The sequence below is a fragment of the Actibacterium naphthalenivorans genome, from assembly GCF_014196965.1.
GTDB lineage: Bacteria > Pseudomonadota > Alphaproteobacteria > Rhodobacterales > Rhodobacteraceae > Actibacterium_A > Actibacterium_A naphthalenivorans.
The window spans coordinates 56,074-112,856 of sequence record NZ_JACIEQ010000003.1 but is presented as its reverse complement, the minus strand read 5'-3'; the positions used below and the strand labels follow the sequence as shown (position 1 = coordinate 112,856).

51 protein-coding genes, 1 tRNA gene and 1 pseudogene (2 of these 53 only partly in view) are annotated in these 56,783 nt (G+C 59.7%); 29 read left to right on the top strand and 24 right to left on the bottom strand.

Annotated elements, in window-relative coordinates:
• The 3 genes from glcF to GGR17_RS11795 all read left to right on the top strand — a co-directional run.
• Positions 1 to 420, top strand: the end of a protein-coding gene (gene glcF / locus GGR17_RS11805; protein WP_054539753.1) for a glycolate oxidase subunit GlcF. 876 nt of this gene lie to the left of the window's left edge; only the last 420 of its 1,296 coding nucleotides appear in the window; its start codon lies off the left edge, out of view; the stop codon is at positions 418 to 420.
• A 48-nt stretch (positions 421 to 468) separates the two neighbouring features.
• Positions 469 to 1,287: a trypsin-like serine peptidase gene (locus tag GGR17_RS11800; RefSeq protein WP_157445604.1), complete on the top strand. Its 819-nt coding sequence runs from the start codon at positions 469 to 471 to the stop codon at positions 1,285 to 1,287.
• 154 nt (positions 1,288 to 1,441) lie between these two features.
• Complete coding sequence (locus GGR17_RS11795; RefSeq protein WP_054539752.1) at positions 1,442 to 1,903, top strand: Hsp20 family protein; 462 nt, start codon at positions 1,442 to 1,444, stop codon at positions 1,901 to 1,903.
• 81 nt (positions 1,904 to 1,984) lie between these two features.
• Here the strand turns inward: GGR17_RS11795 and GGR17_RS11790 are convergent, their stop codons facing one another.
• The 7 genes from GGR17_RS11790 to GGR17_RS11760 form a co-directional block, all read right to left on the bottom strand.
• Entirely contained in the window at positions 1,985 to 4,147 is a 2,163-nt protein-coding gene (locus tag GGR17_RS11790) for an esterase-like activity of phytase family protein (RefSeq protein WP_054540465.1), read from the bottom strand.
• A 101-nt stretch (positions 4,148 to 4,248) separates the two neighbouring features.
• On the bottom strand, positions 4,249 to 5,721 hold the full coding sequence (locus GGR17_RS11785) for an NAD-dependent succinate-semialdehyde dehydrogenase (protein ID WP_054539751.1): 1,473 nt from the start codon (positions 5,719 to 5,721) through the stop codon (positions 4,249 to 4,251).
• A 65-nt stretch (positions 5,722 to 5,786) separates the two neighbouring features.
• A complete protein-coding gene (locus GGR17_RS11780) occupies positions 5,787 to 6,773 on the bottom strand; it encodes a P1 family peptidase (protein WP_054540464.1) in 987 nt (328 codons plus the stop codon).
• A 91-nt stretch (positions 6,774 to 6,864) separates the two neighbouring features.
• Complete coding sequence (locus GGR17_RS11775; RefSeq protein ID WP_054539750.1) at positions 6,865 to 8,466, bottom strand: ABC transporter ATP-binding protein; 1,602 nt, start codon at positions 8,464 to 8,466, stop codon at positions 6,865 to 6,867.
• Entirely contained in the window at positions 8,463 to 9,284 is an 822-nt protein-coding gene (locus tag GGR17_RS11770) for an ABC transporter permease (RefSeq protein WP_037209395.1), read from the bottom strand. The genes GGR17_RS11775 and GGR17_RS11770 overlap by 4 nt, the downstream gene beginning before the upstream one ends.
• Positions 9,281 to 10,228: an ABC transporter permease gene (locus GGR17_RS11765; protein ID WP_037209397.1), complete on the bottom strand. Its 948-nt coding sequence runs from the start codon at positions 10,226 to 10,228 to the stop codon at positions 9,281 to 9,283. The genes GGR17_RS11770 and GGR17_RS11765 overlap by 4 nt, the downstream gene beginning before the upstream one ends.
• A 114-nt stretch (positions 10,229 to 10,342) precedes the next feature.
• A complete protein-coding gene (locus tag GGR17_RS11760) occupies positions 10,343 to 11,812 on the bottom strand; it encodes an ABC transporter substrate-binding protein (protein ID WP_054539749.1) in 1,470 nt (489 codons plus the stop codon).
• Positions 11,813 to 11,993: 181 nt separating this feature from the next.
• Between GGR17_RS11760 and panB the strand changes: the two genes are divergently transcribed.
• Complete coding sequence (gene panB / locus GGR17_RS11755; protein ID WP_054539748.1) at positions 11,994 to 12,827, top strand: 3-methyl-2-oxobutanoate hydroxymethyltransferase; 834 nt, start codon at positions 11,994 to 11,996, stop codon at positions 12,825 to 12,827.
• Positions 12,824 to 13,678 (top strand): pantoate--beta-alanine ligase, encoded by an 855-nt coding sequence (gene panC / locus GGR17_RS11750; RefSeq protein WP_054539747.1) that lies wholly within the window; start codon positions 12,824 to 12,826, stop codon positions 13,676 to 13,678. The genes panB and panC overlap by 4 nt, the downstream gene beginning before the upstream one ends.
• A gap of 58 nt (positions 13,679 to 13,736) precedes the next feature.
• On the opposite strand, the gene GGR17_RS11745 is transcribed toward panC, so the two are convergent.
• Positions 13,737 to 15,023 (bottom strand): acetylornithine deacetylase/succinyl-diaminopimelate desuccinylase family protein, encoded by a 1,287-nt coding sequence (locus tag GGR17_RS11745; protein WP_054539746.1) that lies wholly within the window; start codon positions 15,021 to 15,023, stop codon positions 13,737 to 13,739.
• 61 nt (positions 15,024 to 15,084) lie between these two features.
• Between GGR17_RS11745 and GGR17_RS11740 the strand changes: the two genes are divergently transcribed.
• Positions 15,085 to 15,423, top strand: coding sequence for a hypothetical protein (locus tag GGR17_RS11740; RefSeq protein ID WP_369817411.1), 339 nt, complete (start codon positions 15,085 to 15,087; stop codon positions 15,421 to 15,423).
• A 7-nt stretch (positions 15,424 to 15,430) separates the two neighbouring features.
• The gene (locus tag GGR17_RS11735) at positions 15,431 to 16,105 is read left to right on the top strand and encodes a DUF1523 family protein (RefSeq protein ID WP_054539745.1); all 675 of its coding nucleotides are present in this window, start codon (positions 15,431 to 15,433) and stop codon (positions 16,103 to 16,105) included.
• A 209-nt stretch (positions 16,106 to 16,314) separates the two neighbouring features.
• Here the strand turns inward: GGR17_RS11735 and GGR17_RS11730 are convergent, their stop codons facing one another.
• The 3 genes from GGR17_RS11730 to GGR17_RS11720 all read right to left on the bottom strand — a co-directional run bounded on the left by GGR17_RS11730 (position 16,315) and on the right by GGR17_RS11720 (position 20,099).
• Entirely contained in the window at positions 16,315 to 18,675 is a 2,361-nt protein-coding gene (locus tag GGR17_RS11730) for an aldehyde dehydrogenase family protein (protein WP_054539744.1), read from the bottom strand.
• 4 nt (positions 18,676 to 18,679) lie between these two features.
• A complete protein-coding gene (deoC, locus tag GGR17_RS11725; RefSeq protein ID WP_255353439.1) occupies positions 18,680 to 19,687 on the bottom strand; it encodes a deoxyribose-phosphate aldolase in 1,008 nt (335 codons plus the stop codon).
• 73 nt (positions 19,688 to 19,760) lie between these two features.
• Entirely contained in the window at positions 19,761 to 20,099 is a 339-nt protein-coding gene (locus tag GGR17_RS11720) for a hypothetical protein (protein ID WP_054539743.1), read from the bottom strand.
• A gap of 222 nt (positions 20,100 to 20,321) precedes the next feature.
• Here GGR17_RS11720 and GGR17_RS11715 point away from each other — a divergent pair, with 222 nt between their 5' ends.
• Both GGR17_RS11715 and GGR17_RS11710 read left to right on the top strand, forming a co-directional pair.
• On the top strand, positions 20,322 to 21,293 hold the full coding sequence (locus GGR17_RS11715) for an efflux RND transporter periplasmic adaptor subunit (protein WP_054539742.1): 972 nt from the start codon (positions 20,322 to 20,324) through the stop codon (positions 21,291 to 21,293).
• Positions 21,286 to 24,498, top strand: coding sequence for an efflux RND transporter permease subunit (locus GGR17_RS11710; protein WP_054539741.1), 3,213 nt, complete (start codon positions 21,286 to 21,288; stop codon positions 24,496 to 24,498). Before GGR17_RS11715 ends, GGR17_RS11710 begins: the two co-directional genes overlap by 8 nt.
• A gap of 7 nt (positions 24,499 to 24,505) precedes the next feature.
• On the opposite strand, the gene GGR17_RS11705 is transcribed toward GGR17_RS11710, so the two are convergent.
• Positions 24,506 to 25,321 (bottom strand): metallophosphoesterase, encoded by an 816-nt coding sequence (locus GGR17_RS11705; protein WP_054539740.1) that lies wholly within the window; start codon positions 25,319 to 25,321, stop codon positions 24,506 to 24,508.
• A gap of 231 nt (positions 25,322 to 25,552) precedes the next feature.
• Here GGR17_RS11705 and mobC point away from each other — a divergent pair, with 231 nt between their 5' ends.
• Both mobC and GGR17_RS11695 read left to right on the top strand, forming a co-directional pair.
• A complete protein-coding gene (gene mobC / locus GGR17_RS11700) occupies positions 25,553 to 25,981 on the top strand; it encodes a plasmid mobilization relaxosome protein MobC (RefSeq protein ID WP_054539739.1) in 429 nt (142 codons plus the stop codon).
• Positions 25,978 to 27,399, top strand: a complete 1,422-nt coding sequence (locus GGR17_RS11695; RefSeq protein ID WP_054539738.1) for a relaxase/mobilization nuclease domain-containing protein — start codon at positions 25,978 to 25,980, stop codon at positions 27,397 to 27,399. The genes mobC and GGR17_RS11695 overlap by 4 nt, the downstream gene beginning before the upstream one ends.
• A 40-nt stretch (positions 27,400 to 27,439) precedes the next feature.
• Here GGR17_RS11695 and GGR17_RS11690 read toward each other — a convergent pair whose 3' ends face one another.
• Together GGR17_RS11690 and GGR17_RS11685 are read right to left on the bottom strand one after the other, a co-directional pair.
• The gene (locus tag GGR17_RS11690; protein ID WP_157445603.1) at positions 27,440 to 27,859 is read right to left on the bottom strand and encodes a hypothetical protein; all 420 of its coding nucleotides are present in this window, start codon (positions 27,857 to 27,859) and stop codon (positions 27,440 to 27,442) included.
• On the bottom strand, positions 27,856 to 28,092 hold the full coding sequence (locus GGR17_RS11685; RefSeq protein WP_054539737.1) for a hypothetical protein: 237 nt from the start codon (positions 28,090 to 28,092) through the stop codon (positions 27,856 to 27,858). The genes GGR17_RS11690 and GGR17_RS11685 overlap by 4 nt, the downstream gene beginning before the upstream one ends.
• Before the next feature lie 547 nt (positions 28,093 to 28,639).
• Between GGR17_RS11685 and GGR17_RS11680 the strand changes: the two genes are divergently transcribed.
• A complete protein-coding gene (locus GGR17_RS11680; protein WP_082386667.1) occupies positions 28,640 to 28,819 on the top strand; it encodes a hypothetical protein in 180 nt (59 codons plus the stop codon).
• Positions 28,820 to 28,958: 139 nt separating this feature from the next.
• On the top strand, positions 28,959 to 29,885 hold the full coding sequence (locus GGR17_RS11675) for a hypothetical protein (RefSeq protein WP_157445602.1): 927 nt from the start codon (positions 28,959 to 28,961) through the stop codon (positions 29,883 to 29,885).
• A gap of 49 nt (positions 29,886 to 29,934) precedes the next feature.
• On the opposite strand, the gene GGR17_RS11670 is transcribed toward GGR17_RS11675, so the two are convergent.
• Positions 29,935 to 30,843 carry an ArdC family protein gene (locus GGR17_RS11670; protein ID WP_054539735.1) on the bottom strand — a complete coding sequence of 303 codons (909 nt, stop codon included), beginning with the start codon at positions 30,841 to 30,843 and terminating at the stop codon, positions 29,935 to 29,937.
• Between the two features lie 774 nt (positions 30,844 to 31,617).
• Between GGR17_RS11670 and GGR17_RS11665 the strand changes: the two genes are divergently transcribed.
• Positions 31,618 to 32,706, top strand: coding sequence for an ImmA/IrrE family metallo-endopeptidase (locus GGR17_RS11665; protein ID WP_162231832.1), 1,089 nt, complete (start codon positions 31,618 to 31,620; stop codon positions 32,704 to 32,706).
• Here the strand turns inward: GGR17_RS11665 and GGR17_RS11660 are convergent.
• From GGR17_RS11660 to GGR17_RS11635, 6 genes are all read right to left on the bottom strand, one after another.
• On the bottom strand, positions 32,703 to 33,629 hold the full coding sequence (locus GGR17_RS11660) for an alpha-glutamyl/putrescinyl thymine pyrophosphorylase clade 3 protein (protein WP_157445601.1): 927 nt from the start codon (positions 33,627 to 33,629) through the stop codon (positions 32,703 to 32,705). The two genes, GGR17_RS11665 and GGR17_RS11660, sit on opposite strands and share 4 nt — an antisense overlap.
• Positions 33,619 to 34,650 carry a thymidylate synthase gene (locus GGR17_RS11655; protein WP_054539732.1) on the bottom strand — a complete coding sequence of 344 codons (1,032 nt, stop codon included), beginning with the start codon at positions 34,648 to 34,650 and terminating at the stop codon, positions 33,619 to 33,621. Before GGR17_RS11655 ends, GGR17_RS11660 begins: the two co-directional genes overlap by 11 nt.
• A gap of 23 nt (positions 34,651 to 34,673) precedes the next feature.
• Positions 34,674 to 36,995 carry an EcoAI/FtnUII family type I restriction enzme subunit R gene (gene hsdR, locus GGR17_RS11650; protein ID WP_054539731.1) on the bottom strand — a complete coding sequence of 774 codons (2,322 nt, stop codon included), beginning with the start codon at positions 36,993 to 36,995 and terminating at the stop codon, positions 34,674 to 34,676.
• Positions 36,996 to 37,012: 17 nt separating this feature from the next.
• A complete protein-coding gene (locus GGR17_RS11645; protein WP_082386665.1) occupies positions 37,013 to 38,212 on the bottom strand; it encodes a restriction endonuclease subunit S in 1,200 nt (399 codons plus the stop codon).
• Positions 38,209 to 39,657 (bottom strand): class I SAM-dependent DNA methyltransferase, encoded by a 1,449-nt coding sequence (locus GGR17_RS11640; RefSeq protein WP_054539729.1) that lies wholly within the window; start codon positions 39,655 to 39,657, stop codon positions 38,209 to 38,211. Before GGR17_RS11640 ends, GGR17_RS11645 begins: the two co-directional genes overlap by 4 nt.
• Before the next feature lie 868 nt (positions 39,658 to 40,525).
• Positions 40,526 to 42,343, bottom strand: a complete 1,818-nt coding sequence (locus GGR17_RS11635; protein ID WP_157445600.1) for a hypothetical protein — start codon at positions 42,341 to 42,343, stop codon at positions 40,526 to 40,528.
• Between the two features lie 219 nt (positions 42,344 to 42,562).
• On the opposite strand from GGR17_RS11635, the gene GGR17_RS11630 reads away from it, so the two are divergent.
• Both GGR17_RS11630 and GGR17_RS11625 read left to right on the top strand, forming a co-directional pair.
• On the top strand, positions 42,563 to 42,760 hold the full coding sequence (locus GGR17_RS11630; protein ID WP_054539728.1) for a hypothetical protein: 198 nt from the start codon (positions 42,563 to 42,565) through the stop codon (positions 42,758 to 42,760).
• A gap of 922 nt (positions 42,761 to 43,682) precedes the next feature.
• Complete coding sequence (locus tag GGR17_RS11625; protein ID WP_054539726.1) at positions 43,683 to 44,705, top strand: hypothetical protein; 1,023 nt, start codon at positions 43,683 to 43,685, stop codon at positions 44,703 to 44,705.
• Here GGR17_RS11625 and GGR17_RS11620 read toward each other — a convergent pair.
• On the bottom strand, positions 44,702 to 45,292 hold the full coding sequence (locus GGR17_RS11620) for a hypothetical protein (RefSeq protein ID WP_157445599.1): 591 nt from the start codon (positions 45,290 to 45,292) through the stop codon (positions 44,702 to 44,704). The genes GGR17_RS11625 and GGR17_RS11620 overlap by 4 nt on opposite strands.
• Positions 45,293 to 45,734: 442 nt before the next feature.
• On the opposite strand from GGR17_RS11620, the gene GGR17_RS11615 reads away from it, so the two are divergent.
• A complete protein-coding gene (locus GGR17_RS11615; protein WP_054539724.1) occupies positions 45,735 to 46,352 on the top strand; it encodes a recombinase family protein in 618 nt (205 codons plus the stop codon).
• 74 nt (positions 46,353 to 46,426) lie between these two features.
• Positions 46,427 to 46,903 (top strand): hypothetical protein, encoded by a 477-nt coding sequence (locus GGR17_RS11610; protein ID WP_054539723.1) that lies wholly within the window; start codon positions 46,427 to 46,429, stop codon positions 46,901 to 46,903.
• A gap of 7 nt (positions 46,904 to 46,910) precedes the next feature.
• Here the strand turns inward: GGR17_RS11610 and GGR17_RS11605 are convergent, their stop codons facing one another.
• Positions 46,911 to 48,758 (bottom strand): helix-turn-helix domain-containing protein, encoded by a 1,848-nt coding sequence (locus GGR17_RS11605; protein WP_157445598.1) that lies wholly within the window; start codon positions 48,756 to 48,758, stop codon positions 46,911 to 46,913.
• Between the two features lie 204 nt (positions 48,759 to 48,962).
• Here GGR17_RS11605 and GGR17_RS11600 point away from each other — a divergent pair, with 204 nt between their 5' ends.
• From GGR17_RS11600 to GGR17_RS20630, 7 genes and pseudogenes are all read left to right on the top strand, one after another.
• Positions 48,963 to 49,403 carry a hypothetical protein gene (locus tag GGR17_RS11600; RefSeq protein WP_054540461.1) on the top strand — a complete coding sequence of 147 codons (441 nt, stop codon included), beginning with the start codon at positions 48,963 to 48,965 and terminating at the stop codon, positions 49,401 to 49,403.
• 96 nt (positions 49,404 to 49,499) lie between these two features.
• Positions 49,500 to 49,835, top strand: coding sequence for a hypothetical protein (locus GGR17_RS11595; protein ID WP_054539722.1), 336 nt, complete (start codon positions 49,500 to 49,502; stop codon positions 49,833 to 49,835).
• An 85-nt stretch (positions 49,836 to 49,920) separates the two neighbouring features.
• Positions 49,921 to 50,214, top strand: a complete 294-nt coding sequence (locus GGR17_RS11590) for a hypothetical protein (protein ID WP_157445597.1) — start codon at positions 49,921 to 49,923, stop codon at positions 50,212 to 50,214.
• A 202-nt stretch (positions 50,215 to 50,416) separates the two neighbouring features.
• The gene (locus tag GGR17_RS11585; protein WP_054539720.1) at positions 50,417 to 52,024 is read left to right on the top strand and encodes a type IV secretory system conjugative DNA transfer family protein; all 1,608 of its coding nucleotides are present in this window, start codon (positions 50,417 to 50,419) and stop codon (positions 52,022 to 52,024) included.
• Positions 52,025 to 52,039: 15 nt separating this feature from the next.
• Entirely contained in the window at positions 52,040 to 52,378 is a 339-nt protein-coding gene (locus tag GGR17_RS11580) for a hypothetical protein (protein WP_054539719.1), read from the top strand.
• Between the two features lie 261 nt (positions 52,379 to 52,639).
• A complete protein-coding gene (locus tag GGR17_RS11575) occupies positions 52,640 to 52,969 on the top strand; it encodes a hypothetical protein (RefSeq protein WP_157445596.1) in 330 nt (109 codons plus the stop codon).
• 26 nt (positions 52,970 to 52,995) lie between these two features.
• Positions 52,996 to 53,940: pseudogene (locus tag GGR17_RS20630) on the top strand (recombinase family protein); the annotation flags it as partial.
• Between the two features lie 589 nt (positions 53,941 to 54,529).
• On the opposite strand, the gene GGR17_RS11565 reads toward GGR17_RS20630, so the two are convergent.
• Positions 54,530 to 54,604 (bottom strand) — tRNA-Thr (locus GGR17_RS11565).
• Positions 54,605 to 54,736: 132 nt separating this feature from the next.
• Here GGR17_RS11565 and GGR17_RS11560 point away from each other — a divergent pair.
• The 4 genes in view from GGR17_RS11560 to GGR17_RS11545 are tightly spaced (at most 12 nt apart) and all read left to right on the top strand, a layout consistent with a single transcriptional unit that may run on beyond the window.
• On the top strand, positions 54,737 to 54,877 hold the full coding sequence (locus GGR17_RS11560; RefSeq protein ID WP_173585966.1) for a hypothetical protein: 141 nt from the start codon (positions 54,737 to 54,739) through the stop codon (positions 54,875 to 54,877).
• A 12-nt stretch (positions 54,878 to 54,889) separates the two neighbouring features.
• The gene (murA, locus tag GGR17_RS11555; protein ID WP_054539716.1) at positions 54,890 to 56,158 is read left to right on the top strand and encodes a UDP-N-acetylglucosamine 1-carboxyvinyltransferase; all 1,269 of its coding nucleotides are present in this window, start codon (positions 54,890 to 54,892) and stop codon (positions 56,156 to 56,158) included.
• Positions 56,155 to 56,631 (top strand): DUF2948 family protein, encoded by a 477-nt coding sequence (locus GGR17_RS11550; RefSeq protein ID WP_054539715.1) that lies wholly within the window; start codon positions 56,155 to 56,157, stop codon positions 56,629 to 56,631. The genes murA and GGR17_RS11550 overlap by 4 nt, the downstream gene beginning before the upstream one ends.
• Positions 56,628 to 56,783, top strand: the start of a protein-coding gene (locus tag GGR17_RS11545) for a GNAT family N-acetyltransferase (RefSeq protein WP_054539714.1). 339 nt of this gene lie beyond the right edge of the window; only the first 156 of its 495 coding nucleotides appear in the window; the start codon lies at positions 56,628 to 56,630; the stop codon falls past the right edge of the window. Before GGR17_RS11550 ends, GGR17_RS11545 begins: the two co-directional genes overlap by 4 nt.

Below are 56,783 nucleotides of genomic sequence, written 5' to 3'. Positions count from 1 at the left end.
ATGGCGCTGGATATCACGGAGCTTCTGATGAAGCTCGATGTGCCCGAGGGGGCCGACAGGGGGCTGACCGTGGCCTATCACGCGGCCTGTTCGCTGCAGCACGGGCAGCAGATCAGATCGGCGCCGAAGGAGCTGCTGAAACGGGTGGGGTTTCGGGTGGTGGAACCTGCCGATCCTCATCTGTGCTGCGGCTCGGCCGGAACCTACAACCTGCTGCAGCCGGAGATTTCGGGGCAGCTGAAGGCGCGCAAGGTGAAAACGCTGGAGGCCCGGCAGCCCGATCTGATTGCCGCGGGCAATATCGGCTGCATGATGCAGATCGGGTCGGGCACCGCGGTGCCGGTCGTGCATACGGTCGAGCTTGTGGATTGGGCGACGGGCGGGCAAAAACCGCGCGCTTTGACCGAAAACCAGCCTTAATCCTGCCCAATCCCGCTGCTAGGCCGGTGCCGCGGGCAGGGAGATGACATGCGCGGTTACCTGACACTCATGCTTTTGGTTCTGGCCCTTTGCGGCTCGGCGCTTCAGGCGCAGGAAAGCACCCTGCGATCGTTGCAGACGGCGAATGACGGCAAGGGCTGGGAAGCGGTCGGGCGGCTGAACATCGGCACCCGCGGGTTTTGCACCGGTGCCCTTGTCGCGCCCGATCTGGTGTTGACGGCGGCGCATTGTCTTTACGACAAATCCACCGGCCGGCAGGTGAGCCTCGAGGATCTGGAGTTTCTGGCGGGCTGGCGCAACGGCCGGGCAGAGGCCTATCGCCGGGTGCGGCGGGTGGTGGAGCATCCGCGCTATAGTTTCGCCACGGCAGACCGCGTTGACCGGGTTGCCTATGATCTGGCGCTCGTGGAGCTGGAGCGGCCGATCCGGCTGACGGGGGTAACGCCCTTCGATACGGCCCGGCGCCCGCGCAAGGGTGATGAGGTGGGCGTGGTTTCCTATGCCGAAGACCGGGCCGAAGCGCCTTCACTGCAGGAGGTGTGCCACGTTCTGGCGGGGCGGGCCGGTGTCTTGATGCTGTCTTGCAGCGTGAATTTCGGCTCTTCCGGGGCGCCGGTCTTTACCTTCGAAGATGGCGTACCCAGGATTGTTTCCGTGGTGTCGTCAAAGGCGGAGGTCGGAGACAGGCCGGTGGCTCTGGTGGCGTCTCTGGCGGGGTCGCTCGATCTGATGCGCAGCCGTCTGGCCGCGGGCGAGGGGCAGACCGCCGACAGCCTGCCGCTGGCGCGGCGCTTTTCGCAAGACGGGGTGCGCAGCGCGGGCGGTGCGAAATTCGTCCGGCCCTGAAGGGGCCGAACGGCGCCTCGCGCGCCGGGCTTGAAACCGGAAAATGACCTTCCCACATTTAAGCCGTGCAGGTGCCATACGGGCCTGTTTTCGACGATTGCCCGTCCCCGAGGGGAGGGCTGGATAACTGCATCGCTCAACGGAGGATGATGATATGCGAAGCTTTGACCTTTCGCCGCTTTACCGTGCCACCGTCGGTTTCGACCGCGTGGCCGACATGATGGACCGGGTTCTGACCAATGATGTCGCCCAGTCGACCTATCCACCTTACAACATCGAAAAAACCTCGGACAACGGCTATCGGATTACCCTGGCCGTCGCCGGATTCACGGCCGACGAACTGTCGGTTGACGTGAAAGACAACGCGCTGATCATTGCCGCGCGCAAGGCGCCCGAGGAAGGTGAACGGACCTATCTGCATCGCGGCATCGCGACGCGTGCGTTCGAACGCCGCTTTCAGCTTGCCGACCATGTGAAGGTCAGCGGCGCCACCCATGCCGACGGCATGCTGCATATCGACCTTGTGCGGGAAGTACCCGAAGCGCTAAAGCCGCGCCGGATCGAGATTGCCAGTGGCGGTGCGATCGAGGCGCAGGCGGTCGAGGCGCAGGCCTGATCCTTTTCGCCAGAAGCTGAACTGAAACGCAGGGCGCGCGGCCATCGGGCCGCGCGCCTTTTCCATTGGCTGGGGCCGGTTTTATTCGGCCTTGCCGATCGACCAGAAGAAGGTCTCGCCCGAGCTGTCGTCGACACCGTCATTGTCGGTGGAAACGAAGATCTCGCCATCCGGCATGATCGCCAGACCTTCGATCTTGTCCACCACATAGCCGCCGAAGGATTGCAGATCGGGGATCAGGTCGCGCACCTCTTCCTTGTTGACCACCGGCAGATCGCCGCCCAGCGGCGCCGGTACCATCTCGGCGGCGGGGATGCGGTAGATCTTCTTGGTCACCGCGGCCGCGCCGATCTGGTTGTCACGCTCGATGACATAGAACCAGTCGCCATGCGCCACGATTTCCGAAAGGCCCGTCCAGCCTTTGGCGGGCTCGGCCTTGGGGTAAAGAACCGCGCCCCATTCCTGGGTGCCGGTGTTATAGGCGACCAGTTTCACGTGGTTCGCCGGATCATCGTTCCACTCGCGCTGAACCGCCATCCAGAGTGTGTCGCCAACCATGGTGACGCCCTCAAAGCCGAAGCGTTTCTCGACCGCCATCAATTCGGCCGGCAGGCCGATCTCTTTCTTGATTTCGCCCTTGGCGTTCACGTTGTAAAGCGCGTGCGGCACAACCCGGTCGGTCCGCCCTTCGGAGGCGACCCAGAAGCCGCCGTTGCCGTCCAGTGTGATGCCTTCCATGTCCAGCTTCTGCGCGGGCATGCCGGCGCGGGTGACATAGATGGCGTCGGTGATGCGGGCCGGAGTGGCGCCGACGTCGATCTTGAATATCGTGGGCTGATAGCCATAGAAGCTGTCGTTCACCGCCCAGACGGTGCTTTCGCCATCGGCGACCATGCCGGAAATCGCGCCCCAGCCGATCAGCCTGTCGGCGCCGGCCGATGTCAGCTGCGGATAGGCCGCCGGTGCATCCTGATATTCGTAAAGCATGACATGGCTGCGCACGCCGCCATCCTCGATCAGGTCGGCCTCGTTGGCGGACACCATCAGGTTGCGCGACGGGATCGCCACATAGCCTTCGGGCGCGATGCCCGAGGGCAGGATCTGCTTCAGCACCGGGGCGGCGGGATCGGTCACGTCATAGACGCCGACGACCGAGGCGCGCTCGGCGCCCACAAAGACCAGCGGCGTGCCGCCGAATGTGCCCACCTCGATCGACTCGGGCTCGATGCCTTTGGCGTCCGACCGCTTGTCGGGGTAGTGGCCGATCTGGATCACCGCCTGCTCGAAAGAGGTGCCGGATTCGTAAACCACGGTGCCGTCCTTGGCGAAGATCGTCCAGCCGCGCGAGCCGCCTTCGTAGTCACCTTCATTGGCGATGGCGAAATGGGTGTCGTCGATCCATTTCACCGCATCGGGTTCGCGTTTGCGGCCCGGCTGGCTTTCGGTGAAGAGCAGCGCGCCGCGCTCGTCGGTGGCGTCGACGCCTTCCAGATCAACCGTGCCGGCCGGGAAATGCGCGATGACGGTGCCGTCTTTCGCCACCACCGCCAGGTGGTTGTTCTCCTGCATCGTGACGACGGTTTCGCCCAGGCTGTTGACGTCGACGAATTCGGGCTCGGGGTCCGAAGGGGCAATCTCTGCCAGACCGGTCATGTCGACAGTCTTCAGGGTGCCGCAATCCAGCGCGCCATCCTTGACGCCGACCATCACCAGCGCCCCGGCGGGCATCTGCGGGATGACGCCATCGTTGAGGTCCTCATCGCGCTCGTTCTCGATCGCCACGGTGATAAAGCTGCCGTCCTTGGCCTTGGCCACCGAATCCGGCTGGCCGCCCAGATCGCAGGCGCCCAGTTCGGCCTTGGTGGTCAGGTCGATGGCTTTCAGAATGCCCGACGGGGCCACATAGCTTTCCGAGGTGTTCACGCCGACAAAGGCCACCTTGCCGATGATCGCCACAGAGGTCGGCTCGCCGCCCGTGTCGATATTGCCCAGCGGCTTTGGTGCCTTGGGATCGGTGATATCGACCAGGCCCAGCACGCCCAGCGGGCTGTCGGTATAGGCCAGCATCATGCCGTCATCGGTGGCGGCGATGATCTCGGCCGAGGTTTCGCGGCCCGTGTCCTCGCCCGCCGCCATGTTGGCGATGGTCGGAAAAGAGGCGATGCGGTTGAAATTCATTTCGGCGGTGGCGGCGCCAGCACTAAGCGCCAGTACCGAGGTGAGGCCCAGAAGGCGTGCGGTCATGGAATATGTCCCCCAAATGCAGTATTTTGCCTGATCGGATTGGCGATTTTCCATGACCGCCCGGTAACGTTTGAATGTCAGTTCTGTAAAATAGAGACGTCTCAGACCGACATGCAGATGTATTTCATCTCCAGGTAGTCCTCGATCCCGTGGCGCGAGCCTTCGCGGCCCAGACCGGACTGTTTCACGCCGCCGAATGGCGCCACCTCGGTCGAGATGATGCCGGTATTCACACCGACGATTCCGTACTCCAGCGCCTCGGCCACCTTGTAGACCCGGCTCAGATCCCGCGCATAGAAGTAAGATGCGAGACCGAAGATCGTGTCATTCGCCATCGCGATCACATCCTCGACAGTATCGAACTTGAACAGGGGGGCCAGCGGGCCGAAGGTTTCTTCGGTGGCGAATTGCATTGCCTGCGTGGCGCCCGTCACCACGGTGGGTTCGAAGAAGGTGCCGCCGTTGCCATGCCGCCGGCCGCCCCGCAGGATCGTCGCGCCCCTGGCGGTGGCGTCGGCCAGATGTTCCTCGACCTTCTGCACCGCCTTGTCAGTGATCAGCGGGCCCAGATCAGTGCCCTCCTGCAACCCGTCGCCCACCTTCAGCGCGGCCACCGCCTCTGCCAGTTTCGCGGCGAAGGCATCGTAGACGCCAGCCTGCACATAGATGCGGTTGGCGCAGACGCAGGTCTGGCCGTTGTTGCGGAACTTGCAGGCGATGGCACCGATCACGGCCTCGTCCAGATCGGCGTCGTCGAACACGATGAAGGGCGCGTTGCCGCCCAGCTCCATCGAACATTTCTTGACCTGATCCGCCGCCTGCCGCAACAGGATGCGCCCGACATTGGTGGAACCGGTGAAGGTGATCTTGCGCACCAGCGGGTTCTCGCAGAACTCCTGCCCGATCCCGGCGGCATCCGTTCCCGGAATGACCGAAAACAGCCCCTTCGGCAGCCCGGCCCGGTCGGCCAGCACCGCCAGCGCCAGCGCCGACAGTGGCGTTTCGGCGGCGGGCTTGGAGATGAAGGCACAGCCGGCGGCCAGCGCCGGGCCCGCCTTGCGGGTGATCATCGCGTTGGGAAAGTTCCATGGCGTGATCGCGCCGACCACGCCCACCGGCTGACGGATCACCATCAGCCGCTTGTCGGGCTGATGGCCGGGGATGGTCTCGCCATAGATGCGCTTGCCCTCTTCGGCGAACCATTCGATGAACGCAGCGCCATAGGCGATCTCGCCCTTCGCCTCGGCCAGCGGCTTGCCCATCTCGGCGGTCAGGATCGTGGCCAGATCATCCTGATGCGCCATCATCAGATCATACCAGCGCCGCAGGATTGTGGCGCGCTCCCTGGCGGTGCGGGCGGCCCAGTCCTTTTGCGCCACCTGCGCGGCGCCGATCGCGCGGGCGGTCTCGGCCCGGCCCAGATCGGGCACGGTGCAGATCACATCGCCGCGCGCCGGGTTGGTCACCTCGAACGTGGCGCCATTGTCGGCATCGGCCCATTCCCCGGCCAGATAGGCCCTCGTCTCCAGAAGGCCGGGATCGCGCAAAAGGCTGCGAAGTTCGGTTGCGGGCATCGGTCATCCTCCCCTTGGGTTACCCATGGCAAATCACGCGCCGCGGGCCTTGTCCAGCCGCCGCATCACCCGAACCTGTCCTGCCAGGTCGGCAGGCTGTCGCCCGGCGCCGGGGTCGCATGATAGACGCCGCGCGCGATGGCCCGGGCAAGGCAGGTGGCGGCTGCATGGCCAAGCTGCAGCGCATCGCGCGCCGGATCGGGCAGGGGCATGGCCCCGGTGGCGGCGGCGAACACCAGATCGCCGTCGAACTGTGTGTGGCTGGGCAGGATGGCCCGGGCCATCCCGTCATGCGCGGCAATCGCCACCCGCGCGGCCTGGGCTTGGGTCAGGGCCGCATCGGTCGCCACGATGGCGATCGTCGTGTTCCCGCCCTGATCCCCCTTGTACCGTGGTGTCCGGCCAGGGTCGTGGCGGCCATATCCCCGGCCGCCGAACTCCGCCCCCATCTCGAACGGCGCTGCCCAGAATTCCGGCCCGTCGCCCATCGTGACCGCCCCCACCGGGTTGACCGCAACCAGCGCGCCGACAGTCACACCACAGGCCAGCACCACGGAGGCCGAACCAAGGCCGCCCTTCAGATTGGCGGTGGTCGCACCGGTGCCCGCCCCCTTGGTGCCAAGCGCGAATGTCTCGCTGGCCTGATCCAGCGCCGCGCGCCCCAGCGCCCTGTAGGGGTTCTCCACCCAGTCCTTCGCGCCGCCGTTCATCAGATCGAACAGGATCGCGCCGGGCACGATCGGCACCGGCTGATCGCCCACCAAAAATCCGCGCCCCTGCTCGCGCAGCGCATCGGCCACCCCCGATCCCGCGTCCAGCCCGAAGGCAGAGCCCCCCGAAAGCACCAGCGCATCGACCTCCTGCACCAGCCGGTCGGGCTGCAACAGATCGGTCTCGCGTGTGCCGGGCGCGCCGCCCATGATATGCACCGCCGCCGTGAACGGCCTGTCGCCGATCAGAACGGTGACACCGGTCTTGATCTCCAGGTCTTCGGCATTGCCGACGCGCAGCCCGGGCACATCGGTGATCAGGTTGCGTGGCCCCTGTTGCATCTCGCGCATGCTCCTTCTTTTTCGTCCAAATATCCCGCGGGGTCCGGGGGCGCGAAGCCCCCGGCGCCCACCGCAAACGGCCCGCCGGGGATCAGCCCCCGGGCCGCGCCTCGCCGTCGCCCCGCCACCCTGCCGGAATCACCGGCGCCGCGGCAATCAGCATCTGCGTATAGGCATGCCGGGGCGCGCCGAACACCGCCTCGGTCGGCCCCTGCTCGACGATCTCGCCGGCCTTCATGACCATCACCCGGTCGGTGATGCTGCGTACGACACTCAGATCATGGCTGATGAACAGATAGGTCAGCCCGAACTCCGCCCGAAGCGCTGCCAGCAGATCCAGGATCTGCGCCCGCACCCGCACATCCAGTGCCGAGACGGCCTCGTCCAGAATGATCAGCTCCGGCCGGGTGATCAGGGCGCGGGCGATGGCGATGCGCTGGCGCTGGCCGCCGGAAAACTCATGGATGAACCTGTCCGCATCCGAAGGCCGCAGCCCGACCGCCTCAAGCGCCGCGTCGATCCGCGCCCCGGCATCGTCGGGGCGCCCGGCAAGGTGGAACGGCTCGGCGATCAGCCGCCGCACCCGGTGGCGCGGATTGAAGCTGCCATAGGGGTCCTGAAACACCACCTGCATCTTGCGCCGCATATGCGCCGGCATCGGCTCGCCCGCGTGCACCGCTTCGCCATCCAGCCGGATCTCGCCGCCCTGCAGCGGCTCCAGCCCCAGAATGGCACGGGTCAGGGTGGATTTGCCGCACCCGGATTCGCCAACCAGCCCCAGGCTTTCGCCACGCCGGATGTCGAAGCTGACCTCGTTGACCGCGCGAAAGGGCGGCGGCCGCCGCAAAAGCGCCGCGCGGGGCCGGGGATATTCCCGAATCACGCCGTGAACACGCAAAAGCGGGCCCTCCTGCGGCACGGCAGTCTGCGGGGGGCGGTGGCCGGAGGCCTCGAACAGCTGCCGGGTGTAGGGGTGGCGCATGTGGCGAAACAGTTCTTCGGTCGGGCCCTGTTCGACGATCCTGCCCTGCTGCATCACCGCCAGATCATCGGCCATGCCCGCCACCACCGCCAGATCGTGGGTGATCAGCAGAAGGCCCATCTGCTCCTGCTCCACCAGTTCCTTCAGCAGATCCAGAATCTGCGCCTGTGTGGTCACGTCCAGCGCCGTGGTGGGCTCGTCGGCGATCAGCAGTTCGGGGCGCAGGGCGATGGCCATGGCGATGCAGACCCGCTGCCGCTGCCCGCCCGAAAGCGCGTGCGGATAGCGCGACAGCGGGAATTTCGCGGCGGGCAGGCCGACCCTGTCCAGCCGTTCGCGCGCCATCGCCAGCGCCTCGTGGCGGTTGGCCCGGCCATGGATCACCAGCGTTTCGGCCACTTGTTCGCCGATTGTCTGAACCGGGTTCAGCGCGGTCATCGGCTCCTGAAAGATCATGCCGATGCGGTTGCCGCGAATGGCGCACATCCCGCGTTCGGGCAGCGACAGCAGATCGGTATCGCCCATCATCGCCCGCCCGCTCAGCGTGCTGCCCTCGGGCGCCAGTTGCAGCAGCGCCAGCGCCGTCAGCGATTTGCCAGAGCCGCTTTCGCCGACCAGCCCGAACACCTTGCCCGGCGCCACGCGGAACGTGACATCGCGCAGGATCGGCTGGCCGTGGATCGCCAGCGAAAGCCCTTCGACCGCGATCATTCGCGCGCCCTCCGCAGGCGGGGGTCCAGCGCGTCGCGCAGCCCGTCGCCCATCAGGTTCAGCCCCAGAACCATGCCGACGATCGCCAGCCCCGGCAGGATCGCAAGGCGCGGCGCGGTGTAGATCATCGTCTGCGCATCGGCCAGCATCCGGCCCCAGCTCGGCGTCGGCGGCTGCGCGCCAAGCCCGACGTATGACAGGCCCGCCTCGGCCAGAATGCCGAGCGAAAACTGGATGGTGCCCTGCACGATCAGCAGGTTCAGGATGTTGGGCAGGATATGCTCGGCACTGATGCGCAGCGCGTTCTTGCCCGCAACGCGCGCGGCGAGGATATAGTCGAGCGTCCAGATCGACAGCGCGCCGCCGCGGGTGACGCGGGCGAAGACCGGGATGTTGAATATGCCGATCGCCAGAATCGCGTTCAGCGCCGAAGGCCCGAAGACGGCGGTGATCAGGATGGCGATGACAAGCGAAGGGAAGGCGAAGATCAGGTCATTGCCGCGCATGATGATCTCGTCCAGCAGGCTGCCCCGGCGCGCGGCGGCGGCAAGGCCCAGCGGCACCCCCGCCGCCACGCCGATGCCCACCGCCACCAGCGCCACCGCGATCGAGGTGCGCGCGCCGACCATCAGCATCGACAGGATGTCGCGGCCGAAGTGATCCGTGCCCAGCAGGTAGCGGGCCGAGGGCGGCTTCAGCCTGTCGGCGATGCTCAGCGTGCTCACCTCATGCGGCACCCACAGGAACGAGGCCGCTGCCGCCAGCACGAACAGCCCCGACAGGATGGCGCCGATTATCAGTTGCACCGGCCATCTCATCGCCGGTGCCTCAGGCGCGGATCGGCCGCGGCATAGGCCAGATCGACAAGGAACGTCACAAGGATCACCGCGAAGACCAGCAGCATCACCACACTTTCCACCACCACGAGATCGCGCTGGGTGATGCCCTGAAAGATCAGCCGCCCCAGACCGGGCAGGAAGAACACGTTTTCGATGATGATCGCCCCGGCCAGCAGGAACGAGAATTGCAGCCCGATGATCGTCAGCACCGGGATCAGTGCGTTGCGCAGCGCATGGCGGGTGATCGCCTGACGGCGCGACAGGCCCTTGGCCCGCGCGGTGCGGATGTAATCCTGCCCCAGCGTTTCGATCAGCGCCGAGCGCATGACCCGCGCCAGGATCGAGGCCTGCGGCAGGGCAAGCGACACGGCCGGCAGGGTCAGCGCCTTGAGCGCCGCAAAGGCGCCCGCCTCCCAGCCGGGAAAGCCGCCGGCCGAGAACCAGCGCAGGTTCACCGCAAAGACCAGCACCAGCAGCATGGCAAACCAGAAATTCGGCACCGCCACGCCCAGCTGGGTGGCCGCCATGATGCCGTAATCGGCGGGCCTGCCCCGCCGCGACGCCGCGATCAGCCCGATGGGGAAGGCGATGAGCGTCGACAGACCGAGCGCGTAGAGCGCGAGCGGCAGCGAAACCCAGAGCCGTTGCAGCACCAGTTGCGACACCGGCACCCGGTAGGTGTAGGATTGCCCGAAATCGCCCGTCACCATGCCGCCGACCCATGACAGATAGCGCGCGGCGCGCGAGCCGTTCAGGCCCAGCTCGTCGCGCAGGGCGGCCACCGCCTCGGGCTCGGCGTTGAGCCCGAGCATGAAGGCCGCCGGATCGCCGGGAACAACCTCGATCACCGCGAAGATCACGAGGCTCGCGGCGATCAGGCTGAGGCCGAGGGAAACAAGGCGTGTGGCGGCGAAGCGAAGCATGTGCCGGAGGTTAGAGAGGGACCGCCCCGCGCGCCAGAGCGATTGCGCCTCGGGCGGGAACGGAAAAAGGGCGCCGTAATATCGGCGCCCTTCCCCGAATGCCCGCGTAGGGTGTCACTCCTCCCAGGTAACACCCGTCAGGTCATTCGCCTGTGTGGGCGCGTTCTCCCATAGGCCCTTTATCTTGGCATTGGCGACCCCGGTCTTGGCAAGCTGAAAAAGATAACCGTTGACATAATCCATCGCGATTTTTCCCTGCGCGGCTTTCAGAAGGCCCGAACGTGCCTCTGGCGCCGAGGTGTTATCCAGCAGCGCCAGCAGCGCCTGAAAGCCCAGGTCGTCATACTGGAAATAGTAATCCGGCCGGGCGTAGATGCCGATATCCATCGGTTCGGTATGGCTGACGATGGTCAGATCGAAATCCTTGCCCCGGAACGCCTGCTCCAGCCATTGCGCCCATTCCATGTTGGTGATCTCGGTCGTGATCCCGATCTCGCGCAGCTGGGCCGCGATGATCTCGCCGCCGCGCCGGGCATAGGTGGGCGGCGGCAGGGCCATGCGCAGGGTCAGATCCGACACGCCGGCCGCTTTCAGCAGGGCCTTCGATTTCTCGGGGTCATAGGCCGAGATGCCGGTCAGGTCGATATAGTCGGGGTTATGCGGCGCGAAATGGGTGCCGATGGGGGTGCCATAGCCGAACATCGCGCCGTCGATGATATCCTGCCGGTTGATGGCATGGGCGACGGCGGCACGCACGCGCACGTCATCCAGCGGCTTTTGCTTGTTGTTCATCGCCAGCACCGTCTCGCCCTCGGTCGAGCCGACGATGACGGTGAAGCGCGGATCGGCCTTGAACTGCTCCAGCGTTTCGGGCGCCGGGAACACCGGGAAGGCATCCACATCGCCCGCCATCATCGCGGCGAAGGCGGCGTTGGGATCGGAGATGAACCGGAACGTGGCTTTCGATAGGGCGGGGGCGGCGCCCCAGTAATCGGGGTGACGCTCTAGTTCTATCCGGTCGCCCTGGACCCAGCGGGCGAGCTTGAACGGCCCGGTGCCGACGGGCGCGGCGGCGTTGGTTTCGGCGCTTTCGGGGGCCACGATCACCGCATCGCCCCAGGCCATCTTGAACGCAAAGCCGCCATCGGGGGCGGACAGGGTGATGCGAACCGTCAGCGGATCGATGACCGCGACATCGGCGATCCCGGCAAAGAGCGCCTTCTGCGCATTGGTCGAATCCTCCGCCCGGGCGCGATCGAGCGAGAATTTCACATCCCCGGCATCCATCGCGGTGCCATCGTGGAATGTCACGCCGGGCGCCAGGTGGAAGGTATAGGTCAGGCCGTCTTCGCTGATGTCCCAGCTGCGCGCGAGGCCGGGGATGATCGCGCCATCGGCGGCGAAGCGGGTGAGGCCTTCGAAGATGTTGGCATAGGTTACTTCGTCGATCGCGGCGGCGGCGCCGCCTGTCGGGTCGAGGTTGGGCGGCTCCAGCTGCATACCCAGCGTGATCGTATCCTGTGCGGCAAGGGCGGGGCCCGCGCCCAGGGCCAGTGCCGCCGCCGTCATCCGGATGATGCGCATTTCATGTCTCCCTTTTCGGTCCGCGCTGGGCGCGGCTTTGCCGACATGAAACGCCGGGCGGGCCTGCAAAGCAAGCATCTTGCATGTGCAATATCGGCGTGGAGGGCAACAGCGGGCTGGCTTTTCCGCGCCGCGGCGGTATAACGCGCCCCACATTTCGGCAGCCGTGGGAGGAGAGCCGTTGAGCGCGACGACGAAACTGAAGGTGCCGACGCCGGCGGATATCGTGGCACGGAAGGGCGGGGCGCCGCTGGTCTGCCTGACCGCCTATACCACGCCGGTGGCGCAGCTGACCGATCCGCATTGCGACATCGTTCTGGTGGGGGACAGCGTGGGCATGGTGCTGCACGGGCTGCCTTCGACCCTTGGTGTGACAATGGAGATGATGGTGTTGCACGGGCAGGCCGTCGCGCGCGGGCTGTCGCGCGCCATGATGGTGGTCGACATGCCCTTCGGATCTTACGAGGAAAGCCCCGGGCAGGCATTTCGCAATGCAGCTGCGCTGGTGGCGGAAACGGGCTGCGCCGCGGTCAAGCTGGAGGGCGGGGTCGAGATGGCGCCGACGATCCGCCATCTGACCCGCCGCAGCATCCCGGTGATGGCGCATATCGGGCTGACGCCGCAGGCGATCAATACGCTGGGCGGCTACCGCGTGCAGGGCCGGGGCGAGGATGCGGCGCGGGTGCTGGCCGATGCCGATGCCGTGGCCGATGCCGGCGCGTTCTCGGTGGTGCTGGAGAAGGTGCCCGAGCGGCTTGCCGACGAGATCACCGCGCGGCTTGCGATTCCGACCATCGGCATCGGCGCGTCGGCCGGGTGCGACGGTCAGATTCTGGTGGTGGATGACATGCTCGGCCTGTTTACCGCGTTCAAACCCAAGTTCGCCAAGCGCTATGCCATGCTGGGCGCGGATGCCGACAAGGCCATCGCGGCCTATGCCGAAGAAGTGCGCGCCCGCAGTTTCCCCGCGCCCGAGCACCTGTTCGGCGACGCCCTGCCGGAGGCAAAGGAATGACCACACCGATCCTGCGCCAGCGGGCCGATCTGCGCGGCGTGACGGCCGAATGGCGCCGCGCGGGCGAACGGGTGGCGGTGGTGCCCACCATGGGCGCACTGCATGAGGGGCATCTGAGCCTTGTGAAGGCGGCCCGGGCCGCGGCAGACCGGGTGATCGTGACGATCTTCGTCAATCCCCGGCAGTTCAACAATGCGCAGGATCTGGAAAGCTATCCCAGGACAGAGCAGGAAGACGCCCGCAAGCTGGCGCCGTTTTCGGTGGATGCGCTTTACGTGCCGGATCTGGATCAGGTCTATCCTGACGGGTTTTCGACCAATATCAGCGTTTCGGGTGTCAGCGAGGGGCTGTGCGGCGCCAACCGGCCCGGGCATTTCGACGGGGTGGCGACGGTTGTAACCAAGCTGTTCCTGCAAACCGGCGCCGATCTGGCATTTTTCGGCGAGAAGGATTTTCAGCAGCTTCAGGTGGTGACGCGGCTGGCGCGCGATCTGGATGTTCCGGTGCAGGTCACCGGCTGCCCGACCGTGCGCGAGGCGGACGGGCTGGCGCTGTCATCGCGCAACCTCCGGCTGTCGGCCCGGGCGCGCGGCATCGCGCCGGCGCTGTTCGCGGCGATGTCGGCGGCGGCAGGCCGGATCGCGGCGGGCGCGCCGGTTGCCTCTGAGCTGGATCGGGCGAAGGCCGAGATCCTCAAGGCGGGGTTCGCCGAGGTGGAATACCTCGAACTGCGTGCCGAAGACGGGCTCGCGCCCCTGCCAGCGCTGACCGCCCCCGCGCGCCTGCTGGCAGCGGCGTGGCTTGACGGGGTGCGGCTGATCGACAATATCCCGGCGGCGCCGGCGGGCTGAGCGCGCGCGGGAAAGAGTTTCATGCCTCCGGCGGGGATATTTCGGGAAAGATGAAGGATCAGCCGGTCAGCAATTCGGCGAGGGTGAGCGCCATGACCTTGGCGCTGTCCAGCATGTCATCGATGCCGACCCATTCATCGGGCTGATGCGCCAGATCCAGAATGCCGGGGCCATAGGCGATGCAGTTCTTCAGCCGCCCGATCCTGTCGATATGTTTCTGGTCATAGGTGCCGGGCGAGACGACATAGGCGGGCTGTTTCGCCAGCACTTTCTCGATGGCCTCGGCCACGGTCTTCACCACCGGCGCGTCGCGTTCCGTCATTGTCGGCTGCACTTCGAAGAGGTCGCGGATTTCGTACTGGAAGCTCGGGCGCTGTGCCTTTACCCGCTCGAGCAGCGCAGTGACCTCACGCTTCACCTCGGTGACATCCTCTTCGATCAGGAACCGGCGGTCGAGGATGATGCGGCAACGGTCGGCGACGCAGGGCGCGGGCAGGCCGGTATAGCCGGGCTCCTGCTCGGGCTCGCCACCGTGGATGGAGTTGATGTTCAGCGTTGATTGCCGGGCGCCTTCGGGGACGACTGGCATGGCCGTGTGTTTGGTGGCCAGCAGCGGATAGAGAGTCTGCTCGATTTCCTCCAGCACCGCGCCCATGTGGCGGATGGCGCTGTCGCCAAGGAAGGGCATCGAGCCGTGGGCGATGCGCCCCTTGGTTTCGATCTCGGCCCACCATACGCCGCGGTGGCCCAGGCAGATACGGTCTTTGTTCAGCGGCTCGGGGATGATGACATGCTGCACCCGCGACGGATCGAAGTAGCCTTTTTCGGCCAGATGGGCCACGCCGCCGTAGCCGCCCGATTCCTCGTCCGCCGTGGCGGAGATTTCCACGGCGCCGGTATAGTTGGGGCAGGTTGCGATGAAGGCCTCGGCCGCGATGACGGAGGCCGCCAGACCCCCTTTCATGTCGCAGGCGCCCCGGCCATAGATCCGCCCGTCCTTCATGACGCCTTCAAAGGGATCAACGCTCCAGCCATGGCCGATCTCGACCACGTCGTGGTGTGAGTTGAAATGCACGCATTCGCCGGGCCGCGCGCCTTCGTGGCGGGCGATGATGTTCCAGCGGGGGTGTTTGGAGCTGTCGGCGGGGGTGCCTTCGGCGCGGACCAGTTCCACGCCGAACCCCGACCGCGCAAGCCGCTCGGCGAGATAGCCGCAGATCTCGCGGTAGTTCAGTCCCGGCGGGTTGAGGGTGGGGATGCGGATCAGATCCCGGCAAAGCGCCACCAGATCATCGCGCCGTGCGTCCACCGCCGTTTGCAGCCTGTATTCGATTGCGTCGCCCATGGCGAAACCCTAGCGGGCGGGCGACGGAGCGGCAAGGCCGCGGCGTGCGGCGGAATAGGCGGTGGACAAGACGGGCCGCCGGACGGCACAGTTCACTGAGTTGATGGAAGGATGGCGCATGCTTGGGTTGATACGCCTTGCCGTTGCCGGGTTTGTCGGGCTGACTGTGGTCTATGTGGTGGTCTCGCTCTATTCGCGCTCGGTGCGACGGGAGAGGCTGGAAGAGCGCGCCGCGGAAAAGATTGCCGAAGGAGACCTTGAGGAATCACGGCGAGAGGCCTTTATCGAAAAAGGAATGCGCGACTACGAAGAATCCCTTCGCCGCAAGCTGATCCTGGGGGTCTTCGTGGTGCCGGTGATTGCCGTGATCGCAATTGTTGTTGCGACGAATTTCATGTGAGGAACCGATGCGCTACGTCAAATGGACTGTCCTGACCCTGCTGGGGCTCTTTGTTTTCGGCTTCCTGCACTACACGCTGCCGCAGCGCGATATCGTGCGGATCGTGAATACCGATGTCCGGCGGATCGATTTCGGCGAGAACTCGATCTTCTGGGCATCGCCCGACGTGGGAACCGACACCACGAGCGCGAACCGCGATGTGCGTTTCATCGAGGCGATCCGCCCCAATGGCAAGCCCATCGTCTATCGCAATGAAGATACCGGCTGGGGCTGGCCACCCTATTTCAAGCTCGACAGTTCCAACCTTCAGGCCGAAGCGCGCGACATGGTGTCCACCTCCGACAATCCGAAATGGGTGGCGCTGAAACACTATGGGTGGCGCAGCGAATTCCTGACCATCTACCCGAACGCTGTGGGCGTGAAACAGGTCGCGGGGCCGGATGTGCGGCTGATCCCCTGGACCAGCCTGTTCGTTCTGATACTGCTGGCGCTGGCGCTTGTTTTCCTGTGGCGTCTCTGGGCGCAATTCCGCGAGCGCACCATTGACCCGCTTCTGGAAGATGTCGAGGAAACCTGGGATGCGGTGGATGACCGCGCCGATGCCGCGCGCGACCGTGCCAAAGGCTGGTGGGGGCGCATGCGCGACCGCCTGTCCGGAGCAAGAAAACCGCCGCACAAGTAAACGCCGGCCCCTTCATCTTTCCCTAAATATCCCCGCCGGAGGCAATAATGTTTTTCCGGTGCGCCGTGAGATTTCTTGCCTCCGGCGGGGATATTTTAAGAAAGATGAAACCAATATCAGGTGGTGTCGGACCTGCGGTACAGGCGGGGACGCCGATGGCCGTGAAAGGTGAAGGCACCCTGTCCGGCCAGAGCGGGGCAGGGTGTTTTCTATTCGCCGTAGGGGATCCAGATATTCTGCACTTCGGTCGCGGCGCGCAGGAATTCGCGGCCTTCGCCTTCGTCGGTCACCCAGTCGCGGGAGCGGGCGTTGTTGACCCAGCTGCGCTTGAGGTTGCCTGCGGCGGCCTTCTCGATGACCGCCGACAGGTCGGATGAGGAGAACGACCAGATCGCATCCACATCCAGATGGCCCGCGAGCGGCGGGGCCAGTTCCGCATGGCTGCCTGTGACGATGTTCACCACGCCGCCCGGCAGGTCGGATGTGTCGAGCACCTGATAGAAGTCGGTGGCGGCCAGCGGATAGGGTTCCGACGGGATCAGGACGCAGGTGTTGCCCATGGCGATGGCGGGGGCCATGACCGAGACGAGGCCCAACAGCGGCGCGTCGTCGGCACAGAGCGCGCCGATGACCCCGACGGGTTCGTGCATCGCCAGAGCCACGCCGCGGATCGGTACGGAGTGGACGGCGCCGTCGTATTTGTCGGCCCAGGCGGCATAGGTGAAAAGCCGCGCGATGGCGGCGTCGACTTCGGCCTGCGCCGTCTTGCCGTGCTGGCCGGTCAGGCTGCGCAGGCGGTCGGCGAATTCGCCGCGCCGGGCCGACAGGTTTTCGGCGATGAAATAGAGGATCTGCGCGCGCAGGTGGCCGGTGGTCTTGCCCCACCCGGAGGCTTTGCGGGCGGTTTCCACCGCGTTGCGGATGTCCTTGCGGCTGCCGAGGCCCATATGCCCGAGCAGGCGGCCCCGCGGGCCGAAGACCGGGCGCGAGTAGCCGCCATCGGGCCGGGCCTGCTTGCCGCCGATATAGAGTTTGGCGGTCCGGTCGAGCGGGTCGGCGATTTCGGGCTCTTCGGCTTTGGCTTCGGGCAGGACGGGTTTCAGCGGCTTGCTGGCGCGGGCGGGTTTGAGATAGGCGTGGATGCCTTCCCAGCCGCCTTCGCGGCCGAAACCGCTTTCGCGCATGCCGCCAAAGCCGGCGGCGGCGTCGAACAGGTTGGTGGCGTTGATCCAGACGACGCCGGCCACCAGTTTCGGCGCGATGTCCAGCGCGAGGTTGATGTTCTCGGTCCAGACGCTGGCGGCCAGGCCGTAGCGGGTGTTGTTGGCAAGCTGCACCGCCTCGTCCGGTGTGCGGAAGGTGCAGCCGACCAGAACGGGGCCGAAGATTTCCTCCTGCATCAGGCGGGCGGCCGGCGACAGGCCGGTGATCAGCGTGGGCGGGTAGAAACAGCCCTGATCGGGCAGGGGGCAGCGGGCGTGATAGACCGTACCCTCTGGCCCGGCCTCGGCGACCATCGCGGTGATCCGCTCAAGCTGGACCGGGTCGACGACGGCGCCCACGTCGATGCATTTGTCCAGCGGGTCGCCCAGGCGCAGGCCGTCCATCCGGGCGCGAAGCTTGTCGTAGAATCGTTCGGCGATACCTTCCTGCACCAGAAGACGCGAGCCGGCGCAGCAGACCTGGCCCTGGTTGAACCAGATCGCATCGACCAGCCCTTCGACGGCGCTGTCGATGTCGGAATCCTCGAACACGATGTAGGGGGATTTGCCGCCCAGCTCCAGCGTCAGCGCCTTGCCGCTGCCTGCGGTGGCTTCGCGGATCTTGCGGCCGACCTCGGTCGAGCCGGTGAAGGCGATCTTGTCGATGCCGGGGTGGTTCACGATCATTTCGCCCACCGCGCCATCGCCGGTGACGATGTTCACCACGCCCTTGGGCAGGCCGGCTTCGCGGCAGATATCGGCGAAGAGCAGCGCGGTGAGCGAGGTGTATTCGGCCGGTTTCAGCACCACCGTATTGCCCGCCGCCAGCGCCGGGGCCACCTTCCACGCCAGCATCAGCAGCGGGAAGTTCCACGGGATGATCTGGCCGCAGACGCCCAGCGGTTCATGCCCCGGCAGTTCGGTTTCCATCAGCTGGGCGAGACCCGCGTGGTAATAGAAGTGCCGGTGCACCAGCGGGATGTCGATATCGCGGCTTTCGCGGATCGGCTTGCCGTTGTCGAGCGTTTCCAGCACCGCGAAAAGGCGTGCGTGTTTCTGGATCAGCCGTGCCAGCGCGTAAAGATACTTGGCCCGCTCGTGGCTGGACAGGCGGGCCCATTTGCCCTGCGCCTTGCGGGCGGCGGCTACGGCGGCGTCAACGTCTTCGGTGCTGGCCTGTGACAGCGTGGCCAGAACCTCGCCGGTGGCGGGGTTGCGGCTTTCGAACCCGTCGCCGGGGGCGGTGAAGCCGCCGCCGATGAAATGGCCGAACCGGTCGCCGCCATCCACCAGCCAGGCCAGCGCCTCGGCCGCGCTTTCGGGGGCGGGGCCATAGTCCATGGTGCTGAAAATCTCGGAAACGGTCATGGCGTCATCCCATCGGGTGGCGGTAGCCGGCCGAATACTGGCCGGTGACATGGTGTTCAAGCTGACGCTCGATATCGCCCAGAAGCGACGAGGCGCCGAAGCGGAACAGATCGGGCTGGAGCCAGCGCGTGCCCAGCTCATCCTTCAGTAGCGCGAGGTAGTTCAGCGCGTCCTTGGCCGTGGAAATGCCCCCGGCGGGTTTGTAGCCGACGCGGTGGCCGGTGCGCTGATGATAGTCGCGGATGGCGCGGATCATCACGAGCGACACCGGCAGGGTGGCATTGACGCTTTCCTTGCCGGTGGAGGTCTTGATGAAATCCGCCCCCGCCATCATGCAGACCAGGCTGGCGCGGGCGACGTTGCGCAGGGTGCCAAGCTCTCCGGTGGCCAGGATCGCCTTTACATGGGCGTCGCCGCAGGCCTCGCGGAAGAGGCGCATCTCGTCATAGAGGGCCTGCCAGTCGCCGGTGAGCACGTGGCGGCGGGAAATCACGATGTCGATTTCGGCCGCCCCGGCCTTAACGCTTTCGCGGATCTCCTGCACCCGCAGCGGAAAGGGCGACAGGCCCGCGGGAAAGCCGGTGGAAACAGCGGCGACGGGGATTCCCGTGCCCCTCAGCGCCTCGACAGCGGGCTCGATCATCGCGTGATAGACACAGACGGCGCCGGTGTGGATCGGCCCCATGCCGAGCGCCTCGAGCAGATCGGCACGCACCGGTTGCCGCGCCTTGGCGCACAGGCGGCGGACGCGCCCCGCGGTATCATCGCCTGCCAGCGTCGTGAGGTCGATCAGGGTAATGGCCTTCAGCAGCCACGCCGCCTGATAGTCTTTCTTCACCGACCGCCGGCCGGGCAGCGAGGCGGTGCGGCGTTCGATGGCCGACGTGTTGGCCTGCACGCCCTTCACCCAATCCATGTCCAGCGCCATTCCGGGGTTGCGCGCATGGCTGAGCTGCGGCAGCGACCCGGCGCCGGTGGCGGTGGCCTGAAGGGTTTTGGGGTCGGTCTGCACGGTACCTCGCCTCCCGTCCGTTGCCTTGGGAAGGTCGCATGGGGCGGGGCGGATGGCAAGACGGGCCGCAGGGTCAGAGGGTCAGGAAATAGGGATCATGCGCCTGCCAATAGGCCATAAGCTCGGCAGCGGTGGCGTGGGGCAGGCCGAGCGCCTCCATCGCGTAAAGGTCGGTTCCCAGGATCGCGGCAAGCCGCAGCGCATGGTCGGCGGCGGGACGTGAGGGGCTGCCGGGGGCAAAGAATTCCTCGATCGTCGAGGCGGCGGCGACAAGCGCGAAGATCAGTGCCAGGGGTGACGCGTCCGGCGCCTCGCGGGCGAGGTCGCGCACCACATGGCGCCATCCGTCAGGGCCTTTCAGCAGCGCCTCGAGCGCGGCGCGGGTCAGTTGATCGACCGGGGCTTCAGGCATTGCCAAACGCACCGCCCCCCGGCTTTGCCACCGTCACCGGCCCACCTCGCACTGGCAGGGCGAACAACGTCGGGCATGGTCGGAAAATCGGGCCATATGCATTCCCTCTATTGAATATATATTGCCCGGCGGGATGTATCGCGGGCAGAAATATGTTGTTCTCGAGCAGGGACGGATGATCGTCCACCCGGAATTATGGCCGAAGTTTGCAGGAGCCCGGCAATGTTGAAAGTGATTTTTTTTCTGGCCGCCGTTTTCGCGGGGGCGGTTGCCCGGGCGGAGATCCTCGAACTGCGGCCGCAGGCCATCACCGAATGGAAAGCGGTCTATGGCGAGGTCGAGCCGCGCGACCTGATCCCGGCGCGGGCCCGGATCGGGGGCACCGTGGTGGATCTGGACGTGACGGCGGGAGACATGGTCACGGCAGGCGCGCGTGTGGCCGTGGTGGTGGACGACAAGCTGACCTTTCAGCGCGATGCGATCGACGCGCAACTCGGATCGTTGCGCACCCAGCTTGTCACCGCGCGGGCGGATCTGCTGCGCGGCGAATCGCTGCGCGAGCGCGGCGTGATCACCGTTCAGCGGCTGGAGCAGTTGCAGACGGCGGTGGATGTGCTGGACGGCCAGATCAAGGGCGCCGAGGCCGAGCGGCTTGTGATCGAACAGCAGGTGGCCGAGGGCGCGGTGCTGTCACCCGTGGCGGGGGTCGTGCTGTCGGTGCCGGTGGCCCGCGGGTCGGTGATCACGCCGGGAGAGGAGGTCGCCCGGATCGGTGGCGGCGGCGTGTTCCTGCGGCTGGCCCTGCCGGAGCGCCACGCGGCAACCCTGGTGGTGGGCGACGAGATTGCCATCGGCACTGATGGCGATGGCCAGACCGGGCGGCTGGCCAAGGTATATCCGCAGATCGAGGGCGGCCGGGTTCTGGCCGATGTCGAGGTTGCCGGGCTCGACGACCGTTTTGTCGGCCGCCGCGTGCCGGTTCGCCTGCCTGTCGGTACGCGCCAGGCTCTGCTGGTGCCCAAGGACGCGGTGACGCATCGCGCGGGCCTGGATTTCGTGACGGTTGAGACCAGCACGGGCGCGGTGCAGCGCGCCGTCGTTCCGGGCCAGGAAACGATGCGTGACGGCGCGGTCTGGCTGGAAATCCTGTCGGGCCTGCGCGCGGGCGACAAGGTGGTGCACGGCGATGAGTGAGCGCGCGGATCAGGGCGTGCCGCTGGGCATCGCCGGGCGGCTGACACGTGGCTTCATCGCCTCGCCGCTGACGCCGCTGTTCTTGCTGGCGTCGCTGGCCGTTGGCCTGATCGCGCTGATGGCCCTGCCGCGCGAGGAAGAGCCGCAGATTTCCGTGCCGCTGGTGGGCATCCATGTGCAGGCCGCCGGGCTGAACGCCGAGGATGCGGTCAAGCTGATCACCGAGCCGCTGGAGACCATCGTCAAGGGTATCGACGAGGTCGAACATGTCTATTCCTCGACCCGCGACGATCAGGTGATGGTGACCGCCCGCTTCACGGTCGGCCTGCCGTCGGATACGGCCATCCTGCGGGTGCGCGACAAGATATTGTCGAACCTCGACCGTATCCCCAAGGGCGTCCCGCAGCCGCTTGTGGTGGGGCGCGGTATCAATGACGTTGCCATCGTCGCGCTGACCTTCGCGCCGGCGCCGGGGCAGGGCGGGGTGACCGCCGCCGGCCTGACCCGCATCGCGCGCGAGGTCGAGGTGGAACTGGCCAAGATCGAGGATGTCGGGCTGACCTATATGGTCGGCGGAACCGAAGAGGCGCTGCGGATCGCGCCCGATCCCGAAAAGCTGGCGCTTTACGGTGTCACGCTGCAACAGCTTGCCGGCAAGATCGAGGGCGCCAACAGTGCGGCCCCCGCCGGGCTGGTGCGCGACGCGGGCGAACAGATCGGGCTGGTTCTGGGCAAAACCCTGAAAGCGCCCGAGGAAATCGGCAATCTGGAGGTTGCGGCACGGGACGGGCGCACCGTTTATGTACGCGATCTGGCCGAAGTCGGCTTTGTCTCCGATCTGGACGAACACCATGTGGCCAGCCTGCGGCGCGATGCCGATGGCACCGTGTTCCGCACGCCCGCCGTTACCCTGGCGCTGGCCAAGCGGGCGGGGGCGAATGCCGTGCTGGTGGCCGAGAACATCCTGCATCAGGTGCATCTCATGGAGGGGCGCACCATCCCCGACAGCGTCACTGTCGAGTTGACGCGCGACTATGGCGAGACCGCCAATGAAAAGGCCAACGAACTGCTGTTCCACCTCGGGCTGGCGACCGTTTCCATCGTTGCGCTGGTGCTGTTCGCCATCGGCTGGCGCGAGGCGCTGGTGGTGGCCGTGGTGATCCCGGTCACGATTCTGCTCACGCTGTTTGCCGCCTATATCATGGGCTACACGCTGAACCGCGTCTCGCTGTTCGCGCTGATCTTTTCCATCGGCATTCTGGTGGACGACGCCATCGTGGTGATCGAGAACATCGCGCGGCACTGGGCGAAGGACCCGCACAAGACGCGGCTGGACGGTGCCGTGGCGGCGGTGGCGGAGGTGGGCAACCCCACCATCGTCGCCACGCTGACGGTGGTGGTCGCGCTGCTGCCGATGCTGTTCGTGTCGGGCATGATGGGCCCCTACATGAGCCCGATTCCAGCCAACGCCTCGGCGGCGATGATCTTTTCCTTTTTCGTGGCGGTGATCATCACGCCCTGGCTGATGCTGAAAATCGCGGGCCGCGCACCGTTGCATCACGGCGAAGGGGCGCAGGCCGGGGGGCGGCCGGGCGTGTTTTATGCGGCAATCGCCCGCCCGCTGCTGCGGCGCAAATCGACCAGCGCGCTGTTTTTGCTGATGGTCGTGGTGCTTTCCTTCGGATCGCTCGGCGCGCTTTACACGCGGGACGTGACCGTGAAGCTGCTGCCCTTCGACAACAAATCCGAACTGTCCATCGTCATCGACCTGCCCGAAGGCGCCTCGACCGAGGCGACCGACGCGGTGGCGCAGGATGCCGCGCGGGTGGCGCTGCAACTGGCCGAGGTGGTCTCGGCGCAGACCCATGCGGGCACCGCCGCGCCGTTCAACTTCAACGGCCTCGTGCGCCATTATTTCCAGCGCCAGACGCCGGAACTGGGCGAGGTGCAACTGAACCTGAAACCCAAGAGCGAACGGAATCGCGCCAGCCACGACATCGCACTGGAATTGCGGCGGATGCTGGAGGCGCAGATGGATGCGCCGCCCGGCACCACGACGAAAGTGGTGGAGCCGCCCCCCGGCCCGCCGGTCATTTCGACGCTGCTGGCCGAGGTTTACGGCCCAGATCCCGACACCCGCCGCGCCGTGGCGACCCGGGTGCGCGCCGCGTTCGAAGAGGTGCCCTTCGTGGTGGATGTCGATGACAGTTTCGGCATCCGGCCGCGCCGCCTGCGGGCCGAACTTTCGCCCGGCGATCTGGATTTCTTCCGTGTGCAGGAAGCCGACGCGCTGCAAACCCTGCAACTGCTGAACGGCGAGACGACGGTGGGCTATTCCCATCGCGGCGAAGGGCGGCAGCCCATTCCCATCGTGATGAGCCGCGACAGGGCCGACCGGGTGATGGACGAGCGCGCCCTCTCCACGCCGGTGCCCGCCAATGCCTTGCCCGGCGGGCGCGGGGTGGTGGAACTGGGCGATGTGGTGACGCTGACGCAGGAGTACGCGTCCTTCCCGATCTTCCGCCACAACGGCCGCTTTACAGAGATGGTCACCGCCGAGCTGGCCGGGGATTTCGAAGCGCCGCTTTACGGCATGATGGCGGTGCGGGAAAAGCTGGACGCGATGGATTGGGCCGGGCTGGACAAGCCCCGGATCAGCCTGCACGGCCAGCCGCAGAGCGAGGCCGCCCCGACCCTTCTGTGGGATGGCGAATGGGAGGTCACATGGGTGACGTTCCGCGACATGGGCGCGGCCTTTGGCGTGGCGCTTCTGGGGATCTACATTCTGGTGGTGGCGCAGTTCGGATCGTTCCGCCTGCCGCTGGTGGTGCTGACGCCGGTGCCGCTGACCTTTCTGGGCATCATGCTGGGGCACTGGCTGTTCAGCGCGCCGTTTTCGGCCACCTCGATGATCGGCTTCATCGCGCTGGCGGGGATCATCGTGCGCAACTCGATCCTGCTGGTGGATTTCATCCGCCATGCCGATCCCGGTCGGAAGGTCAGTGTCGACACGCTGATCGAGGCGGGGGCGACGCGGTTCAAGCCGATCCTGCTGACCGCGATCGCGGCGATGATCGGCGCGGCGGTGATTCTGGCCGACCCGATCTTTCAGGGGCTGGCGATATCTCTCCTGTTCGGTCTGGCGTCTTCGACCGCGCTGACGGTGCTGGTGATTCCGGCGATCTACCGGTTGTTCAAGACCTGATCGCGGGTCAGTCTCCGTCGCGGTCCCAGCGGAAAAGCTCCGGGGGTTGGCGGGGGTGGCGATCCAGAAAGTTCTCGTGATGCACGACGACGCCGTCTTCGGTGGCCAGAACCACGCCGATCTGCCCCGGCCCCTCCAGCCGGGGGATGGAATCGAGCGGCCCGTGCAGCTGCGGGAAGATATTGTAGTGGCAGCCCGAGATGGTGGTGAACGGAATCCCGCGATAGCTGCCGGCCGTAGACATGTGCACATGGCCCGAGATCACCTGACGCACATCGCCATGCGCGTTCAGCGCGGCGGCGAAGCGCGGCTTGTCGCGCAGATTGATGAAATCGGTCGGCACGCCGAGATCGGCGATGGCGTGATGCACAACGACGATGACCGGGCGACCCCGCGCCGCATCCAGCCGGTTGGCCAGCCAATCATATTGCGCATCCGACAGCGCGCCCTCATGGGTGCCTTCCACAAGCGTATCCAGAACCAGCACGCGGTAGCCGCCGGCGTCGATCACATGATCCGCACAGCCGGTTTCGGCAAGGTACCCCGCGCCGAACACATCGGCGAAGCTGCCGCGATCGTCATGGTTTCCAAGCGTCAGAACAGGGCGAAGCCGGAGCGCGGGCAGCATCTCGGACAGGCGGGCATAGGCGGCGGGATCGCCATGATCGGCCAGATCGCCCGCGAGGATGCAGAATTCTGCGTCGTGGTGATGCGCGTTGATATGCTCGATCGCCATCCGCAGCCGGACCGACGTGTCGATCCCGTGGCTGAGCTTGCCTTCCGGCACGAGGTGAAGATCCGACACGACGATGAATTTCAGCACTTCTGGCTCTCCCGCGGATGCCGTGTGATGTTAGGGGAGCGGGCGGGCAGGGCCAAGGCCGCGCATGCCCGGAACAACAGAAATGCCCCTGCCGTTCAGGGCGCTCCGTTTTCTCCGGAAAAGGCGGGATGGTGCAGTTACAGAGAGATAGTTTGAACTCTCTGTTTGACGTCCTTCTCGAATGGGAAACCCATCTCGCACAACATGATCCAAGCGATCTGAGGTGCGACGATGAGCACATCAGGCAATAAATTCAATGCGATAGCGAGAAAGCAGGCAAAGAAGAAGCCCGCACCATTCTCGCTGCGCCTGACTTTCGAGGAAAGAAGCCGCTTGGAGGAACTGGCAGGCGATGAGCCGCTTGGCAGCTACATCAAGCGCAAACTCTTCGACGGGCATGGTGCATCGCACAAGCGTGCCCGCTCAAAGCTGAGACGGCCCGTCAAGGATGATGCAAGCCTGGCAAAGCTTCTGGCTATGCTGGGAAGCTCGCGCATCGCCAACAATCTCAACCAACTCGCCAAGGCTGTGAACATTGGCTCCCTGCCTGTACTGGCTGAAACCGAAAAAGACATCCGCAGCGCCTGCTCGGACGTTGCTGCGATGCGCGAAGAGCTGCTGCGCGCACTCGGGCAGCGGAGCGATGCGGGGGCGTCATGATCCTCAAAGGCTCTCAACGTGGCGGTGCGAAGCAGCTCGGGCTTCATCTCTTGAAGACAACCGAGAACGAGCACGTCGAAATCCATGATGTCAGAGGCTTCATGACCGATGATGTCGTCGGTGCGCTCCGCGAAGCTGAAGCCGTATCGAAAGGCACGAAGTGCCGTCAGTTTCTGTTTTCGGTCTCGCTCAACCCGCCTGAGACCGAATCCGTTCGGATCGAGACCTTCGAACAGGCGATTGCGGCCATCGAAGAAAAACACGGTCTAACTGAACAACCCCGTGTGATCGTTTTCCATGAGAAAGAGGGGCGGCGGCACTGCCATGCTGTGTGGAGCCGGATCGATGCCGAAACCATGACGGCCAAGCCGCTTCCTTTCTTCAAGAATAAGCTGATGGAAGTCTCCAAACAACTCTATCTGGAACATGGCTGGCAGATGCCGAGAGGCTTTGCCAACAACAAGGACCGTGATCCCCGCAACTTCACCCTAACCGAATGGCAGCAAGCCAAACGCGTCGGGCGGCATGCCGGAGACCTCAAAGCCGACATTCAGGAAGCCTGGGCGATCTCGGACAGCCGGAACAGCTTTTCGCATGCGCTCGAAGAGCGGGGGCTTTTCCTAGCGCGCGCTGATCGGCGCGGTCATGTCGCTGTGACGTTCGAAGGTGAAGTCATCTCCATCGCGCGGGCGACAGGCATCAAGGCTAACGACCTCAAATCGCGGCTTGGACAGCCCGAACGCCTACGCAGCGTCGAAGACACCCGCAAGCGGATCGGCGAAGATATCCTGCCGCGTCTCAAATCGCATATAGATGAGGCGCGGGCCAAAGCCAATCAGGACAAAGCGAAGCTCGATGAGCGGCGGCAAGAGTTGGCGCAAGGCCATCTTGATGAACGCGCCAAGCTTGATGCAGGACAGAAAGCCCGAGCCGAAAAAGAGGCACGGCAACGGGCCGAACGGCTGGGCACAGGTATGAAGGGGCTTTGGGATCGCTTGATCGGACAACGCGCCAAAGCACAAAAGCAAAACGAGATGGAAGCCCTGTGGGCGCTGCGGCGTGATCAGGATCAACGGCAGACGATCATCGATGCCCAGCTTCAAGAGCGCCAAAAGCTCCAAGATGAAATCAAGGCCGCGCGGGCGCGGCACGCCCAGGCGCTGCGCGAGATTCATTTTGATGCGACCCACTACCGTTTGATGAAGCGCGGTCAAGAGCCCAAAGCCAAGCCGTCCTTCGAACAGACCCGCCCTCCATCGCTGCAACCGCCAAAAGATCAAAACAAGGTTTGGCTCGATCAACTCCGCGAAAAGACCCCCGAAGCCGCGCGTCACGAGGACCGGACGCAAGAGCGCTTGCGCCGCCTGCGGGAGAACAGGCGCGATCCTCCCGATAGAGGGCCGGAGCCTGAGCGTTAACAGCAAGAAAAAGCGCCGCCAATATTGGCGGCGCAGGTCGCTAAAGCAGATCGAACAAGCTGGCTTGCTGAGGCAGGCTATCCAGCAGGTCAAGATGCGCGAAGTCATTGTAGATATGCGCGTATTTCAGGCTCATCGACATGTGGACGGATTCGCTGCAATTCGGGGTCGGCTCTCGTGAATGGCTTCGGCGATAAGTATGAAGTTCTCGTGCGACTTCGCGGTAGCGCGAGATGTTGTCCTTCAACGACTGCTGCACTTCTGCGCGAATTTTGTGAAGAAACTTTGACCGCTGTGGTTCTGGCTTGGCAGCCGCGTTCAAAATTTCCTCTTGCCTATATCCTTTGTACTCGGCGAGACGTGCCTCAATACGGATAGCCTTCGGTGGTAAAATATCGCCGCCAAGCAGATAGTACCATGGATGACCGGGAGCGTAGCCGCCCGTATCTGGGGCGCTCATGAGCGCCCCGCATCGTTTGCGGTCTCTGGTGCGTCTTCGAGCGGCAGGCGCAGGACGATCCGGCCATTGATCGGACAGGTGTCGAGCTGAAGGGTGTAGCCCCGCCCGTCTTTGTGCCCCCATACGGCCCCGACCTTGTTCCAGAAGGATTTATCGTTTTTGTTGGTGACGTGCCACGCCAGGTAATCGGGCGCGTTGAGCGGTTGGGTCTGGTTGGTGTTTTCGCGTGCCATGGTTTGTCTCCTTTGCTTGGGTTGGCTTGCTAACGCCCTCCCGTCGCGCCGAAGGCAAAGGATCAGGGTTCATGTTCGACACGGCTGTCGAAGACAGGTGGTGCGGGCAGGACATTGAATGCTGAGCCGCATTCGGCCAGGGATTTAAGGGCTCTTGGTGCAAGCCCCCACAGGCAAGGATGATCAGTGCCGCCTCGAAAAACGCGCAGGCCTACCAAACGCCTCCGCGAGCGCACCGGCCTTCTGCGTGTCACCACTTCACCTTCGATAATAAACGCAATGCTTTGAACAAGATCGCGCCGCACTGAGCGCACGGGCGCGTGCCCATCGGCATGACAGCTTCGTGCCGCTCGTTCCGAATGCGTGTCAGCCGTGGCTGCGGTCACGCTCGTCAAACCGGTAGCGGCGTGCTTCAAACGCTGTTCTCCAACTAATCCAAGAGAGTCTATCCCGATCCATCAGGGCCTTCATGGGCCATGGATGATGTGTGCGAGGCCGAAAGGCCCTGAGCGGTTCGGGGCCTCCTTGAAACAAAAGGAGGATAGCGATGAAACTCGTTTCACGATTTGAAGCGGCATCCCGAAGCACAGCAGAATTGCACGGCCTGTTGGCCGAAGCATTCAACGCCTTTTGCGCAGCGCCGCGCAGTAGCGCGGAGCGCTATGATGCTCTTCAGAGCATGCGCAATATCGAAGATGAACTGGCAACACGCTCGCCAGGTCATTAACGGGCTCGCGGCTGGCCTATCGGTCAGCCGCACTCCACTCATAAACTGTTGTCTTTGCAAGCTAATTCACCTAGATTAAGCTTCTTTTGGATCGACACATTTGCAGTTGAAAAAGACGAGGCCTCCGAAGATGGGACGAATGAAAGACTATATGATCGACAATGTCCTGAATGCTCAAAGGTGGGTGTCGAGAGTACAGTTTACTTGTCCTGCTTGCGGACATGATAACCATCAGGATGTTGATGTGCCCGAGCCAAATTATATGGCCGAAAAGTCCAGCGAAATGACCTCCGAAGGTGAAGCCGAGTTGTATTGCGAGGGATGCGAAAATTTATTTTCTGCCGATGTTTGGGCAGGACCGGCCCATTGCGATATGACGATTCGAGAGTACGAAAGCACCCATGTCAGTTGCGATCCGCCGGGCTATGATAGGCCGCCGGAAGAATGGTTGGATGACTGGGAGATACCCGAGCATCCGAAAGATGTATTTGACCTGAACGCCGACGAACTGCGTGAAATCATCAAAGCGCAGGCCTGCGAATCTGGGGGAGCATTGATCAACCGCATGATATTTGCGCAGATATTGACATTCCTCGAAGCCTATTTCTGCGACAATTTGATCAAGGGTTTGCGAGAACATCCAGCTTTACTTGTTTCATTCTCGGAGAAGGACGGTGCAATCAAAGATGCAAGTATAGCCGCTTCTAGTGTCCTGCGTGACCCAAATGCAGTGCAAAACTGGATTGAATATAATCTAAAGAACCGGCTCTATCACCAGTTCGGCAGCGGAAAGAAGGACAAAGGCGGCAAGGAAAAACCAGAGGGTGTTGTGTTGTGGTACGCGATGGCCTTTGGGTTTAGACTAACGCCTACTGATGCTGATTTGGCGGCACTTCGGGATTATGCAGCGCTACGCCATGATTGTGTGCATAGAAATGGTGAAACCAAGGACGGAAAGAAGCTTGTCCAATTCGATAAACCTTATTTGCAGGATGCCCTTGATACCGCAATACGTATCGTCGCGCATATAGATAAAGAAATGCGGACTAATGAGAAAGCAGAGTGACTTTGGCTGGCGAAATCGCCAGCCAAAAGATTTTCATTGAACTTTGTCTCTATGCGGCGACTTCTTCCTTGCTGTCCGCCTCGACCATCGGCTGGCATCCGTGCAGGAAATCCGCCGCACGCTGCGCATGGGAGGCAGCGTTGAAAATCGCCCGCTTGTCATCCTTCAGCACTTTCAGCCAGCTTTGAATATAGGCGGCGTGATCGGTGCCGGGTTCGGGGGTCAGCTCGAGATCGGCGCACAGGAACGCTGCGCCCAGCTCGGCGACCAGCTCTTCGCGCGCGTAGCCTTCATCGCCCCAACGCTTGCGCCCGAATTCACGATCAAGGCGGCTCTTGTGCTTGGTCCAATGCGTCAGTTCATGGGCAAGGGTCGCGTAGTAGGCTTCGGGGCTGCGGAAGCTCTCAAATATCGGCATCTGCACATGATCGCTACCGCCCGCATAATGAGCGCTGTTCCCACCATGGCGGATATCCGCGCCGACATGCCCGAAAAACTCTTCGGCGTGATCGATGCGCGTGGCCGGATCAATCACAGGTTCGGGCGTGGCATAGTAGTGCTCGGGCAAGCCTTCGATCTGCTCGACATTGAACACGCTGTATCCCTTCATGAAGGGGATTTTGCGTTCTTCCTCGCTGCTGTCGTCCTGCTCTTCGGTCTTGGTGATGGTGTTGGCATAGACCACCAGATTACCGCGCTCGCCTTTCTTCACATGCGCGCCAAGCTCCTTGGCCTGTTTGAAGGTCATCCAGAACGGGGAGAGATACCCCGACTCCACGGCTGCGCCCCACAGCATCAGGATGTTGATGCCGTTATAGGGCACGCCATTGTGCCGCAGGGGCTTGGTAATCTTGCCTTCAAGGTTGCCGCTGCTCCAAGGCTTGAGCCAAGTCAGCTCGCCCTGCTCCAGATCGGCAATAATCTTGTTGGTCACTCTTTCATAAATATCGGTTTTCATTGGCTTTCCCCTTTCGTCGGGTAGTCGGTTGCGCATGCAACCGGACTAGGCCCGCGCCAATGAGCGGGGGGAGACCGTCACAGACCGCAGACAGCGGAGGGGGATCGCCCGTCCTGCACAAACGAAGTGCGGAAGGACGGGGAGACCGCTGGCTGCGCCCGAAGCCATAGCAAAGGGGCTTGGTCTTGACGGAGGACGGGCCTGCAAGGCCCCAATGAAAGGAAAAAGTGTCAGCCGTTCACGGCTGGCTATAGCTGCGCAAGGGATGGAAGCCGCAGGGCCGAGACCGCCAAAGGCGGGCTCGGTTCACGACAGCCCGACCCGCAAAGGGTGCGCCAAAATCTGAATTTTGCCTTGCCTTTAAGCATGGCTCACGTTGAGGTGACACTGAGGACAGTACACAGATTTGGACCATGCGATGCTTGACCCTTGGTCATTGGCTAATCTATTAATAATAAAGAAAAAGAGAGAGCCATTTGTTGATTTCGTACAATTCAGAACTGCTTCAGGAGATTTGCTTTCGCACACCGACTGCTATACAATATTTGGGTGAGGAGGCGGCAGCATCTTTACAGGCACGGCATTCAGATATTCAGGCCGCGAGCAGTGTCCACGAGCTCCTGGTCGGTCAGGTTTTAATCGATGCAAATCGATGCACTTTGGAAATGCCAAGCCTTCTTTCAATCCAGATGGTGCCAAACTATCCAGCCTTGGTGGATGGATCACAATATGACTGGTCAACAGTCGCTCGGGTCAAGCTCATGGGGATCAACGATGTCAGGTAATGAATTAATGGAGAAGCCGGATTGGGTATCACCACCCGGCCATACAATAATTTCTCTTTTGGAACAGAACGAACTGACCGTTGAAGATTTTGCCGAACGTATCGGTCACACGAAAAGTGTCACCCAAAAGCTGTTGGACGGCAAGCATGCGATTGATGTCCAATTGGCAAGGCAACTCACGGACGTCTTTGGCGCTTCCGAGAGTTTCTGGATGGCACGGGAGCATGACTATCGTGCCAGCATGGAGCTACCGGAGAAGGTCAGCGTAAACAGCTTCGAAGACCTAATCAGCACATTGCCCCTGGCTGACATGAAGAAATTCGGCTGGATTGAAAATGTCAGGAGCCGGGAGGATAAGATTGCCGAAAGTATGGAGTTTTTCGGTGTGTCGACGATAGCGCAGTGGCAGGGGCGATACGAGAACGCGTTTCGCGGCGCAGCTTACCGCCGCGCGACGGCCTATGCCTCCTGTGAAATCGCAACAACAGCATGGCTCCGCCAAGGTGAAATAGAAACACAAGCCGACGAGGTTGCCGAATGGTCGCCCGAACAGCTTAGGCGTGAACTCGACGGGTTTCGACGGCTGACTTGGTATAAGAGCCCTTCGCTGTTCTTGCCCAAGCTCAAAGAGGGACTGGCCAGAGCCGGTGTAAAATTCGCAATCGTAAGAGCGCCAAAAGGATGCTCGGCTAGCGGTGCGGTAAGGATATTGGCTGACGACACACCGCATATCCAGTTGAGCTTTAGGTACTTATCCGATGATCAGTTCTGGTTCTCGCTGTTTCATGAGATCGGCCACCTACTTTTGCACTTTGACAAAATGCCAATCCTCGAAAACTCGGACCTGCAGGAAGAAGAATGCGAGAGCGAAGCCAATGAATTCGCATCTCATGTAATTGTCCCCATGATGCACCAGGAAGAGCTTTTCGGGCTCGCCTCATCAAAGTCGCTCATCATAGATTTTGCCAAGAAGATCGGTATCGCTCCCGGTTTGATTGTCGGTCAGCTTCAACACGCCAGGATCATTGGCTTCAATCAAATGCAGCACCTCAAACGGCGATATCGTTGGGTAAACTAGCCATTGAAATAGATATAGTTATCGGGACTCTTCTGCCAATTGCACAGTGAATCCTCAATGACTTGAGCGCTCACGTTCAAATGCGTCGCCAAATCGACGCAAGCGTCCTCCAGTTGAGATACGTTGAGCGCATTTCCGAACAGCAACTGTGCCCCTGATTTCGGTCCGGTAGCTTCTTTGATATACCCCTTGTCTGGAAAGATCGGTGCGATCTGTAGATTGCTGAGATTGCAAAGCAAATCGAACTTCCCAAGCCTGCCCATCTTGGCGACATTGTTCAGGTCTTTATAGAGAAATGCGAAAACCTCTTGTGGGTTCTGACCAACACTCGCCTGAGCGCTTTGTATGAGCGCGGCATGTGAGCCATGAGCATTGATCCACTCAATGTAAGTGGCCACGGCGTGTCCAGTGCCTTTCGGTCCGGGCTTCAAGGTTTCATACTTTCGATGGTTTCCAAAACGCCTTGATCTGCCGGCACTTGTGACATGGGGATAGTTGGCTTGAAGCCAGTTGGCTATCGCCTGCGGGTTCTGGCTGACGGCGTTCCAATCCCAAACGCCTCCTTGCCCGAACCTGCCATAGATGTCTTCGGTTAGGTTCCAACCGTCATGCTTGTGCTTCCCGAAATGTGTCGCCAGGTAAACAAGCCAGTAGGCTTCATCAATTTGACCTGCCTTGTGCAGGGCTGCCGCACCAGCCAAAGGTTGAAAACTCCCTGAGTAAGGTGTGTATAAACTGGCAGAGCTTGAGCGGATCGAGATTTGAAGCAAATACTCTGTTCGCCGAATGCTATCGATGATCTGTGCGATTAGGGTAGATTTACGGCTGGCGTTGTTCATGCCAACCAGAGGAATTTGGTTGGCCGAAAAATAATCGAGCTGTGTAGAAATTTGATTGGTTCTAGCTTGATCTTTAATTCGCATTGGACTGCTCTTCGCCTAAATCAAGTTTATCTTGCACCAACACTTTCGCGTCACCTTTCGGTAGAATCTGTGGGCGCTTGATGAAAAAATTACGATAAAATGGGTCGCCGATCTGCGCGAAGTTATCTTCGCGAACCTTGGTTCCTCTCTTATAACGCGAGTCCGCGCACCTTAGAAGAACCAAAGAAAGATCGCGCCAGTACTGGGGCAGTGAAATCTGTCTTGCGTCGGAAATCTTCCCCTGACGAATGGCACGCTCTACTTCCAAAAAGTCCGCGAGGTTATCCATCTGACATCCCGAAGGCATCTTCGGCATAGCAAACACTGGATTCTGAAACCCCTCGCCCAGATAGGCTGCCACAGATTCCTGATCGTTTTCATACAGGTGCAAGCTCGTTGCGAAATGATGGTAGTCGCCAACCCTGATTTCAAGAGAACGCGCCACAAGTTCTTGTATCATCGTGAAGCAAAAGACATCGTGAGGAAATCCGAGATAAGCATCGTTTGAGCGCATCATTGCCACGAGGTGCAGACGCTCGCGCCTTCGAATAAACTGTAGGCTGATTGTGCAGGGGGCTTCTTTCTGGCTGGGTTCTAGATCTGAGGACTCGAGAAGCGTGATAGCAGCGCGGCGCGTATCAGGTTTCTTTCGCAGCTTCTCAATTACTCGATTTATCTGGTCGATATTGTAGCCAAACTCGCCTGTTCCTTTAAGGCGTGGACCATACGCTTCTTGAATGGAGCCAGTCGCATCTTTCGGGGGATAGTCTTTTAGATAGAAGCGAATAAAGTCGAGGTCGGCGCTTCCGCTCATGTACCAGCAAAACTCCGCAAGAGCAGAGATGAGCATACCGCGTGTCGCTGTCGCACTTATCCTTGCGCGGGGGTCTTTCAGGACAATCTTCTGCCCAAGTAAATCCTGCCCCTTACCCTTGCTGGCCTCGAAGGTATCCGTACTATTCGTAAGCTCCCCATAGAGCTTTCTGAGTATTTCATCTAAGTATCGTCCTTCAATTACCATACAGTATCATTACCCTTGGCGCTTTAGTCGCTATAAAGCGTTCCCTGCATTTCACGAAAAGCGGTCTTGATCGCATCAAGCCCGCCCAGCTTCGCCTTACCCTCACTCACGCTGCCGTATCGCGCAGTCAGGAATGTACCTAGTTTCTTTGTTCTTAGTTCGCTCTCGCCCCGTTCTTCATAGGCCGCAAGAATGGCCAGGAGCAGTGCCTTTGTTTCTTCTGCCGTTTGACCTAAACCATCCCGTCGAACGTTGTCGGCGCGCTCGTTTCTCGTCTTCGGCGGATTGGTGAACAGGATGTAACTAAGCACATCGAACAGATCGCTGTCGGGTGCGTCGACAAGCCTGCGGATGTCATCAAGGCGGTCACGATCATACCCCCGATCAGAAAGCTGCTCCAAGAAGCGCTCGCGGTTGTCAGGGTCGCTCCAGACAGCGCGGAGTTGGTCTTCGTCTGCTACGATGCCCGCCAGATCACCGAACAGCCGCTCCAGGAATTCTTGCGCTGAAATCGGTTTTCCTTCGGGGCTCCAGTAAGTTGTGGATGCGATGTACTTGATCCTGCGCACGCTGCCGTCTGAAAGCTTCACTACGATTTTTTCCTGCGGAGGTTCAGGGCCTTCACCACCGCCTGGCGGTTCTTCCGGGCCTGGTTCCGGTCCGGTAGGTGGTGTGCGTGGCCCCTTGGGTTCCTCGGGTTCAAGCGGCTCACCGTCCCATTCGGGATCGTTGAAATTCTCGTGCGCCTTCACAAAATCCCAGATTGTGAAGAAGTCTTTGCCTTCATAGGTGCGTGTCCCGCGCCCGATGATCTGCTTAAACTCGATCATAGAGCGGATCGGACGCATCAAGACAATGTGGCGGATGTTTCGAGCATCAACGCCTGTCGAGAGTTTCTGCGAGGTTGTCAGTACAGTCGGGATCGTTTTATCGTTATCTTGGAAATCACGAAGGTGCTGTTCACCGACTGTGCCGTCGTCGGCAGTGACCCGGTGACAATAGTTCGGATTGGTGCTGCCCTTCACCTGATTGATCAGGTCACGCACAAGCGCCGCATGATCTTGGGTGGCACAAAAAACCAACGTCTTTTGACGCTGATCAATCTGGCTCATGAATTCCTTCACGCGGCTGAGCTCTCGCTCTTCAATGATGATCCGCGTGTTGAAGTCGCCTTCGGTGAAGGCTTCCCCCTCTTCAACAGCACCCGCGATCAGGTCGTCGCTTCCATCATAGACGTATTCATCAATAGTGCTCGCCATCTGGCGCACCTTGAATGGCGTCAGGAATCCGTCCTCGATGCCGTCGCGGAGCGCGTAGGTGTAAATCGGTTCACCGAAATAGGCGTAGGTGTCGGCGTTGTGTTTGCGCTTGGGCGTAGCTGTCAGGCCAAGCTGCGCAGCAGGCTCGAAATACTCCAGCAAGCGCCGCCACTCGCTTTCGTCCTTCGCGCCGCCTCGGTGACATTCATCGATCACGATGAAGTCGAAGAAGTCGGGTGGGTACTGCGTGTATACGGGCTCGCCCTCGCCAGTCATGAAGGTCTGAAAGATTGTGAAGAACAGGCTGGCATTTTTCGGCGGCCTGCCACGGTTCTTGCGGATCGTGTCGGGGTCGATCCTTGTCACCGCATCATTCGGGAAGGCCGAAAAGGCGTTGTAGGCCTGATCGGCGAGGATGTTGCGGTCGGCGAGGAACAGGATGCGCGGACGGCGTACGGGCTCGCCTGTGAGGTTCCATTTCGCCTGGAACAGCTTCCACGCGATCTGGAAGGCGATGGAGGTTTTGCCCGTGCCTGTTGCGAGTGTCAGAAGGATGCGGCGGTCACCCTTGGCGAGGGCCTCAAGCGCGGCGTTGACGGCCTTGTGCTGGTAGTAGCGCAGCTCCCACTTGCCGCCGTCGGTTTCGAAATCCACCGCCCCGAAACGCTCGCGCCAGTCGTTGTGATCGGCAAAGGTGCGGTCCCACAGCTCATCGGGTGTCGGAAAGGGCAAGTCCATGTCGCCCTCGGCCCCATTCGCCATGTCGATCTGATACCAGTTCAGCCCGTTCGAGGCGTAGGCGTAGCGTGACCCCAAGCGGGTGGCGTAGTCCTTGGCTTGCCCCACGCCGCTCCTGTGGCTGACGCCTGCGCGCTTGGCTTCCAGAACGGCGAGCTTCTGGCCTTTGTGAATCAGGACGTAATCGGCAGAGAGCCCTTTGCCTCGCGTACCGCCTGACTGGATGCGCCCAGGGCAGATGACTTCACGCCGAACCTTCGAGCCGTTCTGACCCCAACCCGCCGCCGCAAGGACGGGGTCTATGCGCTCGGCGCGGGTATCGGCTTCGGTTTCGTCGTGAATGCTCATCTTCTTTACTCGTTACGTCATGTTAATTCGCCCGCAAAGGCTTTCTTCAAAAGGGACTGGCGGAGGTCATCAAGGTCGTGGAGCTTCTGTTTAGCCAATTCGACCAAAGTACTGCACGAAATATGCGCTTCGTCGATCACAGTTGCTATGCGTCTTTGAGCCTCCAGCGGCGGAAGCTCGAAACGATATGCGAACATGTGGTTTCGGTTTACTTTTGGCATCCCCGCGCGATCCGAACCTGAAATCGCATACTCTGTGAAATCGTTCCCCAATAGGAGATGAAACAGGAAATCCCTGTCCAGCCTATCGGGCCTGGGCGTCAACGGATAAACGTCCGCGCTGCAAAGACCTTGGAAATCTGGTCTAGCGGCCTTTCTTAAATAAGGCCTGATTTTGCTGTAAAGGACGGTCTTTTCGTCAAAGCGATACTTCCCTGACTTCAACTTCTCTTCACGAGCCGTTTTCACATCAACGAGCTCGTCCGTCCCTGTAATCATGTTTCCTGCGCCGAGATGCAGCAGGTCGGCATATTCATCCTCGCGCGGATCAACGAGACCAGAAGTGATGTCGGCAACTTCCGAGAGAATGACTTCCTCGCGATCCGATCCCGAGGATGCAAGCTCATCTGCCTTGATACTCTCAAACAGCTCCTGCGCATTTTGGAGGTTGGCTTCGGCGTGGGCGCGGGCGCGGGCCAGGCCCTCGAAGGCCTCGTCCAGAACCGCAACAATCCGCTGTTGTTCTTCGAGTGGAGGGAGGGGGATGGAAACGCTTTCAACGAGTCCAATGTTAAGGTTTCTAACAGTTGAACCAGCGGCCAAAGAGTCGAACTGTTGAAATGTCTCGGGAGCGCCTAGGATATGGTATAGAAAGTCTTGATGAACGCGCTTGTAGTCTGGCTCTAGGACGAGCCATCCATCGTGGATACACCCGCTTGTCTTTAGAATGTATGGTCGGCCAAAACTCATTGAGTTTGACAAGAGGAATGCCCCTGGCTCTACAAACCGCGAGCGAGAAATACCGTCCCTAGTGATCTTCTCTTTCGTGCTTTCAATGAAGCGGCCACCGACCTGAGCGTCACCGATCTTGATCCAATTGACACCCTCTGGATCAGTGGTGATGAATTTCTTAATGGGCCTCGGCGAGCCGCCACGAGCAATCTTGCAGAGTTCGCCAAGCTTTACTCGTTCCCAATTCGCGGCAGTCAAATCCTTCACAACATCCCCCGAATGTCTTCGAGGATTTGCGCCATCTCGGCATCCCGCGCAAGTATGTCGGCGATGATCTCTTCGGGGCTGCGTAGCGCCTCGGCCTCAGGCGCATTGGGGTTCTTGACCGACAAATCGTAGGTATTCTCGTCCAGATCGGCGCGGTTCACGATCCAGCTTTTTAGCCCGTTCGAACGGGTGCGTTGCAGCTCGATAAACTCGGCAAGGTCGTCGTCGTTCAGCGGGTTGGTCTTGCCCATGCTGCGCCCCGGATCAAGCTGGTAATACCAGATGTCCCGCGTCGGTGCGCCTTTCTCGAAGAACAGCACCACGGTCTTGACGCCCGCGCCCTGGAAGGTGCCGCCTGGACAATCGAGGATGGTATGCAGCTCCGCCGCTTCCAGCAATTCCTTGCGCAGCGCGACGGAGGCGTTGTCGGTGTTGCTGAGGAAGGTATTCTTGATCACCACGGCGGCGCGCCCGCCTGCCTTCAGCTTGCGGATGAAGTGTTGCAGGAACAGATAGGCCGTCTCGCCTGTGCGGATCGGGAAGTTCTGCTGCACCTCGCGCCGCTCGCCGCCGCCGAAGGGGGGATTGGCGAGGATGATGTCGTGGCGGTCCTTCTCCTGAATATCCATCACGTTCTCATTGAGCGTGTTGGAGTGGATCAGGTTCGGGGCCTCTATCCCGTGCAGGACCATGTTCATGATCCCGATGATGTAGGCGAGCCCCTTCTTCTCCTGCCCGAAGAAGGTCTTGGTTTGCAGGGTTTCGTATTCGGAGGCGGAGAGCTTGTCAGTGCGCAGGTAGTCATAGGCCTCGCAGAGGAAGCCTGCCGAACCGACCGCGCCGTCATAGATCGTCTCGCCGATCTTGGGGGCCGTTACCTTGATCATGGCGCGGATGAGTGGACGCGGCGTGTAGTATTCGCCCCCGTTGCGGCCCGCGTTGCCCATGCGGCGGATGCGAGTTTCGTAAAGCTGGGAAAGCTCGTGCCGTTCGGCCTGGGTGTTGAAGGACAGGCCGTCTACGGCTTCGAGCACGTCACGCAGGATGTAGCCGGAGCGGAACTTGTTGCGGAGTTCCGTGAAGACCTCGCCGATCTTGTATTGGATCGTCTGCGGGCTTGTCGCGGATTGACGGAAAGATGCGAGGTATGGGAATAGCACCTGATCGACGAATTTGATCAGGTCGTCGCCGATGCGAGCAGAGTTGTGGTCAAACTCGCCGTCTTTTTTCGGTGCGGCCCATTTGTCCCAGCGGTACTCACCGTCAATGATCGGGGTGTAGTCTTCGCCGTCGAGTTCGGCGCGATCACTGCGCTCGGCTTCGAGGTCGTGCAGGTATTTCAGGAAAAGAACCCAAGAGGTCTGTTCCACGTAATCCAGCTCGTTAGCGATGCCTTCTTCTGCGCGAAGGTCTCGTTCGATCTTGTTAAATGCATTCTCGTACAATGCGTCCCCTGCCTCTTAGGTGTTGTTGCTTGTCTCAACACTAGCAGGCACATCTGGTGGGTGCATCCGCTTTGATGCATGCCGATGACTTATCCACAGGACCACATGACAAGATTCGGTGTCCAGCGTCACGCTGGCGCGGCTCCAACCTGCGCAAGGTTGGTCGTGGGTATCGGGTTGAGAAAGACCTGATCGGCATCCAAACCGCGCAGGGTTGGTCTCGATGAAATCGTCTCCATGAAATGGTCAGGGGTCTTGGGGGCAGGAACGCCCGCCAAGTCGTTGGGTGCAGGGAGAGCGAAATCTCCCGTGAGTGGGTTTCAAGGGGGTGCGATAGCCTCCTGATCCATGGTTCGGTGCAGGTGGAGAGGGACGTCTCCAAGCCCTGCGAGTGTTTGACCGGCGATACGGTCTGCTGGCTCTGGAATGGGTTCAACACCCTGGAAGAGCCAAGGCCGGAGGGATGCAACGGGAGCGCGCAGCGGGCTCCCTTGCCAAGATTGCGGTGTAGTACACCGCACATCTTGCGGGTGAGAGATATCGACTTGGCTCAGTATCGCAATGACGCTGCATAACTGGTAGCTGAAAGATCGGTCGCAGCGATGTTCACACTCGACTTTGCCAGTTGAACACCCTTACCTAGACTTCATTTGGAACGGAATTCCAACATTGGTGATAGGCGGTGTGGAATTTCATTTATGTCATTGTTGTATTCAGTGTTGAGACTGATCGAATCCCCATCTCCATCCAGCAGAAATCCTAGCACTGGACACTTGGAAATATCAACAGCGCGAATCGGCTAGCTGCTATTTGAATCCGGTTTCATGTGTTCAACCTGCGGCAAATACCTTGGGCTTGCAGCGCTGCATTAGGTGCCGCATATTTCATATACAGGCTGCGTGCTCGTGAGACGCCAGGCTCGCGAATTATTGTCAATGCGTCCGTCAATGGTAGAACGATGAGACTCTTCTTCTCCCGTCAGAGTGATGAGCAAAGCCTTTGCGTTATCATTCGGCAAGTAAAGTGATGTCTGTCCAAATGGACTTGAAAAAAAGGCAATTGCTCGTTGAGGTTTGTGAGCTTGCGTTCTGTTAGATCGCTCTATCAATCCAAAACTGGTAAGTGTGAGTACCGAGCAGCCGGGGTCGTCACTCAAAGAGCATGCGTATCTTGCGGACCACCTATTGACGAGTTGCGGACCATCCATAAGGAGAACGAAAACCAAATTGGGACCGATGCTCCTAAGTACTTCATGACATGGGTCGCTTCGTGCCAAATCTTCACAAATCATTGATGTAAAGGTGGAGTTCTTCCGAAAGGGAAAGAAGTGCATTTCCCGCTGGCCAATGTTGTGAGTTTCCCACCAGTTTACTCGAGGGTCTAGGGACGAAGTGATCGCATAATCAGATAGTTGGCTAGGGGTTAGCATCCACCTATGGTGCTTCTTTCTGCTGCTCAAGATGGCTCTTCGATCAGCTTCCCGCCTCTTTGGTTTTGACTGCGAGGCTTCAGAGTCACTAGAACTGGCTTCAACAAGCTCTTCGTCTGAATCAGACTCTAACTTGTGCCATACACAAGTTAAAACGTGATTTCCGTTAGACTCGCCCCTAGAATCACAGTTATTGCTGCTACCCGCAACGACAAATTCCAAGCATGGTTCAACTCGTTTGAGTTCTTCGCATAGCTTCAAGAAAATATCAAAGCTGAGAGAGTACTCTGGAAAAACCACACCATTTAAACTATCGACGTCCTTTTTTGCACTTCTGGCTAGCCCGGCGACAAGGTCAATTAATTTTTCTGGCTCGGTAAGCCATGTCTGAATTATCTTGAAGTTGGCCCAACCACCTCTCTTGCTGTCGTCGCCGCGATGCATGCTTTCCTTTGGGTCCTGGGCGCTTCTGAACGCTAGCGCGGGAATCTCAAAGGGATACGGGATAATTAAAATATCAATAGGTTTCTCTTTGTCATCGGCCAGCGGCTCCGAAGGAAGATGCCAATGACATCTAACATTGCCGGTTTTGGGCAGAAGTGCTACATTCCTAGAAAAGTTCCGATGTGAGCATCCAGCCGTTGAAACTCTAGTCTTAGGGAACACGTTAGCAAAACCGCCGTTGCAGTTGACTGAGAATGTAGGCGAGCTACCTGCTGAGACATCGAAACCTTCATCATCAAGTTGAGAGCTGCTCTGCTTTCTAGACAGTATTTTTTGATGATGCACGGCAGTCTTCCAGAGGCTTGGCTGCCCTTCGTTCGGCGAGCCCAATCCTTCACACGCTTCGTCCGCGATCACAAATAGTTCATAGCATGCACTCCACCATGTTGGTGGGGAGATGAATTTTGTGGTCGGTCGCATGGGGTGATTGCGGTAGGCCTCCAAGAAGGCTGCCCACTTCTTGGATATCTCACTTGGTATGGTCGTCTTTCCCTCGGAGTTCCACTTCTTGCCTAGGCGGCATAAACCTTCGCGGATGGTTGGTGACAACGTGAACCTCGGAAAACCATCCCTGATAGCATCTGAGTCCGGATCGGGGTCGAAATGGGCGTACGCTCCGGCTGCATCTAACAACGAGGCTGTTACCAAAAACAGATCAGTGGGATACCAAATTGAGAGTGAATCTTGCGTGGTGCTACTTTGGCTTTGCTGCAACAACAGCGATGCAACGTATGAACCTACCGTGTCTTGCATTAACTCTTCCTAAATCGCCGCGCTGATAATTACCCGCGTGGAATGGTTCGCATATCCATAGTTGACTCTCATGATCGAAGTGTGGCAGAATAGCAACATTATATTGCTAACGTATAGCTGGTGTGTTGGAGCCTCACGGTTGACAATACAGTTAGTTGAGCATAGGTCCTGCACACCGCGTCTCGTGGGAGCTGCAAGGTATCGCAAGCGAGTAGATAGATGACTGTATTAATTGATGTAGACTACAGGAAAAAGTTCGTTCAGGCGGCAGATCGTGCTGTTGAGCAGTTGATGGGCGTGAAAAACGAGTTGGACGCTCTAGAGAAAGAACAGGGTAGTCTTACGTCCTACCAGCAAGGCCTCCGCCGCGAGCTAGAGGCGGCAATCGCCCCGAGCGAAGAAGATTTTTCCCTCTGATACCAAGCCGCTGTTGGTCGCAATGCAGTTCTAACTAAAGCTCAGCCGCACTCGTACGGCCGCAAACTTAAAGCAGTCACGTTCCCTAGTGTGCCTCCGTTTCTGAAGTAAATGTTGTCAAATGGAACGGCATCAAACCGGTACAACCAATCCAAGCCGAGTAAGCGCCACAGCTTCCTTACCTGGCTCGCGATCAAAAAAATCTGTGCATGGAATCCCATGCCTCGGCGAGAATATGTGCCCCGCCGCTGATCCGAGCTATAATAGTCTGATGCCGCCGAAGAATACATCCCGCATCGAAATCACGAAGGAGCAAAGAGACCAACTCGCCTCCGAAAAGGTGCGAACCGGCCTGGGCGCAAGTGCGATTTTTCTTTATGCGAGATCAATTGACCTACTAAGCCCGCAATCCAAACTGAAATCACACATGATTGGAAACTGGATATCGGGGCACTCTACCACGGCACATGAAGATGGTCTAAGTGCCATTTTGGCCGCGTACACTGGCATAACGTACGAACCGATGATTTCCAAAGATGCCCACCCAAATCAATTGCTTCTCATAGATGACGATCTGCGCCACGAGATGCGGAGCATACTCTCAGCGCGCAGTAACTCGAGTCGGCGTTTGAGGTTGAACGACAGCGCAGCACCAACCGATTTGACGGAGTATAGGCTGAAGCAACTCGTGATGGGTCGTGACGACACCATTCGACTCTCACACCTCCGCTACATCAGAGAGCGAATGCGAAGCCTTACTATCCCCGACGGTTTGAGACAGCCCAGATAGATGGCATTTTAGATAAATGCAATGTTTTCCATAATAACCAAATTTTAATGATTATTACCGATAATATATTTCAAGCGCACCGAACGCACCCGATTAAAAGAGGTTTGCGGGGAAGTGTGGGGATATATTTTAATGCGTATTATCGGGGAAGAAAGCGGCCTCAAGTCGCAATTTCAAACGACACAATCGCTCGGCGAGTTCACGCACGAGGCGCAGGTACTGACATTTCCTGCTCGCGGTGGTGACGCACCTGCGAGCCAGCCAGCAACCCCGTATGCCAAGAACTCACAGGAAGGCGATCTTCGCGGAATTCAGGTTCTTATGGACATGGGCACGGCTGCCGAGGTGGGGGGAGGCCTGCGCGGCGTTGACGGGGTAACGGCGGTCAAGCAGAATCAAGAACGTGAAGAGAAGAAGCGTAAACGCGAACAGCAAGATCAAGAGCTTCGCGCACTCCTCGACCAAATCGGTGCTCTGGATGCCGAAATCGATGGCTTGCAGCGTCAGATTGATGCACTAAAAGACAAGATTGATCGCCTGAATGAAACCGCTCAGGCTCTCTTGGATGGCGATATCGATGTTGATGAAGCACTCGCCCGCCCTGAGGTTGCGGACGCTGTCCGTGAATGGGAAAAGCGTACAGGACGGAAGTTTGATAAGGACAGCGAGAACTCCCAGGATGTATTGGTTGCGATTTTGGGCAGTCAGGCCGATCGTTTTTCAAATGAAGTTGGAGCTCTCAAGGCGCAGAAAAGTATCCTTGAAGTTGAACGGGACGGTTTAGTTGATCGGGTTCGGGAGTGGGATGCTCGCGCGGCGGACGAGCTTGATACCGTCCGTACTGAAGTAAGAGCCGAGGCCGACGCGTCATATGCAAAGGCACAAGGAATTGGCGCACTTTCGGCGACGGCCGAATTTGTCGCAGATGCAAGCGATAGCCAAGATGATCTGAGTGATGCGCCGATTGATAGTGACGAAAGCATTTCGATGAACGCGGACGGCTTTGGCGCGTTTGATGGTCCGCCCAGTGAAAAGCTTGCATCAAATAGCGCGGTTTTTGGCAGTCAGTTCAAAACCGCGTCTGCCGAGACAGGCAGTCCGGTTGAGCAAGATAGAACCGTCGAAGTAAAACTCGATCTTACGGCGAAGGTCTAACCGCCTGGTGTGACGGTCGGCACCTGAAGCTGCGCTGCATTCACCAGTTTTTCGTTCCAGATCAACTCAAGCAATCCGGCAACTTCGGGCATTGCATCCAACGCCTCTTTCACATTTTTAACTTCCGTGCCGTTGTCTCCGCCGTGGATAAACTCACCAACATGAAATGTGATGCCTGTTGCGCGTGTGTCGTTCTGGCGCAAGAAATAGGCCGCATCCACGCCATATCGACTTTGGAACGCGTGTACCACCGCGCGCCCGAATTCATCCGGTGTTTTGAAGCGATCATTTGGAAGATCACCGCCAACATGGATCAGCACACCTACGCCGGGGTTGTTTTCGGCGTACTCACTTGCCGCTGTCGATGCGCAGTGAAGATCGGCGGTTTCCGGACGCCAGCCATCTTTCGCAAAATACTGGCGATCCGTTTCACACAGGATCGTATCGACCGTTTCCTGCGGCGCATCGGGAAGTGCGGCCATGGCCACGTCTTGCGCACTGGCGGTACTCGGTGCGAATGCGGCCGAGAGTGCAAGGCCTGCGCCCAGCACTTTTCCAGCTAATCCATTTGTCGCGGCTTTTGCCATTTGTGTCCTCGAATTCTTGTTCGTTTCGGACACACACCTCTGCAACATCTTGTTGATTTTGTGCGTTGCTATGCGAAATATAGGGAATATTTCAAGAATATGCAAGCATTGTGAAACAATATTACTTGTCAAGCTATAATCAGAGTGTTTTGGTCTATTATTTATAGCATAACGAAACGCACCGATCCGTTTTGACGGCTTCGCCAAGCCGCGACTCCAAAAAATCAGTGGAAAAACAGATGCCTGCCCCGATGCGTTCTTGGCATGAAGGGTCGGATTTGTTCCAATCAAAACCGAGGGTTAGTGACTATGATGGATACAGCACAGATTATGAAAATGGAAGAAGCGGAAACCGTTGGTTTCTGTGAATCCTTGATCGGCGGAGACGGAACTATGGCGCACAGGCAAAACCCCTCGGTTTTGCTAGTCGAAAGGTGACACGATGCTCCCTTGGCCCGATCCACCACAGCGAACATCCCCACATGGGCAACTGATCGGCTATGCGCGGGTGTCCACCGAGGACCAACGGCTAGACATGCAACTCGATGCGCTTGGCCGTGCGGGATGCGACAAAGTCTTCTATGACCACGGAATTTCAGGGGCAAGGGCCGAGCGTCCAGGGCTTGACGATGCTTTACGAGCCTTGGTCGAGGGTGACACGCTGGTGGTTTATCGTCTGGATCGGCTCGGGCGGTCGGTGTTGCATCTGGCCGATCTGATTACGCGGCTGGACAACGAAGGTGTGCAGTTCTCTTCCCTATGCGAGGGGATCAACACCGCGACATCCGGCGGGCGGCTGGTATTCCACCTGTTCGCTTCGGTTGCCGAGTTCGAGCGCGAGTTGGTGCGGGAGCGGACGCGCAACGGACTGCGGGCGGCAAAGGAACGCGGCGCGCCGATTGGCAGGCCGCGCCGACTGACCGACGAGAAGATGATCGAAGCCCATCGCCTCGTGCATCAGGAAGGCCAGACATACCAGCAAACGGCCAGCCGGTTCGACGTGTCCGAGAGTACATTGCAGCGCGGGTTTAGGCGGCTTGGGATGGATGCTGCGGCATAGGCAAGAATATGTGTAATGCCATGTTTCTATGAGCAAAATTTGCTTTCTTGCACCCTTTTAGGCTAAAATGAACAATGGGTTTGAAAGACACAATTGGAGCTTTGGCGAAACGGATCGAGCACTCGCAACAGGTCGGATCAGAGTTGGAGGCGGTGTTTGACGAGTTCCTTTCATCCTCATCAGGGCAAGGATATTCGTGGGACAGCCGATACGTACCCGTCCAGTTCGGTTCAACATTCGGGCGGATCGTATCCAAAGACTTACCTACGCAAGAAGATCGATGCACGTTTGATCTTCAGATTTCATCCCACGGAGAAATCACAAGTGACATTGGATCGTGGGCTGTCGAAGAAGGAACATGGGTCGAGCAATCGACAGAACATCTTGCAGTTGAATTTGAAACTCACGAAGAGCCCAGTGATATAGCGGCAAAATTGATCGCGAAGATTATCTCTTTGAACAGTCAAGAGCTGTCAATTGACCTGAGAAACCACATCGAAGCAAAGATGGCCGATGAGTTGTACCTGACTCCAAACCCGGAGCCTGTCTAAAAAGACTTTACATGGGCTCCGGCAACGTCATGCGTTGAAGTAGACCCTGTGATCCATCCACATAATAAATTTTGAAGTAAAGATCACGGCTATCTTTAGGCGGCGAATATTCGAATACAGGTGGCTGGTCGCCCGATAAGCTGTCAGCTTGTGCGACAGCCATCTGGCGTGGTGACATGTCAATTTTGATGATCTTTGAAAGATTATCGGGGCTGGAGCCAAAATGTATTTCAGATACTTTTGCCCAATCATAAATGTTTTGATACTCTGAGGGTGCAGAGCACGAATAATACCAAGATTTGGTGTCAAAAGGATCAACGAGTTTTCTGTCACATTCGAAAGTGTCGGGCTTCTCGGTTGCCGCGACAGCGCGCGCAATAATCTCGTCGGACGGAAATCGATACCGGTAAGGGCCGAAAATCGTGCTATCTTTGCCTACAAGAGTAATCTCGACAAAATCACGTGAGGGTTCGGGTATCGAAAAATACCTAAGGTCGCCTCTCAAATTTCCATTCCCGTCGGCGTCATAATAGATTGCGCTGAACTGATCTTCTAGTGCCAGGTCTCCCACTCGGCAACTACCTGCGCCAATATACATCCTAAATCGAATATCGGAGTTTGATGTGTATTTGCTAAACCAAGCGGTTGCATAGGGCGCATTTTCAACATTTGGCGGCAATGGAGTTAACTCAACCGCTTCCTCTCCATTATTCTTGATGTCAAAAGAAAGTGGAAGCGTTTTAAACGAGAACCTATAGGTGCCGCCCTGATTGGCGTGAAGTTCCGCATATATGGTTTGCAATGGGCCAGTTGGAAAAAGAGTTGCTGGTGTTGAAAGGCAATCGTTCAGCAGGCCAACATTGTCGCACGCTTCGAGATCTAGGTCGACTTCAGGCGTGTCGGGTGAGCGCCCAAGCGTGAGTTTTGACCAGTTTCCATTGCAAAAGCTGTAACGAGATATCTCGCACGATCCTGCTGCGCAGGTGATTGGGCCGCCTTGCTCGGAGCTGGAATTGGCGATGGCCGCAGTCGCGAGCGCCTGAACCTCGTCTGTGAAATCGAACGGACCGATGGGCCGCTCCCATGCATAGTGGTTCAGCCGTACTATGAACTGATCGTTTGGCAGTAGGTTTGCGACGTTTGAAGCTCGGGCGTATGTAATGCCGTCGCGGGAAACCTCGATTTGCGCTTCAGATGGCAATTCATCAATTTTGTTGAGCCAAACGGTAGCCCCTTCTTTGTTCCAAACAACGTCGAATTGTGGGTGAATGCCAGAATTCAGAATGCTTTCCTTTGCGGTCTCGTAGGCTTGTTGCTCTTTGGTAGGTTCGTCAGCTTTATCTGCCAGCAGTTCGGATTCTATCAATCGCCAGTGCGCGAGGTCGAGAAACCAAGGAATCGCTGGAGCAAGTATAATTGCGGCAAGCCCGAGGATCGCCCAGGAAGCTCGGAAATGGCGATCTTTGCGGGATGAACCGTCAAGACGTGAGATTTCACTCTGCCCGCTGTCCTCCGACGCATCCGGGAGAACCTCGGAAGCCTCGGCAACTTCGGAAGTCTCGGAACCTTCGCTGCTTTGCGCCCGCAGTGCCTCTTTGTGCGTGAGTCCGGTCTCGCGAAACTGCCGGTAGTGTTCCAGATACGCTTCCGGGCCATCGAGCGCTTTGAGAATCTTATTCTCTTGAAAAGGGTTTGGCGTCGCGATCTTGCCGGAGATGTACCGTCCTATCGACGTCCTCGAAACTTGAGACAAATTTGCCAGACGGGATGGGTTCAGATTTTCTTCGGCGAGGCGTTTTTTAAGATATTGCCCAAACACCGGTGCCTCGCCCCCGGCGGGCGGGGTCTCGGTCATCGGGGGCTCCGTCTGTTACCACATGCAACGACGTGGGACGGTCTGGAACGAACTGTTCGTTTCGCAACAGTCTGATAAATATAACAATTCAAGCAGTACCGCAAAGCTCTGCTGTCGTGTGTGCGCCCCGTCTGGTGACCTTCTGACGGAGCAGGATCGCGGCCAGCAAGCGGTGCCAGACCAATGCTACGGAAGGAGCACCACATGTCTACTGTCCTTTGCCCTGCTTGTACTTTGAACGGGTACTGCAAACGCCTCATGACCCATTTCGTGACCGATCAAATGCTGGAAAACTCCACCTACATCCGCGACCTAAGAAACTTCGCTTTTGGCCTCAACGTCAAGGACTCTGCATGGCATGAGCACCTTACGAACCTGTACCGGGACTATCGCGGTTGGATCGTCGGTTTTGACGGCGACGAAGTCCACTTGGACATGGAACAGTTCGAACGCCCCTTCATCCGCGAGTGGTTCCGTGACTTCTGTCACAAGCGTTGTCCCGATGATGTAACGCCTCGCCGTAGACCGGAGTCTCGGGAACGCGTGCGCATTCTGGCTACAATTCTGACTGCGAGATTTCCGTCCGAGGCTCTCCTTTGGGGAGTACGTGCCGCCAATGACGACGATCCCCCAAAGGTCGATTAACGGATACCACCCGTTTCTGGCGGTTCAATTGAACATACTCAAAGCACCGCCCGACTTGGTGTGATGCTTTTCTTTTCCATAATATGAGGTGTATCCATGATGGCTATGTCCTGGCTCAGCCTGCTTGCCTCCAGCGGGGGTTTTGCGGGGGGGAGTTATTTTCTCAAGCGCTATGCCGATCTCGGAATGCTGACCGACCTGGGATATGCGTTCGCGATCTTCGCGCTCAGCAATCTGATCTACGCGCAAGTCCTGTCCAAGGGTCTTGGGCAGGGCGCGGCGATGTCCAGCATGACTCATCTGATCCTTATGTCGGTGCTGGGTGTCACGGTGTTTGGTGAGCGGTTGAGCTATCATCAGGTAGCTGGCTTGATGTTCGCACTTTGCAGCATTTGGCTCTTCGCACAAAGCGCGCGAATGACGGCTGGTTGAGCTTAACCCCCGAGACTGGCCGGAGGCTGCGGTATCAAGGGAATCGAAGAGCAACGTCGTTCTTCCAGCCTTGGAGTTTCAAACAATGCTGAACAAAAATCACGCACAGGCAGGGCAGAATATTTTCATGTCTTCTGTCACCGGCCTTGCCAATCTGCTTGCCCTGATCGCCGCTTTCTTCGGAGGGCCAATACTCTGGAAGTACACCATCGTCTATGTGCGAACACTAACATTTCAAACCTATGGCGATGGGCTCATCGGATTGGCATCTGTTACCTGGTACGGCCTTAGCTTTTTGCTCGTTTTCTTCGTCGCGCGAGCATCAGTCGGCACAGCTTTGATCTTCGGTGGCTTGGCAATCATCACCCGCTTCATGTGAAGCACAACTAGGATAGGAGAAAATACAATGGCACGTGGAAGAATTCGTGGCGTAATCGTTGAAAAAGAGGAAAATCCTTGGCCCGCTGTGATCGCGGTGGCGATCATTCTGGTCATCATCGTCGCGGTCATCGGCTGAGCCGCGAAAACAAAAACTCAATCAAGGGGTCGCCAATCGGCGGCCCTTTTTCTTGGGAGAAGTCATGGTTTTCGACAATGAAACAAATCGGTTCGGGAGTGCCGCATGGGCAACCGGACAAGAAATTAAAAATGCGGGGCTTCTTGGCTCCGATGGCATGCAGATCGGCTATCTTGGCCAGACCCCCCTGATGCTGAATACTGACGCACCACGGCTCACGGTCGCGGGAGCCGGTTCCGGCAAAATGCGTGACATACTTTCAATGGCTGTCGCCCGTGCCGCCGGTGAGCGCAATTTCATCCTCGATCCGCGTGGCGAAATCGCTGCCGTGACCATGGTGAACTTTGCGATGGCTGGAAGCCATGTGTATTGCTGGAACCCGACTGGCTTGCACGACCTTCCGCAACATGCCATGCAGCCACTTGATATCCTCAGGCTAAACAGCCCGCATTTTCATGCCGACTGTAAGTTTATCCTTGAAAGCCTGATCCCGATCAGCGGTTCTTCTAGCGGGAAGTATTTTGAGCTTCGCGCCCGAGAATGGGGTGAAGCCTTTGTCAAGATGCTGGTTGAGCGTGATGGCGAAGTGTCCTTCCCCTCGCTTTATCGCACGATCAACGCCATTGAATCCAATAATGGCGAGTGGCCGGACATCCTCGAATGCATGCTCGGCTCAAGCATGGAGAGCGTGCGGCGCTCGGCGGGCGAAATGTTGGCCAAGCAACAAGACAGCGCGCGGGAGTTCGGCAGCATTGTGGGAGAGCTCTACGCTTACCTGAATTTCCTTGATGATCCGATGTTGCAGGCCGCGTTGGAAAGACCCAGAGCGTCCTTGTCCGCAACCTGCAACTCCTCACGGGCCGCCACCTGGTTCATCAATGTGCCAATCGAATATGTGTCGATCTGGGCTCCGGTGCTGCGTACCATGTTCACGGTGCAGATGCTCTACAAGTCGCGCGCGCCGTCTGCGCCGCCGGTCAACATGATTGTTGATGAGGCCGGTCAGCTTGGCAGCTTTGACGCTTTGTTGCGTGCCTTCACTTTCGGGCGTGGTGCAGGTGTGCGCGCCTGGGCATTGTTTCAAGATGCAGGCCAGATCACCCGTAACTTTGGTCCCACTGGCCTACAAGGGTTTATGGGCTCGGCTACGATGCGCCAGTTTTTTGGCGTGCGGGATTACGAGACAGCGCGGCTCGTTTCCGTGATGCTTGGTCAGCAAACCCTCGAATATGATGATGGTTTGCGTCAAGCCCAAGCCCGTCAGGCAAAACAGCAAGCGGCCATGAGCGTCCTTGGCGGCGGCGATCCAATTGCAGCGATGCAGAACATGAAACTCCAAGCCTTTGCTGAAACCCATCGGACAAAGCAGGCGCGGTCGCTTATGACGCCCGATGAGATTCTGGCGATGCCCGAAGATCGACAAATCCTGTTTGTTTCAGGCAAAAGCCTGAGCCCAATCCTTGGGCATAAATATGCATACTACTCGCGCCGGGAATTTGCAGCTCGTTTCCTGCCAAATCCATATCATCCGCCGCTTGATTGCGTTTCTATCCCCCGCCGATGGGGTCCGTCGCGGGCTAAAGTGGTCAAAGAGCCGGTGCCACGGAAATTTGCGGACTTTCCGCAATATGACTCGGGCACTTGGTCTTTCGTGAAGGGATATCAGCCATAAAGAAGGATGAGGAACATGAGTGACAAGGAAAACTCAAACAAGCCCGTTCAAACGCATCGATACGGTCCAATCGAGGTGGCGATCTGGCAGAAGGATACGGACGATGGGCCGGTTTTTAACACTGAGCGCACCCGTTCGTATCGAGACAAGGATGGAAGTTGGCAAAAGAGCCATTCGATTCCCGAAAAATATCTTCTGACCGCCGCACGCCTTGACCAGAAGGCTTTTGAGGCAATCCAACAGATACGCGATCAGGAGCGGGAAAAGAGGCTCGGCCGTTTGAGAGAGGACGATCAGTCTCGTCAGCCGCGCTCCCGTTTGCGGCGTCGTGAACGAGATGACCACGAACGTTAGGAGCGGGCAACGGGGTGCATGGCGACAGTCGCCCCTCCCGACACGACCACGGTTTTTGCGAAACGCCTGCAACCTATGGTATAATTAGAGGTAGGTGCTCAGGCGAAAGCCTCACTCAGCAAGCGTTAGACGCTGCAATGCACCATCCGTGAACTGCTGTAAGGCCGGTCGCGACAAAATCCAGATACGCAAGTGCCTCAACGCGCCGTTTCAGCATGGCCGCGAGAGGTCCATCTTGCCAGATGATAAGGATCATCAATCGTGAAAAATGGTGAAAACACAACCATTCCTGATCTGTCCGCCGCAATGGACAAAGCAGTCCATTGCGAGACCTTTGGAAACCTTGAAATCGACCTGGAGCATTATCAAGCATATCTCGACGATCCGTCGCTGACCCAGGCTCAAAAGGCTGAAATTGTTCGGGCTCTCTGGTCGATCATAACCGCCTTCGTCGAACTTGGCTTTGGCGTGCATCCTGTCCAACAAGCCTGTGGAAAACTTGGAACAGAGCTTGATCGTGGGGAAAAATCGGAGTCCACTGGACTGGTACAAGGTAAACAACAGAAAGACATAGACGCGCCTGCCATCTAGCGGCAAGGGCGGAAAAGAGAGGATTCATGGGTATCCCGCGAACAGAAACAAGAACGGCTTCCGCGCTCATCTACTGCCGCGTTTCAACGACGAAACAAAGGCTTACCGGATCAGGCTTGGACAGCCAGGAACATCGTTGTCGCCAATACGCTGAATCCAAAGGTTATGATGTCGAGATGGTTTTTCCAGACGATGCCTCGGGCGGCGGTGATTTTTTGAAGCGTCCTGGTATGTGTGGCATGCTGGCCTATCTCGATGCGCAGCCAAGTAAGGACTATATCGTTATTTTTGACGATCTCAAACGGTTTGCGCGGGATGTCGAATTTCACATCAAGCTTCGCCGTGAATTTGCCAACCGTGGAGCAAGAATCGAATGCCTCAATTTTTCTTTTGAAGATACGCCTGAAGGCAAATTCATAGAGACAATCATTGCCGCCCAAGGCGAGCTAGAGCGCGATCAGAACCGCCGCCAAGTAAAACAAAAAATGACTGCCCGTGTAGAGAAAGGATATTGGGTCTTTCACGCACCTGTCGGGTATAAATTCGCGACGGATCGTATCCATGGGAAGCTGTTGGTTCCTGACGAGCCGGTGGCGGATTGTCTATGCGAAGCCCTAAACGGATACGCAAACGGGCGTTTTCGTTCTCAGGCTGAAGTCCAGCGCTTCCTAGAGAGCAAACCGGAGTTCCCGAAGGACCAACCGAACGGGAAGATCAGAGCATGGAAGATCACCAAGATTTTGAAGAATCCGCTCTATGCGGGGTATGTGCAAGCCAAGACGTGGGGCGTGTCGCTGCGCCGTGGCCATCATGAGCCGCTAATCAGCTTTTCCACATATGAGCAAATCCAGAAGAACCTTGTCGAAGGCGCGCGGGGATCGGCACGGGCTGACTTCAGTGAAGATTTCCCTTTGCGCGGCTTTGTTGCTTGCGGCGAGTGCGGAAACAACATGACCGGCGCGTGGTCGAAGGGCAAATACAAGCACTATGCATACTACCGATGCGAAACGCGCGGCTGTTCGCAAAAAAGCAAGTCTGTTGCGCGGGCTAAGATGGAAGGCGGCTTCGAAGACATCTTGGCGCGCCTACAGCCCACCAAAAGGCTGGTCGATCTCGCGATCGCGATGTTCAAGGACGCTTGGAACAGCCGCCTTGAGTTGGCTCGGGCCGAGCGGGAAGAGTGGCGGCGTCAGGCAGACGCTGCTGACAAGAGTATTTTGGAACTCGTTGACCGCATGGTCGAGACCAAGAACCCGACTGTCATCAAAGCCATAGAAGCCAAGATCGAAAAGCTGGAACGGGAGAAGATCGCACTGGTCGAGAGGGCTGGTGAGCCACTGCCAAATGTGGCTGGGTTTGAAGACTGTATTGAACTCGCCCTCAAATTTCTCTCAAGGCCTTGGGATATATATAAAAATGGGAGCCATGCTATCCGTCAGACAGTTCTGAGGCTGGCTTTTTCTGAGCCCCTCACCTTCATGCCGGAAGGCGTGTATGGAACACCAAAAACCACCTTACCCTTCAAGGTGTTAGGCGATTTCGACAACCAAAAGTGCGAGATGGTGCCGCAGGGGAGGATTGAACTCCCGACCTCACCCTTACCAAGGGTGCGCTCTACCACTGAGCTACTGCGGCCCGAATGGGCGGCTGATTAGACGTAATCGCCGGGGGACGCAAGCGCTAACTGACCGGTTTTCCGGCGCGGCGTCGGCAGACGCGGTTGCCCTGTCTCTGGACCGTATCGCGCCTCTGCGATAGAGAATGGGCATGGAAAAGAAACCCCGCAATTCGAAACCCGCAAAAGCGCCGGAAAGCCGCGAAGAGCGGCTGAAACAGGCGCTGAAGGCGAACCTGGCCCGGCGCAAGGCGCAGGCGAAGGCGCGCAAATCGGGCGAAGAGCGGGAATAAGAGGCAAAGCAGATGGATTCGATTGTCATTCGGGGCGGCGGTGCCCTCAACGGGGAGATCCCGATCGCCGGGGCGAAAAACGCCTGTCTGACGCTGATGCCGGCGACGCTGCTGAGCGAAGAGCCGCTGACGCTGACCAACGCGCCGCGTCTGTCGGACATCCGGACCATGACATCGCTGCTGCAATCGCTGGGCGCCGAGGTGTCGAGCCTGCAGGACGGGCGCGTTCTGGCGCTGTCATCGCACGGGCTGGACAATCACACGGCGGATTACAACATCGTGCGCAAGATGCGCGCGTCGATCCTGGTGCTGGGGCCGATGCTGGCGCGCGATGGCCACGCCATCGTTTCGCTGCCCGGCGGCTGTGCGATCGGGGCAAGGCCCGTGGATCTGCATCTGAAAGGGCTGGAGGCGCTGGGCGCCGAGCTGGAGCTGAAGGATGGCTATGTGCATGCCAAGGCGCCGGGCGGGTTGAAAGGGGCCGAGGTGGTGTTTCCCTTCGTCTCCGTCGGCGCGACGGAGAATGTGCTGATGGCCGCGACCCTGGCCAAGGGAACAACGATCATCCGCAACGCCGCGCGCGAACCCGAGATCGTCGATCTTGCCCGTTGCCTGCGCAAGATGGGCGCGCAGATCGAAGGCGAGGGCACGGAAACCATCACCATCGAAGGCGTCGACAGGCTGTGCGGCGCCACCCATCCCGTGGTAACCGACCGGATCGAGCTTGGCACCTACATGCTGGCCCCGGCCATCACCGGGGGCACGGTGGAATGTATCGGTGGCCGGCTGGAGCTTGTGGCCGCCTTCGCGGAAAAGCTGGATCAGGCCGGCATCAGCGTCGAGCAAACCGAGCGCGGGCTGAAAGTGTCGCGCCGCAACGGGCGGGTGAACGCTGTCGATGTGATGACAGAGCCGTTCCCGGGCTTTCCCACCGATCTGCAGGCGCAGATGATGGCGCTGTTGTGCACTGCCGAAGGCACCAGCGTTCTGGAAGAGAAGATTTTCGAGAACCGGTTCATGCATGCCCCCGAACTGATGCGGATGGGCGCGCGGATCGATGTGCATGGCGGCCATGCCACCGTCACCGGCGTCGAGCGGCTGAAGGGCGCGCCTGTCATGGCCACCGATTTGCGTGCCTCGGTGTCGCTGATCCTGGCCGGCCTTGCCGCCGAGGGGGAAACCGTGGTCAGCCGTGTCTATCATCTTGATCGCGGATACGAGCGTGTCGAGGACAAGCTGGGCGCCTGCGGCGCACATATCGAACGGGTGCGCGAAGAATGACCGAAGATGCAACATTCGAAGACGGGGCCGAGGCGCCGCTGCGCCTGAAGGCCGATGATGCCGAAGGGCTTTCGGTGATTTCGAGCCTGACGCAGGATGCCGTCTTTCCCGTCACCGAGATGGCATGGCGCCCGGGCGCGCGGCGCTTTGCCCTGCTGCTGAACCGGTTCCGGTGGGAAGATCGCGTGGCGGCTGAACGGCGCGGCCGGCCTTATGAAAGGGTGCAGGCGGTGCTGGCCTTCGACGATGTCGCGCGGGTATCGTCGCAGGGGGTGGACCGAAACGACAAGGACACGGTGTTTTCGCTGCTGTCGGTGAGTTTCGAACCGGGAGAAGACGGCACCGGCCGCGTGGTGCTGACGCTTTCCGGGGATGGCGCGATTTCGCTGGATGTCGAATGTCTGGACGTCACGCTGAAGGATGTCACCCGGCCCTATGTGGCCCCGTCGCGCAAGGCGCCGGCGCACGAATGATTTTCCGGCGGCTTGTTCCCGCCGACGCCGCATTGTGGCGCGACATCCGGCTGGAGGCGCTGCAGAACGATCCCCCGGCCTTTGCCACCAGGTACGAGGAAATCGCCGACAGGCCGCTGACATTCTTTGTGGAGATGCTGGAGCAGGCGAAC

Bases quoted from the DNA above. Each gene is read 5' to 3' on its own strand.
- GGR17_RS11800 (WP_157445604.1), top strand. From the start codon at position 469: ATGCGCGGTTACCTGACACTCATGCTTTTGGTTCTGGCCCTTTGCGGC.
- GGR17_RS11795 (WP_054539752.1), top strand. From the start codon at position 1,442: ATGCGAAGCTTTGACCTTTCGCCGCTTTACCGTGCCACCGTCGGTTTC.
- GGR17_RS11790 (WP_054540465.1), bottom strand. From the start codon at position 4,147: ATGACCGCACGCCTTCTGGGCCTCACCTCGGTACTGGCGCTTAGTGCT.
- GGR17_RS11785 (WP_054539751.1), bottom strand. From the start codon at position 5,721: ATGCCCGCAACCGAACTTCGCAGCCTTTTGCGCGATCCCGGCCTTCTG.
- GGR17_RS11780 (WP_054540464.1), bottom strand. From the start codon at position 6,773: ATGCAACAGGGGCCACGCAACCTGATCACCGATGTGCCCGGGCTGCGC.
- GGR17_RS11775 (WP_054539750.1), bottom strand. From the start codon at position 8,466: ATGATCGCGGTCGAAGGGCTTTCGCTGGCGATCCACGGCCAGCCGATC.
- GGR17_RS11770 (WP_037209395.1), bottom strand. From the start codon at position 9,284: ATGAGATGGCCGGTGCAACTGATAATCGGCGCCATCCTGTCGGGGCTG.
- GGR17_RS11765 (WP_037209397.1), bottom strand. From the start codon at position 10,228: ATGCTTCGCTTCGCCGCCACACGCCTTGTTTCCCTCGGCCTCAGCCTG.
- GGR17_RS11760 (WP_054539749.1), bottom strand. From the start codon at position 11,812: ATGCGCATCATCCGGATGACGGCGGCGGCACTGGCCCTGGGCGCGGGC.
- panC (WP_054539747.1), top strand. From the start codon at position 12,824: ATGACCACACCGATCCTGCGCCAGCGGGCCGATCTGCGCGGCGTGACG.
- GGR17_RS11745 (WP_054539746.1), bottom strand. From the start codon at position 15,023: ATGGGCGACGCAATCGAATACAGGCTGCAAACGGCGGTGGACGCACGG.
- GGR17_RS11735 (WP_054539745.1), top strand. From the start codon at position 15,431: ATGCGCTACGTCAAATGGACTGTCCTGACCCTGCTGGGGCTCTTTGTT.
- GGR17_RS11730 (WP_054539744.1), bottom strand. From the start codon at position 18,675: ATGACCGTTTCCGAGATTTTCAGCACCATGGACTATGGCCCCGCCCCC.
- GGR17_RS11720 (WP_054539743.1), bottom strand. From the start codon at position 20,099: ATGCCTGAAGCCCCGGTCGATCAACTGACCCGCGCCGCGCTCGAGGCG.
- GGR17_RS11715 (WP_054539742.1), top strand. From the start codon at position 20,322: ATGTTGAAAGTGATTTTTTTTCTGGCCGCCGTTTTCGCGGGGGCGGTT.
- GGR17_RS11710 (WP_054539741.1), top strand. From the start codon at position 21,286: ATGAGTGAGCGCGCGGATCAGGGCGTGCCGCTGGGCATCGCCGGGCGG.
- mobC (WP_054539739.1), top strand. From the start codon at position 25,553: ATGAGCACATCAGGCAATAAATTCAATGCGATAGCGAGAAAGCAGGCA.
- GGR17_RS11695 (WP_054539738.1), top strand. From the start codon at position 25,978: ATGATCCTCAAAGGCTCTCAACGTGGCGGTGCGAAGCAGCTCGGGCTT.
- GGR17_RS11690 (WP_157445603.1), bottom strand. From the start codon at position 27,859: ATGAGCGCCCCAGATACGGGCGGCTACGCTCCCGGTCATCCATGGTAC.
- GGR17_RS11685 (WP_054539737.1), bottom strand. From the start codon at position 28,092: ATGGCACGCGAAAACACCAACCAGACCCAACCGCTCAACGCGCCCGAT.
- GGR17_RS11680 (WP_082386667.1), top strand. From the start codon at position 28,640: ATGAAACTCGTTTCACGATTTGAAGCGGCATCCCGAAGCACAGCAGAA.
- GGR17_RS11675 (WP_157445602.1), top strand. From the start codon at position 28,959: ATGAAAGACTATATGATCGACAATGTCCTGAATGCTCAAAGGTGGGTG.
- GGR17_RS11670 (WP_054539735.1), bottom strand. From the start codon at position 30,843: ATGAAAACCGATATTTATGAAAGAGTGACCAACAAGATTATTGCCGAT.
- GGR17_RS11665 (WP_162231832.1), top strand. From the start codon at position 31,618: ATGTCAGGTAATGAATTAATGGAGAAGCCGGATTGGGTATCACCACCC.
- GGR17_RS11660 (WP_157445601.1), bottom strand. From the start codon at position 33,629: ATGCGAATTAAAGATCAAGCTAGAACCAATCAAATTTCTACACAGCTC.
- GGR17_RS11655 (WP_054539732.1), bottom strand. From the start codon at position 34,650: ATGGTAATTGAAGGACGATACTTAGATGAAATACTCAGAAAGCTCTAT.
- hsdR (WP_054539731.1), bottom strand. From the start codon at position 36,995: ATGAGCATTCACGACGAAACCGAAGCCGATACCCGCGCCGAGCGCATA.
- GGR17_RS11635 (WP_157445600.1), bottom strand. From the start codon at position 42,343: ATGCAAGACACGGTAGGTTCATACGTTGCATCGCTGTTGTTGCAGCAA.
- GGR17_RS11630 (WP_054539728.1), top strand. From the start codon at position 42,563: ATGACTGTATTAATTGATGTAGACTACAGGAAAAAGTTCGTTCAGGCG.
- GGR17_RS11625 (WP_054539726.1), top strand. From the start codon at position 43,683: ATGCGTATTATCGGGGAAGAAAGCGGCCTCAAGTCGCAATTTCAAACG.
- GGR17_RS11620 (WP_157445599.1), bottom strand. From the start codon at position 45,292: ATGGCAAAAGCCGCGACAAATGGATTAGCTGGAAAAGTGCTGGGCGCA.
- GGR17_RS11615 (WP_054539724.1), top strand. From the start codon at position 45,735: ATGCTCCCTTGGCCCGATCCACCACAGCGAACATCCCCACATGGGCAA.
- GGR17_RS11610 (WP_054539723.1), top strand. From the start codon at position 46,427: ATGGGTTTGAAAGACACAATTGGAGCTTTGGCGAAACGGATCGAGCAC.
- GGR17_RS11605 (WP_157445598.1), bottom strand. From the start codon at position 48,758: ATGACCGAGACCCCGCCCGCCGGGGGCGAGGCACCGGTGTTTGGGCAA.
- GGR17_RS11600 (WP_054540461.1), top strand. From the start codon at position 48,963: ATGTCTACTGTCCTTTGCCCTGCTTGTACTTTGAACGGGTACTGCAAA.
- GGR17_RS11595 (WP_054539722.1), top strand. From the start codon at position 49,500: ATGATGGCTATGTCCTGGCTCAGCCTGCTTGCCTCCAGCGGGGGTTTT.
- GGR17_RS11590 (WP_157445597.1), top strand. From the start codon at position 49,921: ATGCTGAACAAAAATCACGCACAGGCAGGGCAGAATATTTTCATGTCT.
- GGR17_RS11585 (WP_054539720.1), top strand. From the start codon at position 50,417: ATGGTTTTCGACAATGAAACAAATCGGTTCGGGAGTGCCGCATGGGCA.
- GGR17_RS11580 (WP_054539719.1), top strand. From the start codon at position 52,040: ATGAGTGACAAGGAAAACTCAAACAAGCCCGTTCAAACGCATCGATAC.
- GGR17_RS11560 (WP_173585966.1), top strand. From the start codon at position 54,737: ATGGAAAAGAAACCCCGCAATTCGAAACCCGCAAAAGCGCCGGAAAGC.
- murA (WP_054539716.1), top strand. From the start codon at position 54,890: ATGGATTCGATTGTCATTCGGGGCGGCGGTGCCCTCAACGGGGAGATC.
- GGR17_RS11550 (WP_054539715.1), top strand. From the start codon at position 56,155: ATGACCGAAGATGCAACATTCGAAGACGGGGCCGAGGCGCCGCTGCGC.